49 protein-coding genes are annotated in these 44,071 nt (G+C 60.8%); 35 read left to right on the top strand and 14 right to left on the bottom strand.

All coding sequences use genetic code 11. The features are described 5' to 3' along the window. A partial coding sequence (locus AC27VU_RS25955; RefSeq protein ID WP_488725207.1) for a hypothetical protein occupies nucleotides 1-227 on the top strand: 227 nt, incomplete at its 5' end. Here the strand turns inward: AC27VU_RS25955 and AC27VU_RS25950 are convergent. Both AC27VU_RS25950 and AC27VU_RS25945 read right to left on the bottom strand, forming a co-directional pair. After that, entirely contained in the window at nucleotides 205-1,425 is a 1,221-nt protein-coding gene (locus AC27VU_RS25950) for a CaiB/BaiF CoA transferase family protein (protein WP_003220421.1), read from the bottom strand. The genes AC27VU_RS25955 and AC27VU_RS25950 overlap by 23 nt on opposite strands. A 13-nt stretch (nucleotides 1,426-1,438) precedes the next feature. Continuing rightward, nucleotides 1,439-2,620, bottom strand: coding sequence for an acyl-CoA dehydrogenase (locus tag AC27VU_RS25945; RefSeq protein ID WP_488725206.1), 1,182 nt, complete (start codon nucleotides 2,618-2,620; stop codon nucleotides 1,439-1,441). A 157-nt stretch (nucleotides 2,621-2,777) separates the two neighbouring features. Here AC27VU_RS25945 and AC27VU_RS25940 point away from each other — a divergent pair, with 157 nt between their 5' ends. The 11 genes from AC27VU_RS25940 to AC27VU_RS25890 all read left to right on the top strand — a co-directional run bounded on the left by AC27VU_RS25940 (nucleotide 2,778) and on the right by AC27VU_RS25890 (nucleotide 12,900). Beyond that, entirely contained in the window at nucleotides 2,778-3,677 is a 900-nt protein-coding gene (locus tag AC27VU_RS25940) for a LysR family transcriptional regulator (RefSeq protein WP_488725205.1), read from the top strand. A gap of 434 nt (nucleotides 3,678-4,111) precedes the next feature. Next, nucleotides 4,112-5,233, top strand: a complete 1,122-nt coding sequence (locus tag AC27VU_RS25935; protein WP_488725204.1) for a Re/Si-specific NAD(P)(+) transhydrogenase subunit alpha — start codon at nucleotides 4,112-4,114, stop codon at nucleotides 5,231-5,233. Between the two features lie 15 nt (nucleotides 5,234-5,248). Next, entirely contained in the window at nucleotides 5,249-5,569 is a 321-nt protein-coding gene (locus tag AC27VU_RS25930) for an NAD(P) transhydrogenase subunit alpha part 2 (RefSeq protein WP_003220416.1), read from the top strand. Continuing rightward, entirely contained in the window at nucleotides 5,569-7,002 is a 1,434-nt protein-coding gene (locus tag AC27VU_RS25925) for an NAD(P)(+) transhydrogenase (Re/Si-specific) subunit beta (protein WP_007962843.1), read from the top strand. The genes AC27VU_RS25930 and AC27VU_RS25925 overlap by 1 nt, the downstream gene beginning before the upstream one ends. 214 nt (nucleotides 7,003-7,216) lie before the next feature. Then, nucleotides 7,217-8,710, top strand: coding sequence for a succinyl-CoA:acetate CoA-transferase ScpC (scpC, locus tag AC27VU_RS25920; RefSeq protein ID WP_003220411.1), 1,494 nt, complete (start codon nucleotides 7,217-7,219; stop codon nucleotides 8,708-8,710). Nucleotides 8,711-9,031: 321 nt separating this feature from the next. Next, entirely contained in the window at nucleotides 9,032-9,247 is a 216-nt protein-coding gene (locus tag AC27VU_RS25915; RefSeq protein WP_003220409.1) for a DUF1127 domain-containing protein, read from the top strand. 255 nt (nucleotides 9,248-9,502) lie between these two features. Continuing rightward, complete coding sequence (locus tag AC27VU_RS25910) at nucleotides 9,503-9,712, top strand: DUF1127 domain-containing protein (RefSeq protein ID WP_103483936.1); 210 nt, start codon at nucleotides 9,503-9,505, stop codon at nucleotides 9,710-9,712. 134 nt (nucleotides 9,713-9,846) lie between these two features. After that, the gene (locus AC27VU_RS25905) at nucleotides 9,847-10,164 is read left to right on the top strand and encodes a DUF2388 domain-containing protein (RefSeq protein ID WP_003220405.1); all 318 of its coding nucleotides are present in this window, start codon (nucleotides 9,847-9,849) and stop codon (nucleotides 10,162-10,164) included. Between the two features lie 108 nt (nucleotides 10,165-10,272). Next, nucleotides 10,273-10,578 (top strand): DUF2388 domain-containing protein, encoded by a 306-nt coding sequence (locus tag AC27VU_RS25900; RefSeq protein ID WP_003220403.1) that lies wholly within the window; start codon nucleotides 10,273-10,275, stop codon nucleotides 10,576-10,578. 43 nt (nucleotides 10,579-10,621) lie between these two features. Continuing rightward, nucleotides 10,622-10,942, top strand: coding sequence for a DUF2388 domain-containing protein (locus AC27VU_RS25895; RefSeq protein ID WP_003220401.1), 321 nt, complete (start codon nucleotides 10,622-10,624; stop codon nucleotides 10,940-10,942). Beyond that, nucleotides 10,939-12,900 carry a DUF7844 domain-containing protein gene (locus AC27VU_RS25890; RefSeq protein ID WP_488725203.1) on the top strand — a complete coding sequence of 654 codons (1,962 nt, stop codon included), beginning with the start codon at nucleotides 10,939-10,941 and terminating at the stop codon, nucleotides 12,898-12,900. Before AC27VU_RS25895 ends, AC27VU_RS25890 begins: the two co-directional genes overlap by 4 nt. Nucleotides 12,901-12,946: 46 nt before the next feature. On the opposite strand, the gene AC27VU_RS25885 is transcribed toward AC27VU_RS25890, so the two are convergent. The 3 genes from AC27VU_RS25885 to trpB form a co-directional block, all read right to left on the bottom strand. Then, a complete protein-coding gene (locus AC27VU_RS25885) occupies nucleotides 12,947-13,387 on the bottom strand; it encodes an anti-virulence regulator CigR family protein (RefSeq protein ID WP_003220396.1) in 441 nt (146 codons plus the stop codon). 121 nt (nucleotides 13,388-13,508) lie between these two features. After that, nucleotides 13,509-14,321: a tryptophan synthase subunit alpha gene (trpA, locus tag AC27VU_RS25880; protein ID WP_338800467.1), complete on the bottom strand. Its 813-nt coding sequence runs from the start codon at nucleotides 14,319-14,321 to the stop codon at nucleotides 13,509-13,511. Next, nucleotides 14,321-15,553: a tryptophan synthase subunit beta gene (gene trpB / locus AC27VU_RS25875; protein ID WP_103483941.1), complete on the bottom strand. Its 1,233-nt coding sequence runs from the start codon at nucleotides 15,551-15,553 to the stop codon at nucleotides 14,321-14,323. Before trpB ends, trpA begins: the two co-directional genes overlap by 1 nt. A 114-nt stretch (nucleotides 15,554-15,667) precedes the next feature. On the opposite strand from trpB, the gene AC27VU_RS25870 reads away from it, so the two are divergent. Next, nucleotides 15,668-16,585, top strand: a complete 918-nt coding sequence (locus AC27VU_RS25870) for a LysR family transcriptional regulator (protein ID WP_488725202.1) — start codon at nucleotides 15,668-15,670, stop codon at nucleotides 16,583-16,585. On the opposite strand, the gene AC27VU_RS25865 is transcribed toward AC27VU_RS25870, so the two are convergent. Continuing rightward, a complete protein-coding gene (locus AC27VU_RS25865) occupies nucleotides 16,558-16,884 on the bottom strand; it encodes an ElaB/YgaM/YqjD family protein (RefSeq protein ID WP_003220391.1) in 327 nt (108 codons plus the stop codon). The two genes, AC27VU_RS25870 and AC27VU_RS25865, sit on opposite strands and share 28 nt — an antisense overlap. Before the next feature lie 157 nt (nucleotides 16,885-17,041). On the opposite strand from AC27VU_RS25865, the gene AC27VU_RS25860 reads away from it, so the two are divergent. Further along, on the top strand, nucleotides 17,042-17,257 hold the full coding sequence (locus tag AC27VU_RS25860; RefSeq protein WP_003220389.1) for a dodecin: 216 nt from the start codon (nucleotides 17,042-17,044) through the stop codon (nucleotides 17,255-17,257). 124 nt (nucleotides 17,258-17,381) lie between these two features. Further along, a complete protein-coding gene (locus tag AC27VU_RS25855; protein ID WP_003220387.1) occupies nucleotides 17,382-17,612 on the top strand; it encodes a DUF1161 domain-containing protein in 231 nt (76 codons plus the stop codon). A 171-nt stretch (nucleotides 17,613-17,783) separates the two neighbouring features. Here the strand turns inward: AC27VU_RS25855 and AC27VU_RS25850 are convergent, their stop codons facing one another. Then, nucleotides 17,784-18,785, bottom strand: a complete 1,002-nt coding sequence (locus AC27VU_RS25850) for an LLM class flavin-dependent oxidoreductase (RefSeq protein WP_103483943.1) — start codon at nucleotides 18,783-18,785, stop codon at nucleotides 17,784-17,786. 240 nt (nucleotides 18,786-19,025) lie between these two features. On the opposite strand from AC27VU_RS25850, the gene AC27VU_RS25845 reads away from it, so the two are divergent. Together AC27VU_RS25845 and AC27VU_RS25840 are read left to right on the top strand one after the other, a co-directional pair. Beyond that, nucleotides 19,026-19,457, top strand: coding sequence for an OsmC family protein (locus AC27VU_RS25845; RefSeq protein WP_007962818.1), 432 nt, complete (start codon nucleotides 19,026-19,028; stop codon nucleotides 19,455-19,457). Nucleotides 19,458-19,670: 213 nt separating this feature from the next. Then, a complete protein-coding gene (locus AC27VU_RS25840) occupies nucleotides 19,671-19,910 on the top strand; it encodes a DUF1161 domain-containing protein (protein WP_103483944.1) in 240 nt (79 codons plus the stop codon). Nucleotides 19,911-19,916: 6 nt separating this feature from the next. Here the strand turns inward: AC27VU_RS25840 and AC27VU_RS25835 are convergent, their stop codons facing one another. Further along, a complete protein-coding gene (locus tag AC27VU_RS25835) occupies nucleotides 19,917-20,336 on the bottom strand; it encodes a PA0061/PA0062 family lipoprotein (RefSeq protein WP_488725201.1) in 420 nt (139 codons plus the stop codon). A gap of 40 nt (nucleotides 20,337-20,376) precedes the next feature. Continuing rightward, nucleotides 20,377-20,799 (bottom strand): PA0061/PA0062 family lipoprotein, encoded by a 423-nt coding sequence (locus tag AC27VU_RS25830; RefSeq protein ID WP_473018534.1) that lies wholly within the window; start codon nucleotides 20,797-20,799, stop codon nucleotides 20,377-20,379. Between the two features lie 58 nt (nucleotides 20,800-20,857). On the opposite strand from AC27VU_RS25830, the gene AC27VU_RS25825 reads away from it, so the two are divergent. Beyond that, nucleotides 20,858-21,934, top strand: coding sequence for an aminopeptidase (locus AC27VU_RS25825; RefSeq protein WP_488725200.1), 1,077 nt, complete (start codon nucleotides 20,858-20,860; stop codon nucleotides 21,932-21,934). 100 nt (nucleotides 21,935-22,034) lie between these two features. Here the strand turns inward: AC27VU_RS25825 and AC27VU_RS25820 are convergent, their stop codons facing one another. Both AC27VU_RS25820 and AC27VU_RS25815 read right to left on the bottom strand, forming a co-directional pair. Beyond that, nucleotides 22,035-22,685: an HAD family hydrolase gene (locus AC27VU_RS25820; protein WP_226500679.1), complete on the bottom strand. Its 651-nt coding sequence runs from the start codon at nucleotides 22,683-22,685 to the stop codon at nucleotides 22,035-22,037. Between the two features lie 28 nt (nucleotides 22,686-22,713). Then, nucleotides 22,714-23,259 carry a gamma carbonic anhydrase family protein gene (locus AC27VU_RS25815; RefSeq protein ID WP_003220373.1) on the bottom strand — a complete coding sequence of 182 codons (546 nt, stop codon included), beginning with the start codon at nucleotides 23,257-23,259 and terminating at the stop codon, nucleotides 22,714-22,716. A gap of 62 nt (nucleotides 23,260-23,321) precedes the next feature. Here AC27VU_RS25815 and prlC point away from each other — a divergent pair, with 62 nt between their 5' ends. Further along, nucleotides 23,322-25,400, top strand: coding sequence for an oligopeptidase A (gene prlC / locus AC27VU_RS25810; protein ID WP_488725199.1), 2,079 nt, complete (start codon nucleotides 23,322-23,324; stop codon nucleotides 25,398-25,400). Further along, entirely contained in the window at nucleotides 25,397-25,681 is a 285-nt protein-coding gene (locus AC27VU_RS25805; RefSeq protein WP_003220371.1) for a YheV family putative zinc ribbon protein, read from the top strand. The genes prlC and AC27VU_RS25805 overlap by 4 nt, the downstream gene beginning before the upstream one ends. A 45-nt stretch (nucleotides 25,682-25,726) precedes the next feature. Here AC27VU_RS25805 and AC27VU_RS25800 read toward each other — a convergent pair whose 3' ends face one another. Continuing rightward, on the bottom strand, nucleotides 25,727-26,371 hold the full coding sequence (locus AC27VU_RS25800; RefSeq protein ID WP_045122239.1) for a dual specificity protein phosphatase family protein: 645 nt from the start codon (nucleotides 26,369-26,371) through the stop codon (nucleotides 25,727-25,729). Between the two features lie 307 nt (nucleotides 26,372-26,678). Between AC27VU_RS25800 and AC27VU_RS25795 the strand changes: the two genes are divergently transcribed. The 6 genes from AC27VU_RS25795 (at nucleotide 26,679) to AC27VU_RS25770 (ending at nucleotide 34,249) form a co-directional block, all read left to right on the top strand. Continuing rightward, a complete protein-coding gene (locus AC27VU_RS25795; protein ID WP_103519929.1) occupies nucleotides 26,679-27,425 on the top strand; it encodes a gluconate 2-dehydrogenase subunit 3 family protein in 747 nt (248 codons plus the stop codon). Nucleotides 27,426-27,427: 2 nt separating this feature from the next. Continuing rightward, the gene (locus AC27VU_RS25790) at nucleotides 27,428-29,212 is read left to right on the top strand and encodes a GMC family oxidoreductase (protein WP_103483950.1); all 1,785 of its coding nucleotides are present in this window, start codon (nucleotides 27,428-27,430) and stop codon (nucleotides 29,210-29,212) included. Nucleotides 29,213-29,224: 12 nt separating this feature from the next. After that, complete coding sequence (locus tag AC27VU_RS25785) at nucleotides 29,225-30,529, top strand: c-type cytochrome (protein ID WP_488725198.1); 1,305 nt, start codon at nucleotides 29,225-29,227, stop codon at nucleotides 30,527-30,529. A 74-nt stretch (nucleotides 30,530-30,603) separates the two neighbouring features. Then, on the top strand, nucleotides 30,604-31,662 hold the full coding sequence (locus tag AC27VU_RS25780) for a PA0069 family radical SAM protein (protein WP_226500683.1): 1,059 nt from the start codon (nucleotides 30,604-30,606) through the stop codon (nucleotides 31,660-31,662). Between the two features lie 238 nt (nucleotides 31,663-31,900). Further along, entirely contained in the window at nucleotides 31,901-32,632 is a 732-nt protein-coding gene (locus AC27VU_RS25775; protein WP_103519934.1) for a carbonic anhydrase, read from the top strand. A gap of 90 nt (nucleotides 32,633-32,722) precedes the next feature. Then, nucleotides 32,723-34,249, top strand: a complete 1,527-nt coding sequence (locus tag AC27VU_RS25770) for a SulP family inorganic anion transporter (RefSeq protein WP_003220357.1) — start codon at nucleotides 32,723-32,725, stop codon at nucleotides 34,247-34,249. 138 nt (nucleotides 34,250-34,387) lie between these two features. Here the strand turns inward: AC27VU_RS25770 and AC27VU_RS25765 are convergent, their stop codons facing one another. Further along, the gene (locus AC27VU_RS25765) at nucleotides 34,388-35,020 is read right to left on the bottom strand and encodes a hypothetical protein (RefSeq protein ID WP_262143509.1); all 633 of its coding nucleotides are present in this window, start codon (nucleotides 35,018-35,020) and stop codon (nucleotides 34,388-34,390) included. A 369-nt stretch (nucleotides 35,021-35,389) separates the two neighbouring features. On the opposite strand from AC27VU_RS25765, the gene coxB reads away from it, so the two are divergent. The 4 genes from coxB to AC27VU_RS25745 all read left to right on the top strand — a co-directional run bounded on the left by coxB (nucleotide 35,390) and on the right by AC27VU_RS25745 (nucleotide 39,780). Further along, complete coding sequence (gene coxB, locus AC27VU_RS25760) at nucleotides 35,390-36,517, top strand: cytochrome c oxidase subunit II (RefSeq protein WP_488725197.1); 1,128 nt, start codon at nucleotides 35,390-35,392, stop codon at nucleotides 36,515-36,517. Nucleotides 36,518-36,599: 82 nt separating this feature from the next. Next, nucleotides 36,600-38,186 carry a cytochrome c oxidase subunit I gene (gene ctaD, locus AC27VU_RS25755; protein ID WP_488725196.1) on the top strand — a complete coding sequence of 529 codons (1,587 nt, stop codon included), beginning with the start codon at nucleotides 36,600-36,602 and terminating at the stop codon, nucleotides 38,184-38,186. Between the two features lie 129 nt (nucleotides 38,187-38,315). Then, nucleotides 38,316-38,867 carry a cytochrome c oxidase assembly protein gene (locus AC27VU_RS25750; RefSeq protein WP_003220348.1) on the top strand — a complete coding sequence of 184 codons (552 nt, stop codon included), beginning with the start codon at nucleotides 38,316-38,318 and terminating at the stop codon, nucleotides 38,865-38,867. Between the two features lie 25 nt (nucleotides 38,868-38,892). Beyond that, nucleotides 38,893-39,780 (top strand): cytochrome c oxidase subunit 3, encoded by an 888-nt coding sequence (locus tag AC27VU_RS25745; RefSeq protein ID WP_103483956.1) that lies wholly within the window; start codon nucleotides 38,893-38,895, stop codon nucleotides 39,778-39,780. Nucleotides 39,781-39,787: 7 nt separating this feature from the next. Here AC27VU_RS25745 and AC27VU_RS25740 read toward each other — a convergent pair whose 3' ends face one another. Next, on the bottom strand, nucleotides 39,788-39,991 hold the full coding sequence (locus tag AC27VU_RS25740; RefSeq protein ID WP_003220344.1) for a twin transmembrane helix small protein: 204 nt from the start codon (nucleotides 39,989-39,991) through the stop codon (nucleotides 39,788-39,790). A gap of 70 nt (nucleotides 39,992-40,061) precedes the next feature. Here AC27VU_RS25740 and AC27VU_RS25735 point away from each other — a divergent pair, with 70 nt between their 5' ends. From AC27VU_RS25735 to AC27VU_RS25715, 5 genes are read left to right on the top strand one after another with little or no spacing between them, the layout of a single operon-like run. Continuing rightward, entirely contained in the window at nucleotides 40,062-40,802 is a 741-nt protein-coding gene (locus AC27VU_RS25735; protein ID WP_488725195.1) for an SURF1 family protein, read from the top strand. Beyond that, nucleotides 40,768-41,361 carry a hypothetical protein gene (locus AC27VU_RS25730; RefSeq protein WP_103484038.1) on the top strand — a complete coding sequence of 198 codons (594 nt, stop codon included), beginning with the start codon at nucleotides 40,768-40,770 and terminating at the stop codon, nucleotides 41,359-41,361. The genes AC27VU_RS25735 and AC27VU_RS25730 overlap by 35 nt, the downstream gene beginning before the upstream one ends. A 10-nt stretch (nucleotides 41,362-41,371) precedes the next feature. Next, complete coding sequence (locus AC27VU_RS25725) at nucleotides 41,372-42,451, top strand: COX15/CtaA family protein (protein WP_488725194.1); 1,080 nt, start codon at nucleotides 41,372-41,374, stop codon at nucleotides 42,449-42,451. Continuing rightward, a complete protein-coding gene (gene cyoE, locus AC27VU_RS25720) occupies nucleotides 42,439-43,338 on the top strand; it encodes a heme o synthase (protein WP_488725193.1) in 900 nt (299 codons plus the stop codon). The genes AC27VU_RS25725 and cyoE overlap by 13 nt, the downstream gene beginning before the upstream one ends. Then, complete coding sequence (locus AC27VU_RS25715) at nucleotides 43,335-43,970, top strand: SCO family protein (RefSeq protein WP_226500689.1); 636 nt, start codon at nucleotides 43,335-43,337, stop codon at nucleotides 43,968-43,970. Before cyoE ends, AC27VU_RS25715 begins: the two co-directional genes overlap by 4 nt. Nucleotides 43,971-44,071: the final 101 nt, after the last annotated feature.

The following is a 44,071-nucleotide window of genomic DNA, read 5'->3' as shown; positions in this document are numbered from 1 at the left end:
ACTGTCGAAAACTTCGTAACTCATTGAATCTCAAGGAGTTTTCCGTTTCGACTGCGCCGGAAGTGGGGCGAATTATAGACCTCCAGAATCTGCCGTCAACCGTTAATTTCAGTTTTCTTTCAACAACTTACGGATCGGTTAAAAAACATACAAACCCCTCTATATATAAGAAGGAAAACCACTCCTTCTATATAGAAGGAACGCTCAAAGCACTCCATCCGCCCTGAGCGCATCCACTGTACCTGCACCCAGACCCAGCACCCGCTGCAAAACCTCCAGCGTATGCTCGCCCAACAACGGAGGCGCGCGACGGTACTCGACAGGCGTCTGCGACAACCGGATCGGACTCGCCACCTGCGGAACCATCCCCGCCAGCGCATGCGGGAGTTCTATAGCCAGCCCACGCGCCTTCACCTGCGGATCCTCAAACACTTGGGACAGATCATTGATCGGACCACACGGCACACCCGCTTGCTCCAACTGAGCCACCCATTCGGCGGTGGTCTTGAACACCGTCGCCTGACGGATCAGCGGAATCAACACCGCACGGTTAGCCACCCGCAGCTTGTTAGTCGCGAATCGCGGATCGTCCGCCCACTGCGGCTGGCCCGCCACCTCGGCAAACTTGCGGAACTGGCCGTCATTGCCAACGGTAAGAATGAAATCACCGTCGGCCGTCGGGAAGTCCTGATAAGGCACGATGTTCGGGTGTGCATTACCCAGACGTTTTGGCGCATTGCCGGTAGTCAGGTAGTTCATTGCCTGGTTCGCCAGGCATGCGACCTGTACATCCAGCAAAGCCATATCGATGTGTTGCCCGCCACCGTCGTGATCACGATGCGCCAGCGCCGCCAGTATCGCCACGGTCGAATACAGCCCCGTAAGAATGTCCGTCAGCGCCACTCCCACCTTCACCGGCCCGGCGCCTTCATCACCTTCAGGGCGACCGGTCAGGCTCATCAGCCCGCCCAGCCCCTGAATCATGAAGTCATAACCCGCACGCTTGGCATACGGCCCGGTTTGACCGAAGCCAGTGATCGAGCAATAGATCAGATCCGGATTGATCGCCTTCAGCGACTCATAGTCCAGCCCATAGGCAGCCAGCCCACCGACCTTGAAGTTCTCGATCAGAATGTCCGACTTCGCCGCCAGCTCCCGTACCAGGTTCTGCCCTTCAGGCCGAGTGAAGTCGATTGTCACCGATTGCTTGTTGCGGTTGGCCGACAGGTAATAGGCAGCCTCGCTGGTGTTCTCCCCATAAGCGTCTTTAAGGAAGGGCGGCCCCCAGGCACGCGTGTCATCGCCATTGCCCGGGCGCTCGACCTTGATTACCTCGGCGCCAAGGTCGGCGAGAATCTGCCCGGCCCACGGCCCGGCCAGCACACGCGATAAATCCAGTACCCGCAGATGCGACAGCGCGCCCATGGTCGCTCTCCTGTTAATAGAACGCCTGCAGACCGGTTTGCGCGCGACCGAGGATCAGCGCGTGAACGTCGTGGGTACCCTCATAGGTATTCACCACTTCCAGGTTGACCAGGTGACGGGCCACGCCGAACTCATCGGAGATGCCGTTGCCGCCCAACATGTCACGGGCCATGCGGGCGATATCCAGCGACTTGCCACAGGAGTTGCGCTTCATGATCGAGGTGATCTCGACCGCTGCGGTTCCTTCGTCCTTCATGCGCCCCAGACGCAGACAGCCTTGCAGGGCCAGAGTGATCTCGGTCTGCATATCGGCCAGCTTCTTCTGGATCAGTTGAGTGGCAGCCAGTGGACGCCCGAACTGCTGACGATCGAGGGTGTATTGGCGAGCGGTGTGCCAGCAGAACTCGGCAGCGCCCAAGGCACCCCAGGAAATACCATAGCGTGCGGAATTGAGGCAGGTGAACGGGCCTTTCAGACCGCGCACGTCCGGGAAGATGTTCTCTTCCGGCACAAATACGTTGTCCATGACGATTTCGCCGGTGATCGATGCGCGCAGACCGACCTTGCCGTGAATCGCCGGAGCGCTCAGGCCCTTCCAGCCTTTCTCCAGTACGAAGCCACGGATGTCGCCGGCATCGTCCTTGGCCCAGACCACGAACACATCGGCGATCGGGCTGTTGGTGATCCACATCTTGGCGCCGGTCAGGCTGTAGCCGCCGTCGACCTTGCGCGCACGGGTGATCATCGCGCCCGGGTCGGAACCGTGGTTTGGCTCAGTCAGACCGAAGCAGCCGATCCATTCGCCAGACGCCAGTTTCGGCAGGTATTTCTGTTTCTGTGCTTCTGTACCGAATTCGTTGATCGGCACCATCACCAGCGAGGACTGCACACTCATCATCGAACGGTAGCCGGAGTCGACGCGCTCTACTTCACGGGCGATCAGACCGTAGCTGACGTAGTTCAAGCCGCTACCACCGTACTGCTCAGGAATGGTCGCCCCCAACAGGCCGACTTCGCCCATTTCGCGGAAGATTGCCGGGTCGGTTTTCTCATGGCGGAAAGCTTCTAACACGCGGGGCGCCAGGCTTTGCTGAGCGAATTGGGCGGCGCTATCGCGGATCATGCGCTCCTCTTCGGTGAGCTGTTGATCCAGCAGCAGGGGATCGATCCAGTTGAAGCTAGCTTTACCGCCCATGAGTGCGTCCTCGCAAATCGGTGAATTAACGTGGCATTGATCCTAGGCCCGGTTCGCCAGCGCGGCAAACGAGGATTTCGCATCCTGTTGTGCTAATTTCTCACTCCGAAACGTCGCTGAATGCCTTTTATGCGGCGCATTAGTGAGGTTGCAGTACATGCGCAGGAAGATTCCCAGTACCACGGCCCTGATCAGTTTCGAAGCCGCCGCCCGGCACGAGAGCTTTACCAAGGCTGCCGAAGAACTTTCACTCACCCAGGGCGCCATTTGCCGACAGATCGCCAGCCTTGAGGAGTTCCTCAGTGTGGAACTGTTCCGACGCTCGCGACGCGGAGTGAAGCTGACGGAAGCAGGCCTTTCCTACAGTCGTCGGGTGGCCACGCAACTCGACGCCGTCGAGCGCGACACGCTTTCGGTGATGGGCCAGCAGGGCACAAATGTGATCGAACTGGCGGTGGTGCCCACCTTCGGCACGCAATGGCTGCTGCCACGGCTGAAGGACTTCCAGCTCAAACACCCGGAAGTAACGGTCAACCTGACCAACCGCACCCGCCCGTTCCTGTTTGCCGACACTGATTTCGATGCGGCGATCTATTTTGGCGACGCCGATTGGCCGGGTACCGAATCCCACAGGCTGATGGGCGAAAATCCGATGCCGGTGTGCAGCCCCGCTCTCCTCGGCAGCAAGAAACATCTGACACCCAACGAGATTGCCGAGCTGCCTCTGTTGCAGCAAACCACCCGTCCCTACGCCTGGCGGCAGTGGTTCAACTCCCTGAACCTGAACATCCCACGCGACATGACAGGCCCGCGCTACGAGCTATTCTCCATGCTGGCCCAAGCGGCCATGCACGACATGGGCATCGCGCTGATTCCACCGTTCCTGATTCAGCGCGAACTGGCCGAGAAACGCTTGGTGATCGCCAACCCGAGTGCGCTCTCCAGCATCAAGGCGTATTACCTGATGATTCCGGAGCGAAAGGTCGAATCGGCATCACTCAAGGCTTTTCGCGATTGGCTGGTCAACCAGGCAAACAGCTACAACCTAGAAGGATAAGGCCTTACAGCGATTACTAACCCGGTAGTCAGGAAAATCAAAGCCCTACAGATATAAGTATTTGTCGCAAAATCGCAGACTGTGTCCGAAAGTCGTACAGACGTCCCACAAGCGCCTGCGGACGTGGCTTTGAGCCTCTATTCACGACTCATTACGGCCTATTCACGCCGCCGATGAGAAATTTTTTCAAATTCAGCCAGAATCCTTACAAGGCACGGCCTGCAAGGGATTCAGCTGGCCATCTGCGACATTCGGTCACGGGATGACTTGTAGTTAATTTTCCGTCACCCGTCATAATCCCTTGAAGGGCATAAAGTTCGCCTGCAAAATGCCGCGCCCCGCCCTGATTTGGCGGGATCGTGCTGATCGGCCGCCCCAGTCGCACCATCCGCAGTGCCTGGGTTTACTCAATAAGATCACGCAGGAGATTTGACGTGCACATTGGTGTTCCTCTCGAAACCCAGACCGGTGAAACACGGGTTGCTGCAACCCCGGAAACCATTAAAAAGCTGATCAGCCAAGGTCATAAGGTCACTGTGCAAACCGGCGCCGGCGTCAAAGCCAGCGTTGTCGACAGTGCCTATGAAGCGGCGGGCGCAACCATTGGCAGTGCCAACGATGCGTTCGCTGCCGAGCTGATTCTCAAAGTGGTCGCCCCCAGCGACACCGAACTGGCGCTGATCAAGCGCGGCACGGTGCTGGTGGGCATGCTCAACCCCTTCAATAACGACACCATCGCCAAAATGGCCGAGTGCGGGATTACTGCGTTCGCCCTGGAGGCGGCGCCGCGTACCTCTCGGGCGCAGAGTCTCGATGTGTTGTCGTCGCAGGCGAACATTGCCGGCTACAAGGCTGTGTTGCTGGCCGCGCACTACTATCCGCGCTTCATGCCGATGCTGATGACCGCTGCGGGCACCGTGAAAGCGGCGCGCGTGCTGATTCTCGGCGCGGGCGTGGCCGGGTTGCAGGCGATTGCCACGGCGAAACGTCTGGGTGCGGTGATCGAAGCGTCTGACGTGCGTCCGGCAGTGAAGGAACAGATCGAATCCCTCGGTGCGAAGTTCGTCGATGTGCCTTACGAGACTGACGAAGAACGTGAATGCGCGGTCGGTGTCGGCGGTTACGCCCGCCCGATGCCGGCGAGCTGGATGCAACGTCAGGCCCAGGCTGTGCACGAACGCGCCAAGCAGGCCGACATCGTCATCACCACCGCACTGATCCCGGGCCGCAAGGCACCCGTATTGCTGAGCGCGGAAACCGTGGCGCAGATGAAGCCAGGCTCGGTGGTCATCGACCTCGCAGCAGCTCAGGGCGGCAACTGCCCGCTGACCGTGGCTGATCAGGTCGTGGTGGAGAACGGCGTGACCATCGTCGGCCCGACCAACCTGGCGGGTGAAGTCGCTGCAGACGCCTCGGCGCTGTACGCACGCAATCTGCTGGACTTCCTCAAGCTGGTGTTCACCAAAGAAGGCCAGTTCGACGTCAACCTCGAAGACGACATCGTCGCCGCGTGCCTGATGTGCCGCGACGGCCAAGTCATCCGCAAAAACGCCTAAGCAGGGATTCAGACGATGGAAGAGCTTATCTCCCCCGGTATCTACAACCTGATCATCTTCGTGCTGGCGATTTATGTCGGTTACCACGTGGTCTGGAACGTTACACCTGCGCTGCACACGCCGCTGATGGCAGTGACCAACGCCATTTCGGCGATCGTGATCGTCGGCGCCATGCTGGCCGCCGCGCTCACCGTCACGCCGCTGGGCAAGACCATGGGCACCCTCGCCGTAGCGCTGGCTGCGGTCAATGTGTTCGGTGGCTTCCTGGTCACCCGCCGCATGCTTGAGATGTTCAAGAAGAAAGCCCCGAAAGCAAAAGAAGAGGCGCCGAAGTAATGAGCATGAATCTCGTCACGACGCTCTACCTGATCGCGTCGATCTGTTTCATCCAGGCCCTCAAAGGCCTGTCGCACCCGACCACCTCGCGGCGCGGCAATCTGTTTGGCATGCTCGGCATGGCCCTGGCCATCCTCACCACCATCGGCCTCATCTATAAGCTCGGTGCTGAACTGGCGACTGCCGGCATCGGTTACGTGATCGTCGGCCTGCTGATCGGCGGCACTGCCGGTTCGATCATGGCCAAGCGCGTTGAAATGACCAAGATGCCGGAACTGGTCGCGTTCATGCACAGCATGATTGGTCTGGCGGCGGTGTTCATCGCCATTGCCGCCGTTGTCGAGCCGCAATCGCTGGGCATCGTCAAGCAACTGGGCGACTCGATTCCGGCGGGCAACCGCCTGGAGCTGTTCCTCGGCGCGGCGATTGGTGCAATCACCTTCTCCGGTTCGGTGATCGCTTTCGGCAAGCTCTCGGGCAAGTACAAGTTCCGCCTGTTCCAAGGTGCGCCGGTACAGTTTGCCGGTCAGCACAAGCTGAACGCGGTACTCGGTCTGGCGACACTGGTGCTCGGCGTGACCTTCATGCTCACCGGCAACCTCGCAGCGTTCGCGCTGATGCTGGCCCTGGCGTTCGTGATGGGCGTGCTGATCATCATCCCGATCGGCGGCGCCGACATGCCGGTGGTGGTGTCGATGCTCAACAGCTATTCGGGCTGGGCGGCAGCGGGCATTGGCTTCTCGCTGAACAACTCGATGCTGATCATTGCCGGTTCGCTGGTGGGTTCGAGCGGCGCGATCCTCTCGTACATCATGTGCAAGGCGATGAACCGTTCTTTCTTTAATGTACTGCTCGGCGGTTTCGGCAACACGGCTGACGCTGGCCCGGCCGGTGCGAAAGAAGCCCGTCCGGTGAAGTCCGGTTCGGCCGACGACGCAACGTTCCTGCTGACCAACGCCGACACCGTGATCATCGTCCCGGGTTACGGCCTGGCGGTGGCCCGCGCGCAGCATGCCTTGAAAGAGCTGACCGAGAAGCTGACCCATCGCGGCGTGACCGTGAAGTATGCAATCCACCCGGTGGCCGGCCGTATGCCGGGGCACATGAACGTCCTGCTCGCCGAGGCCGAAGTGCCTTACGATCAGGTGTTCGAGATGGAAGACATCAACTCCGAGTTCGGCCAGGCCGACGTGGTGCTGGTGCTCGGTGCCAACGACGTGGTCAACCCGGCTGCCAAGAACGATCCGAAATCGCCGATTGCCGGCATGCCGATTCTCGAAGCGTTCAAGGCCAAGACCATCATCGTCAACAAGCGCTCGATGGCCAGCGGCTATGCCGGTCTGGACAACGAACTGTTCTACCTGGACAAGACCATGATGGTCTTCGGCGACGCGAAGAAAGTCATCGAAGACATGGTCAAAGCGGTCGAGTAATCCTCCGTGGCGGCACCCAACGCCCCGACTTGTCGGGGCGTTTTTGTTTGCGCAAAACGTCGGACAATTTGCCACGTTGTTGCAGATCCAGTAACGGTGTTTTACTTGAAACCCGCTAAATAGACGCCTCGTTTGCGACCTTGGTAGCGGGACAGGCGCCCGCGAAATTCACTAGACTGCGCATCCTGCTACTCGCTTCCCGAGAAAATAATCCATGTACCGTGACCGTATTCGCCTGCCTTCGTTGTTGGATAAAGTGATGAGCGCCGCCGACGCCGCCGCGCTGATTGAAGACGGCATGACCGTCGGCATGAGCGGCTTCACCCGCGCTGGCGAAGCCAAAGCCGTCCCTCACGCACTGGCCGAGCGAGCCAAGGTCACGCCGCTGAAGATCAGCCTGATGACCGGCGCCAGCCTGGGCAACGACCTCGACAAGCAACTGACCGAGGCTGGCGTACTGTCGCGCCGCATGCCGTTCCAGGTCGACAGTACCTTGCGCAAGGCGATCAACGCCGGTGAAGTGATGTTCATCGACCAGCACCTGTCGGAAACCGTCGAGCAACTGCGCAACCAGCAATTGAAGCTGCCGGACATCGCGGTGATCGAAGCCGTGGCCATCACCGAGCAAGGCCACATCGTGCCGACCACCTCGGTGGGCAACTCGGCGAGCTTCGCGATTTTCGCCAAGCAGGTGATTGTCGAGATCAACCTGGCGCACAACGCCAACCTCGAAGGCCTGCATGACATCTATATCCCCACCTATCGCCCGACGCGCACGCCGATTCCGCTGGTGAAAGTCGACGATCGCATCGGCAGCACCGCGATCCCGATCCCGCCGGAGAAAATTGTCGCCATCGTCATCACCCAACAGGCGGACTCGCCGTCCACGGTGTCGACACCGGATGTCGACACCAACGCCATCGCCGAGCACCTGATCACCTTCTTCAAGCAGGAAGTCGACGCCGGGCGCATGACCAACAAGCTCGGCCCGTTGCAGGCCGGGATCGGCAACATCGCCAACGCGGTGATGTGCGGCCTGATCGACTCGCCGTTCGAAGACCTGACCATGTACTCCGAAGTGCTGCAGGACTCGACCTTCGACCTGATCGACGCCGGCAAGCTAAGCTTTGCGTCGGGCAGCTCGATCACATTGTCGGAGCGGCGCAACAGCGACGTGTTCGGCAACCTGGAGAAGTACAAGGACAAACTGGTGCTGCGTCCGCAGGAGATCTCCAACCACCCGGAAGTGGTGCGCCGCCTGGGTATCATCGGCATCAACACCGCGCTGGAGTTCGACATCTACGGCAACGTCAACTCCACCCACGTCTGCGGCACGCGGATGATGAACGGTATCGGCGGTTCGGGGGACTTTGCGCGCAACGCGCACCTGGCGGTGTTCGTGACCAAATCGATCGCCAAGGGCGGCGCGATTTCCAGCGTGGTGCCGATGGTCAGCCACGTTGACCACACGGAGCATGACGTCGACATTCTGGTGACCGAAGTCGGTCTGGCTGACCTGCGCGGCCTGGCCCCACGCGAACGCGCCCGAGTGATCATCGACAACTGTGTGCACCCGGACTATCGCCAGGCGCTGAACGACTACTTCACTGCAGCGTGCGCCATCGGTGGCCACACCCCGCACATTCTGCGTGACGCCTTGAGCTGGCACATAAACCTGGAAGAAACCGGGCACATGCTGGCGGTGTAATTCATACAGTCAAATCCGCCGATGCAAACACAGTTTGTTTCGGCGGTTTTTTCATCAGCCTCTTCTGGAAAAAACTGTACTACTGTACCGGTGTTTTCCTACAGCTTTTTCCTACCAACTCCCCCGAATCGAGCAAAAATGCACCAGTTAAGTGCAGACAGGTACAGTTTGCTCAATTTTGACCCGTACACCCCCTATAAACAGTTAACTGGTCACTCACAATACAGTTGAACTGTATCTAGAGAGACTAGGCAAACGAGAGGATCATGGGCACCAGTCAAACCACTACCTGATCCCGCCACAAGCGGAAGGATGTCAACCATGGAACGTACACTCAGTTCCGAACTGTTCTTCGAAGACAAAGCTGCAAAAACCCAGGCTTCCCTGCCTCTGCGCGTTATCGCCAACCTGATGTTGTGGCAGCGCCGCATCTCCAGCCGCCACCAACTGGCTCGTCTGGATTCGCGTCTGCTGGCTGACGCCGGTATCAGCGAAGCACAACGCTACGAAGAGCTGAGCAAGCCGTTCTGGCGCTAAGTAGCGTCGCTGGCTCTGGTCGTTAGACCCACCGCCAGCAACCCGAATCGAACAAACAAGACCCGTCGCGGGAAACCGCGACGGGTCTTGTCGTTTCAGGGTTCGAAAACGCCCGTACAGCTTGGTTTTGGAAGTACAAGTACAGTTTCTAGCAATCAATATCTGAACCAGTACAATTTTCCATTGGTGTATCTGCCGACCAAACTGCATCGGGCGCAGCATGTCCTTAACCCATCTCGGCTTAAGGGAAACGCCATGAAAGACTTACAGGATGTTTCGGAAATTTCGGCTCAACCTCTCATTCACTCACACCCGCTGCGGCGCCTTTTTCGAAGCCTGTGGCAAGGGCTGGAGCGCGCCAGGACGCGGCGCTTGCTGGCTCAACTGGATAACCGCGATCTGGCGGATCTGGGCTTAAGCCACGCCGATCGACTGAATGAACTGGAGAAACCCTTCTGGCGCTAGCATTTTGCCCACTGTGCGAACCCGGCGCGCAGGCCTAATATCGCCGCCAGAACGTGGCGAATCTTCTGTAACCCGCGTCTGACTCATCAGACACAAGCCACCTCTCTATACGGTTTACTTTCAGGAGATCCACCATGTCCCGTCTTCGCCTGCTCAGCGCTGCCGCCTTGCTGGCCGTGGCTGCCAATGCCAGCGCATCCAGCTTCATCGTGACCACCGACGCAGTGGTTGGCGCATTGAAGTCCTCTTCCGACGCCACCTCCGATGCCACCTCGTCCCTGCGCGACAACAAGGTTGTAATCGCCGCTCGGGACGACGCTGCCAGCTTCGTCGCCAGCGAAGGCCAGATCCGCGGCGTGAAATTGGAAAGCGCTCTGGACCTTATTCGCCACCAGGCACCGCAATTGAACGCGACTGACGCTCAACTGGCGCAAGCCATCCTGGCGATCTGATCCTGCATTGCTTGAAGGGACACGCAAGACGTGTCCCGATGTTTCGCCGCTGGCTCTGGCCCGGGCGTTTGCGCTAGCCTTGGGGCTCGTTAACAGCTATCGAGCCCCATGCGTTTACTCAAACTGCTTTTCCCTTCTGTCCTGATCAGCGCCTGCTGGGCGACGTCGGTCGATGCCTTTGATGTCTCCACGCAAAACACCGTGGTCAGCCTTTGGGCGACCGGCATGGTGTCTTCCGCACCGTTCGACCGTAAACTGATCATCGCTGCTCACGATGATGCGGCTGCGTTTGTTGCCAGTGACGGTGAATTGCGAGGCGCGCAGCTCGAATCCGCACTGCATTACCTACGCAAGAGCCGACCAAAACTTCATGCTGGCGACCTTGAACTGGCGCAGGCAATTCTCGTCCAATAGCTATCCTGATCCCTCGTTAACATTGCCCCTCCGGAGTCGTTCCATGCGTAGCCCGCTGATTGCTGCCGCCCTTGGCCTGTTGTTGTTGGCCGATGTGGCCCAGGCGCACACCCTGGTAGCCACCAGTAACATCATCGTTCGCGCCTCCCAGCGCACCGTTGATTTCACCTCAGACACCACCACCTCGATTCGCGACTCGAAAATCATCCGTGAAGCCCACGACGATGCCGCCAGCTTCGTCGCCAGCAATGGCGACATTCGTGGCGCCAACCTCGAAGCGGCCTTCAATACCTTGCGCAGCCGCGTGCCGGAAGCCCGCGACGCTAGCGACCAGGTATTGGCCGAAGCCATTCTCGCCCTGTGAAGTCACTCAGCGCCTGGCTGCTGGCCAGCGCGTTGTTGCTCTTGGGCAACAGCGCCCACGCCAGCCTGCAATTGCGGCTCAAGACCGACGGCCTGAGCCCTGCCGAACAACAGGCCAGCCAGGCGCTGCTCGATGAAGCGATGCAGAAATTGCCGCCGCGCTTCATCGAGCAACTGGACCGGCGCATCGATGTCGGCTGGACCGACGAAATGCCCGACAACGCCTATGGCGAAGCGGCGCTGGTCTCCGAACTCGATCTGAACCGCAAACTGCTCGCCGGCCTCACCGACGGTAGCGCGGCCAAAAAGAAAACCAACCGCCCCCACGGCACCGTGCGCCAGGAACTGCTGGCAACCGTGCTGCACGAACTCACCCACATTTATGACCGCGCCCGCCTGTGGCCCGCCGCCGAACGCACGCTGATCCAGCGCTGCACTCGGCGCAGCAACAGCGCGGGCCTGATCGGCATTCCCGATGAATGCCGCGGCCAGAACGGTCGCCGCTTCACCCTCAGCGATGACCCACGCCTGCTCGACCTCGCCGGCTGGCAGCAATACGTCGGGCGCCGTGGCGAGCGCGAACAGCACAACCGGCAGATCGCCCGCAGCCCGGACCTTTACGAGATCTCCAGCCCCAAGGAGTTCGTCGCGGTCAACATGGAGTATTTCCTCCTCGACCCGAGCTACGCCTGTCGGCGTCCGGCGCTCTATCGCTACTACCAGGAACGCTTTGGCTGGACCCCGCCCGCCAAGGACACCTGCAGCAAGACCTTTGCGTTTCTCAACGCCGGTAACGACTTTGCCAAACAGCCGCTGGGCCAGGTCGATCCGGAACGGGTTTACGCCGTCGACTACCTGCTGGCGGAGGCCAACCAGAACTGGGTCAGCCGCTGGGGCCACAGCATGTTGCGCCTGGTGATCTGTGCACCCGGCCGACCACGGGGTCCGGATTGCCGGCTCGATCTGGATCAACATCTGGTGCTGTCCTACCGCGCTTTCGTCGGTGATGTGCAGCTGTCGAGCTGGGACGGACTGGTCGGCAAGTACCCATCACGGCTGTTCGTACTGCCACTGGCGCAAGTGATCGACGAGTACACCAAGACCGAAATGCGCAGCCTCGCTTCGGTGCCGCTGAACCTGTCGCGTACCGAGATTGAAGAGGTGGTCGAACACGCCGCCGAGATGCATTGGAGCTACGACGGCAACTACTTCTTCCTGTCCAACAACTGCGCCGTGGAAAGCCTGAAACTGCTGCGCAGCGGCAGCAACAACAAGCAACTCGTCGGTCTGGACAGCATCATGCCCAACGGTTTGCTCGAAGTGCTCAAAGGCCGTGGCCTGGCCGACACCAGCGTGCTGGACGATCCGAAAGAGGCCTTGCGGCTGGGCTACCGATTCGACTCGTTCCGTGATCGCTATCAGGCGATGTTCGATGTGTTGAAGAAGCAGTTACCGATCAAACAGACCAGTGTCGAAGAGTGGCTCTCACTTTCCGCCGAAGAACGCCGTCAGTGGTTCGAGCGTGCAGACCTGCGCACCAGTGCCGCGTTGTTGCTGCTGGAACAGGCGAGCTACCGTCGCCAGTTATTGCTGGCCCAGGATGAGGTCAAGCAGCGCTACCTTGGCGCTCGGGAGCTGGAAAACGGTGGCATGGACAAAGCCAACGCGACCCTGCAGGAGATTCTTGCCAACAGCGGCTTCCTCAGCCGTCCGGCGGAGTTGCTCGACTCCCATGGCTACGGCTTGCCGCAGCCAAGCGAATTCGGTCGTCTGGAAGCTGAAAGCAGCCAGCGCCAGAAACAACTGCTGGCGCTGAGCGGCGACCTGGACAAAGAAGTACGAGCACTGCTGGAGCCCAAGCGCGCTGCGGAAATTGCGGCTTGCGAGGCCAACGTGAAGCAGGTTGGCGAGCATTTGCGCAAATTGCACAAGGCATCCGGCGGACTTGAGCTGCCCTGAAAAAAAATCGCAGCCGTAGGGCTGCGATCTTTTTAGGGTCTGTCGATCAGTTCAAAACACCGTCCAGAATTTCGTAGACGATCCCGGTACCTACCGCAATCAGCACAATGTCACCGCCGGCGCGGCGCCACTCATAACCCGGATACACCGGCAGACGGCTCAGCGCCCGCCCGTCCAGCCGCTCGCCGTAGTAACCGTGCGGCAACGGCCGGCCACGCTCCAGACGAATGCCCGGCGGTGGCGGTGCACCGCGCACGAAGTAGCCGTGGTTGTCGCGAATGGTCTGGCGCACTGGACCAAAATCGCGCGGCGGACCGCCACGGTGGTCGTTTTGCGGGCCACGGTGATCGTCACCGTGGTTCTCGTAATGGCCCGGTTGCGGGCCGCCGTGGTCATGATCATCGCGTGGATCGGCGCTGGCCAGCAGCGGGGTCGCGCTGATCATCAGCACACCCAGTCCGGCAATCAGACGTTTCGGCATTTTCATCGGGTCTTTCCTCACTGCACCAACAGCAAAAAGGGATTCAGAACGTGGTTCTGAATCCCTCGGTCTTGCTCATTAGGTTGCGCAGCGAGACGCTAATTCCTCTGTATCAGGAACTTTACTTTCAGCTGACGCGGGCCTGACGCACGCCTTCGGACAGCGCCTTGCACAGACCCAGCACACCATCGACTGCCTGGGCCGGCGTGGTCGCATTGGCGATATGATCGATCAGTGCCGAACCCACCACCACACCGTCGGCCAAACGAGCGATGGACGCCGCCTGCTCCGGAGTCCGGATACCGAAACCGATGCTGATCGGCAGGTCAGTGTGTCGACGCAGACGAGTCACCGCTTCCTCGACGTGTTCCAGGGTTGCCGCACCGGCACCGGTCACACCGGCCACCGACACGTAGTAAACAAACCCGGAACTGCCGTTGAGCACCTTCGGCAGACGCGCATCGTCGGTGGTCGGGGTGGTCAGGCGGATGAAGTCCAGGCCCGCAGCCTGCGCCGGATCGCACAGTTCATTGTTGTGCTCCGGCGGCATGTCGACCACGATCAGACCGTCGACGCCCGCTTCCTTGGCGTCAGCGATGAAACGTTCAACGCCATACATGTGGATCGGGTTGAAGTAGCCCATCAGCACCAGCGGCGTGTCGCTGTTGCCTTCGCGAAACTCGCGAACCATTTGCAGGGTTTTCGCCAGATTCTGCTTGGCGCCCAATGCACGGATGTTCGCCAGTTGAATCGCCGGGCCGTCGGCCATCGGGTCAGTGAACGGCATGCCCAGCTCGATCACGTCGGCGCCAGCGCCCGGCAAACCTTTGAGGATCGCCAGCGAGGTGTCGTAGTCCGGATCACCGGCGGTGACGAAGGTCACCAGCGCGGCGCGATTCTGTTCTTTGAGATCGGCAAAACGGGTTTGCAGGCGGCTCATCAGTGTTTCTCCTGCTTCGACTGTTCCATGTGATGCATGACGGTCTGCATGTCTTTGTCGCCACGGCCGGACAGGTTGACCACCATCAAGTGATCCTTCGGCAGTTTTGGCGCGCGTTTGAATACTTCAGCCAACGCGTGCGCGCTTTCCAGCGCCGGGATGATGCCTTCGAGGCGGCAGCACTGGTGGAACGCGGCGAGGGCTTCGTCGTCGGTCACCGAGGTGTACTGGACGCGGCCGATATCATGCAACCAGGCGTGCTCGGGGCCGATGCCCGGGTAGTCGAGGCCGGCGGAAATCGAGTGGGCGTCGATGATCTGGCCATCGTCGTCTTGCAGCAGGAACGTGCGGTTGCCGTGCAGCACACCCGGTACGCCGCCGTTGAGGCTGGCCGCGTGCTTGCCGGTTTCGATGCCGTAACCGGCCGCTTCGACGCCGATGATTTCGACGCTCTGGTCGTCAAGGAACGGGTGGAACAGGCCCATGGCGTTGGAACCGCCGCCGATGCACGCCACCAGGCTGTCCGGCAGACGACCTTCCTGAGCTTGCAGCTGCTCGCGGGTTTCCTTGCCGATCACCGCCTGGAAGTCGCGCACCATGGCTGGATACGGGTGCGGGCCGGCCACGGTGCCAATCAGGTAGAAGGTGCTGTCGACGTTGGTCACCCAGTCACGCAGCGCTTCGTTCATCGCGTCTTTCAGGGTGCCGGTGCCGGCCACTACCGGGATCACTTCGGCGCCCAGCAGCTTCATGCGGAACACGTTGGCCTGCTGACGCTCGATGTCAGTGGTGCCCATGTAGATCACGCAGTCCAGACCGAAACGCGCGGCCACAGTGGCCGTCGCCACGCCGTGCATGCCAGCGCCGGTCTCGGCGATGATGCGTTTCTTGCCCATGCGCCGCGCCAGCAGGATCTGGCCAATGCAGTTGTTGATCTTGTGCGCGCCGGTGTGGTTCAGCTCTTCGCGCTTGAGGTAGATCTTCGCGCCGCCGCAGAACTCGGTCAGACGCTCGGCGAAGTACAGCGGGCTCGGACGTCCGACGTAGTCACGCTGGAAATAGGCCAGTTCTTCTTTGAACGCCGGATCTTCCTTGGCCGTTTCGTATTCACGGGCCAGATCGAGGATCAACGGCATCAGGGTTTCCGCCACGTAGCGGCCGCCGAACGCGCCAAACAGGCCGTTATCGTCCGGGCCGCTACGCAGGTTGGAGGTGTTCGAAGTCTGGGTCATGATGTGCTCCAGGTGAATTCGGGTGAGAAGACAATGGCGTCCACTCTACCCCTGACCTTCCAGGCTGAAAACCGATAAGATCGCCGCAACCTGTCAGGAAAACTCACAGATACCATGAGCCACGACCTTCCCCCGCTGAACGCCTTGCGCGCGTTCGAAGCCACCGCCCGACTGAACAGCGTCAGTCAGGCGGCCGAACAGCTGCACGTCACCCACGGCGCGGTTAGCCGTCAGCTCAAGGTGCTCGAAGAGCATCTGGGCGTGAGCCTGTTCGTCAAGGATGGTCGCGGCTTGAAACTCACAGATGCCGGAGTGCGTCTGCGGGACGCCAGCGGTGAGGCCTTTGATCGCTTGCGCAGCGTCTGCGCCGAGCTGACGCAGAGCACCGCTGATGCGCCGTTCGTACTCGGCTGCTCCGGCAGTCTGTTGGCGCGCTGGTTTATTCCACGCCTGGGACGACTCAACGCGGACTTGCCGGACTTGCGTCTGCATCTGTCGGCCGGTGAAGGCGATCTCGACCCGCGGCGCCCCGGACTCGATGCCTTGCTGCTGTTCGCCGAGCCGCCATGGCCGGCCGACATGCAGGTGTACGAGTTGGCGGCGGAACGCATCGGGCCGGTGATGAGCCCGTTGTTCAGCGGTTATCAGCGCCTGCAAACCGCGCCGGCATCAGCCTTGCTCAGCGAACCGCTGCTGCACACCACATCGCGCCCGCAAGCCTGGCCGAGCTGGGCACAGCAAAATCACCTCAACGCCAAGGCGTTGAAGTTAGGGCAAGGTTTTGAGCATTTGTATTATCTGCTGGAGGCCGCAGTGGCCGGACTCGGCGTGGCAATCGCGCCAGAGCCGCTGGTGGCTGAGGACTTGAAGGCCGGTCGCCTGGTTGCGCCGTGGGGCTTTTGCGAAACCCCGGCGCAACTGGCGTTGTGGCTACCCAAGCGCGCCGCAGACGGACGCGCCCGGCAACTGGCGCAGTGGCTCAAGAATGAGCTGCGCCAGTCGGATCACTCGCCGCGCTTGAACAGCAAGTAAGCGGCCAGCAGACCGATTGCACCGACTGCCACACCGGCGGTGGTCCAAGGATGTTCCTGAGCGTAATCGCGGGTGGCGATGCCGGTCTCGCGGGTTTTCACTTTTACTTCTTCGTAAGCATCGCTGAGCAGGCTGCGCGAATGTTTCAGCGCGCTTTCAGCGTTGCTCTTGAGCGCCTTGAGGGTCTTGCGCGACTCGTCCGAAGCGTCGTCTTTCAGGCTTTCCAACGATTTGAGCAGACTCTCGATCTCGGCTTCCATGCTTTGCAACGAGGCTTTACGTAAAGAGGTGTTGGCCATGGTGGCTCTCCTGCATTGGTGATGAGTGGCGTGTGTTGTTTGGGACTTCAGCGGTTTGAGAAAGTGCAGAAAATCTGAACTTCACTTGCATCGAGCCGCCGAAATCATCAGTGCAGATTCACTGCTAGTCTCAAATCCACACATCCAGGAGATCGCCATGAGTGACCATCACACGTACAAGAAAGTCGAGCTGGTCGGCTCGTCCACCAGCAGCATCGAAGACGCCATCAACAACGCGCTGGCCGAAGCCAACAAGAGCATCAAGCATCTGGAATGGTTTGAAGTGGTCGATACCCGTGGCCACATCAAGGACGGCAAGGCTGCGCATTTCCAGGTAACACTCAAAGTCGGCTTCCGCATTGCCAGCAGCTGAGTTTGGGCTACGCTTCTGAACTTGCGCGCTGGCCGAGTGCCATAGGAATGGCAAAGCGCTACAAGGTGAGCGCATCGGCACCGCCGGTGCCCGCCTCTTTTAATCCGACCAGGGAGTGCGACCGATGAAGAAGTTCATATTGGCAGTAGGTTTGTTGAGCCTTGCGGGTGGCGCGTTTGCTGCTGGCAAGTCGTGTGATCAGTTGGAGAAGGAAATCAAGGACAAGCTGGAAGCCAAAGGCGTACATGGTTACGCGCTGCAGATTGTCGACAAGGGAAGTAATAAGGGCGCTGACGGCAAAACCGTAGGAAGCTGCGACGGTGGCAAAAAAGAAATCGTCTACAAACGCCATTGATCTCACTGAAAATGCAAAAGCCGACGCAAATGCGTCGGCTTTTTTGTGTACAACACATTCCCAATGTGGGAGCGGGCTTGCTCGCGAGAGCGTTATGTCAGCCGACATCCAAGGTGTCTGACACTCCGTCTTCGCGAGCAAGCCCGCTCCCACAAGGGCGGTATTCCAGAGTCAACCCTTCATGACTTGAGCCAGCAGTTCGTAGGAATGGAGGCGATCGGCATGCTCATACAGATCGCAGGTGAAAATCAGCTCATCAGCCTGCGTCTGCTCGACCAGCACCTCCAGCTTCGCGCGGATTTTCTGCGGGCTGCCGACCATCGCCAGACCAAGGAAATCGCCCACCGCTTCACGCTCATGGGGCAGCCACAGGCCATCCATGCTCTTCACCGGCGGGCGCTGCACCAGACTTTGCCCGCGCATCAACGCGAGAATGCGCTGGTACACCGAGGTCGCCAGGTAGTCGGCCTGCTCATCGGTATCGGCCGCCACCAGCGGCACACCGAGCATCACATAAGGCTTGTCGAGTACCGCCGACGGCTTGAAGTGGTTGCGATAGACGCGAATCGCCTCGTGCATGAAACGCGGGGCGAAGTGCGAGGCGAAGGCGTAGGGCAAACCGCGCTCACCGGCCAGTTGCGCGCTGAACAGGCTGGAACCGAGCAACCAGATCGGCACGTTGGTGCCGGTGCCGGGCATGGCGATCACCCGTTGATCCGGAGTGCGCGGGCCGAGGAAGCGCGCCAGTTCGGCGACGTCTTCCGGGAAATCATCGGCACTGCCGGAGCGTTCGCGGCGCAGGGCGCGGGCAGTCATCTGGTCGGAGCCCGGCGCGCGGCCCAGACCCAGATCGATGCGTCCCGGATACAGGCTTTCGAGGGTGCCGAACTGCTCGGCGATCACCAGCGGCGCGTGGTTGGGCAGCATCACCCCGCCGGAGCCGACACGAATAGTCGAGGTGCCGCCGGCCAGATAACCCAGCAGCACCGAGGTGGCGGAGCTGGCGATGCCGTCCATGTTGTGGTGTTCGGCGACCCAGAAGCGCGTATAGCCGAATTTCTCGACATGCTGCGCCAGATCCAGCGAATTGCGCAGCGATTGCGCCGGGCTGCCGTTCTCGCGCACGGGCACCAGATCGAGGGTGGAAAACTTTACATCGGACAGTTGCTTCATAAACCTGCGTCTCCGAGTGGTCTGCAGGTTTTTTCTTGCGAACGAAAACCTGCCGAATTCATAAGCGTGTTCTGTGCAATGAGGGCATATACCCGAGTTTCAATAGCTGAGGGAAAAATCCTACTAAAAAAGTCAACGATTCACTCGGGCTGAACTTTGTCCCGGCGTCTATCCTCAGAAGCCTTGCAAGCAAAAACCACGACGGCGCGGCGTTCCGCGCCAGATCTTGAGGAGGCAGACATGGCTATCGTGAAGAAAGCATCCGCGCATTGGGCAGGCGATCTGAAAACCGGCATCGGCTCGATCTCTACCGAGACTGGCGTGCTCAGAGAAGCGCCGTACGGCTTCAAGGCCCGCTTCGAAGGCGGCAAGGGCACCAACCCGGAAGAACTGATCGGCGCGGCGCATGCCGGCTGTTTTTCCATGGCGTTCTCGATGATTCTCGGTGATGCGGGCCTGAAGGCCGAGAGCATCGACACCCAGGCTGAAGTCACCTTGGATCAGGTCGAAGGTGGCTTTGCCATCACCGCGATCAAGTTGATCCTCAAGGCGAAAATCCCGGGCGCTACTCAGGCGCAGTTTGAAGAGCTGAGCAACAAGGCCAAGGAAGGGTGCCCGGTGTCCAAGGTGTTGAATGCGAAGATTACCCTTGAGGCATCGCTGGTCAGCTGAGTCAGCGCTGACTGACCTATTCGCGAGCAAGCCCGCTCCCACCTTTGAAATGCATTCCAATGTGGGAGAGGGCTCGCTCGCGAAGGCGATCGGAATAGCAACACAGTCTCTGAAGATGTGAGCGAAGTCAGAACCCGCGCTGCAAAAATATGGTCGAATAAGTGACAGCAGGTTCAGCGCACGCCCGTGCGCGCTGCCCCAGGGAGCTTCAAAATGAAACGTATTGGCTTGGCGATCCTCTGCAGTGCACTGGCCACCTCGGTTCTCGCCGCACCCAAAGACTGCGAAGAACTCAAGAAAGAAATCGAAATCAAGATCCAGGCGAATGCCGTGCCCTCCTACACACTGGAAATCGTCAGCAAGGAAGAGGCCGACAAACACGACGCGGCGATGGTCGTTGGCAAATGCGATTACGGCAGAAAAGCAGTCATCTATCAGAAAAACAGCAACTGACTCATCTCAGCTGAGGCAGTCCATGTCGTGATCCTCGGCAACGATCTCACGCTTGGCGTTGTACAACCGTGCGCTTGGTGTGAAGCCGAGTGAACGGCCCTCCAGCATGTAACGCTGCCCGGCCTCGAAATGGTCGTAGCGGATGTACAGATAGCACAGTCGCTCGACAGGACCGGTCATCAGACTGCCGCCGCCACCAAACACTTCGAAGTCGTAACGCACCCGCAGCTCATGGCTGCCGGGGGTGACCTGGAAGAAACGCCCGTCGCTCAGGCGTTGATTGTCCAGGCGCTCGGCCATGAGCAATTTGCCGCCCGGGGACGGCGTCGAGAAATCGACCCAGGCCATTTGTGGGTCGACCGGTGGCAATGGGGTCTGGCAGCCGGCGATGACGCCAAACCCGAGCAACAGCATCAACTTGCGCATGATGGATGTCTCAGGATTCAGACCTTAAGCATAGCTCCGATCAAGTGCGCTGACAGCCTGCCGGTGTGCCCTGGCCGACCACATTGTGTTGCTCGTCATAGAGCCTGGCCCATGGCCGGAAACCGATGCTGCCAGCTTGCAGCTGATAACGCTGACCAGCGTTGAAGTCCTTGAATTTCACATTCAACTGGCAGTCGCGCCACAGCGGTTCGGCATCGGGACCGATGTTGGTGGCTTCGACCGGGAATTGATAGCGCACCTGCAATTGGTGGCTGCCGGGCTCAACCTCAAAATAACGTTTGTCGACGGTCACCTTGTCATCGACTTTCAGCGCTTGCAGCGCGGTGTCCTGTTGCCGGGCATCGAGATCGATCCAGGCTTGCGAGGGGTCAGGATCGGGCATTCCGAATCCGGCACAACCGGCCAGCGTCAGCAGGCCTCCTGTCAGCATCAACATGCGCATAGCGAAGCTCCAAATGGCGGGATAGTCTTGCGGGCAGACTTTCCAAAGGATTTTTATTTTGAGCAGGCCGCTTCCAAGCCATGGGTTACTTGATCGCGTTTTTCGGATTTTGTTTCCGGGTGTGATGCTTTTGTTGCTCAACGGTTGTTCCAGCGTCAGCTATTACAGCCAGTTGGCTGGCGGCCAGTTGCAGTTGCTGCGGGCGCGTGAGCCGGTGGCGAAGGTGATTGCCGACCCGAGCCGCGACGCAACATTGCGCGCGCACCTGATCCAGTCGCAAAAGGCCCGAGTCTTCGCCAGTGAGCACTTGCACCTGCCGGACAACCAGAGCTATCGGCTGTACGCCGACATCGGCCGGCCCTATGTGGTGTGGAACGTGTTCGCCACTCCGGAGTTTTCCCTGACGCCCCAGAGCCATTGCTTCCCGATTGCCGGGTGCGTGGCCTACCGCGGCTATTACAGTCAGAGCGCGGCCCGTGGCGAGGCGGCGATCCAGCGCCTGCAGGGCATGGACGTGTCGATTGGCGGCGTCGAGGCCTACTCGACGCTCGGCTGGTTCAATGACCCGATTCTCAATTCGATGATGGGCTGGGGCGACGAACGCGTGGCCACGCTGATCTTTCACGAACTGGCGCATCAGCGCTTCTACGTGAAAGACGACACCGAGTTCAACGAGTCTTACGCCACCTTCGTCGAACAGGAAGGCACCCGCCAGTGGCGCGCGTTTCGCGGCTTGCCGCCGGAGAACAGCTCGTTGATCACCCAGCGCGACCAGTTCACCGTACTGGTGCTCGAGACCCGTTCACGTCTGGAGAAGCTCTATACGCAGCCGCTGCCAGCCGAACAGATGCGCGCGCGCAAAGCGGCGGAGTTCGAGCGGTTTCGCCAGAATTACCGGGTGATGCGCGACAGCCAGTGGGGCGGCGACAAGCGTTATGACACTTGGGTCAATGCGCCGTTGAATAATGCGCGGTTGTTGCCGTTCGGGCTGTATGACCAGTGGGTGCCGGCGTTTGCGGCGTTGTTCAGGCAGGTCGGGGGGGATTGGCTGCGGTTTTATGCTGAGGTCGAGAGGCTGGGTGAGCTGCCGGTGGCTGAGCGTAAGGCGGCACTTAGAGCGCTGGCCGAATCCTGATTGCGCATTGGCTGAACCGGCCCCTTCGCGAGCAAGCCCGCTCCCACAGTTGAAATGCATTCACTCTGTGGGAGCGGGCTTGCTCGCGAAGACTGACTGATCAGCGCCGCAAAAACGCCTGGTGCAACTCCGCCAGTGTTTCAAAGTGATAAGCCGGTGCCTCGGCACTCAACTCTTCAAAACTGCCAAACCCATACCCCACCGCCGCCGCATCCACGCCGTTGCTGCGCGCACCGATCAGGTCATGCTTGCGGTCACCGATCATCAGCGTATTGGCCGGATCCAGCCCTTCTTCGGCGATCAGGTGCGCAATCAGCTCGACCTTGTTGGTTCGCGTGCCATCCAGCTCACTGCCGTAGATCACCTTGAAGTGTTTAGCGAAGTCGAAGTGCCGGGCGATTTCCCGGGCGAACTCCCAAGGTTTGGAGGTCGCGATATACAGCTGTCGCCCTTGCCCGCTCAGGGTTTCCAGCAGCGGCGTGACACCCTCGAACACACGGTTTTCATACAGGCCGGTGACCTTGAAGCGCTCGCGGTAAAAATTCACCGCTTGCCAGGCCTTGGCCTCGTCGAAGCCATAGAACTGCATGAACGCCTGCAACAGCGGCGGGCCGATGAAGTGTTCGAGCCTGGTCAGGTCCGGCTCGTCAATGCCGAGTTTGCTTAAGGCAAACTGGATGGAACGGGTGATGCCTTCACGCGGGTCGGTCAGGGTGCCATCGAGGTCGAACAGTACGGTCTGGTAATGCATGAGAAATCCTGAGCAGGTGTAAGTCGTTTCAGAGCTGGTCGTAGCCTTCGGCCAGATGCAGGTCCTTGAGCTTCACGTAGTTCGCCGCGCTGTAGGTGAAGAAGGCTTGCTCCTTGTCGGTCAGCGGGCGGATCTGCTTCACCGGGCTGCCCACGTAGAGGAAGCCACTTTCCAAGCGCTTGCCCGGCGGCACCAGGCTGCCGGCGCCGATGATCACGTCATCTTCGACCACCGCGCCATCCATGACGATGCTGCCCATGCCAATCAACACGCGACTGCCGACGCTGCAGCCATGCAGCATGACCTTGTGGGCGATGGTCACGTCATCGCCGATCAGCAGCGGGAAACCATCCGGGTTGAACGGGCCGGCGTGGGTGATGTGCAGCACGCAACCGTCCTGCACACTGGTGCGCGCACCGATGCGGATGCGGTGCATGTCGCCACGGATCACGGTCAGCGGCCACACGGAGCTGTCTTCGCCGATTTCGACGTCGCCGATCACCACCGCCGAGGCGTCGACAAACGCGCCTTTGCCGAGTTGCGGGGTGTGATTCTGGTACTTGCGAACGGGCACGATAAGTTCTCTCTCTGTCGCCGATAGCTGCGGTGAGTGTCGATTGTAATTAAGATGGGCGCATGTTTCTTCCAGCCAAGGTGCCAACCGTGAGCGTGAACAACCCTCTTCTGCAGTCCTACGACCTGCCGCCGTTCTCCACGATCCGTGCCGAACACGTGCTGCCAGCCATCGAAACGATCCTGGCCGACAACCGCGCCGCCATCGCCGAAATTCTCAAGACCCAAGGCCAGAACCCGACGTGGGCCGGTCTGGTATTGGCGATGGACGAACTCAACGATCGCCTCGGTGCTGCATGGAGCCCAGTCAGCCACCTCAACGCCGTGTGCAACAGCGCTGAACTGCGCGAAGCCTACGAGTCGTGCCTGCCGGCCCTGAGCGCCTACTCCACCGAGATGGGCCAGAACCGCGAACTGTTCCAGGCTTATGAAGCGTTGGCCAACAGCCCGGAAGCCGCCGGTTTCGATGTGGCGCAAAAAACCATTCTGGAACACGCCCTGCGCGATTTCCGTCTGTCGGGTATCGACCTGCCGGAAGCCGAACAGAAGCGTTACGCCGAAGTGCAAAGCAAACTGTCCGAGCTGGGCAGCCGCTTCTCCAACCAGTTGCTCGACGCCACGCAAGCCTGGACCAAGCACGTCACCGACGAAGCCGCCCTCGCCGGCCTGACCGATTCGGCCAAGGCGCAAATGGCCGCCGCCGCACAGGCCAAAGGCCTCGACGGCTGGCTGATCACCCTGGAATTCCCGAGCTACTACGCGGTGATGACCTACGCCCAGGACCGCGCGCTGCGTGAAGAAGTCTACGCCGCCTACTGCACCCGTGCGTCGGATCAAGGCCCGAACGCCGGTCAGAACGACAACGGCCCGGTGATGGAAGAGATCCTCGACCTGCGTCAGGAGCTGGCCAAGCTGCTGGGCTTCGCCAGTTTCGCCGAGCTGAGCCTGGCGACCAAAATGGCCGAGTCCAGCGATCAGGTGTTGAGCTTCCTGCGCGACCTGGCCAAGCGCAGCAAGCCGTTCGCCGCGCAGGATCTGCAGCAGCTGCGCGCCTACGCCGCCGAACAGGGCTGCGCTGATCTGCAAAGCTGGGACAGCGGTTTCTACGGGGAAAAACTCCGCGAGCAACGCTACAGCGTCGCTCAGGAAACCCTACGCGCCTACTTCCCGATCGATAAAGTCCTCGGTGGTCTGTTCGCCATCGTCCAGCGCCTGTACGGCATCGAGATCGCCGAGCTGAAAGGCTTCGACACCTGGCACCCGGATGTACGCCTGTTCGAAATCAAGGAAAACGGCCAGCACGTCGGCCGCTTCTTTTTCGATCTGTATGCCCGCGCCAACAAGCGCGGCGGTGCGTGGATGGACGGCGCCCGCGACCGTCGCCGCACCGTCGACGGCGTGCTGCAAAGCCCGGTGGCCAACCTGGTGTGCAACTTCACCCCGGCCGACAGCGGCAAGCCTGCACTGCTGACCCATGATGAAGTGACCACCCTGTTCCATGAATTCGGCCATGGCCTGCATCACCTGCTGACCCGCGTTGATCACGCCGGTGTTTCCGGGATCAACGGCGTGGCGTGGGATGCGGTCGAGCTGCCAAGCCAGTTCATGGAAAACTGGTGCTGGGAGCCGGAAGGCCTGGCGCTGATCTCCGGTCACTACGAAACCGGCGAACCACTGCCGCAGGACCTGCTGCAGAAAATGCTCGCAGCGAAGAACTTCCAGTCCGGGCTGATGATGGTGCGTCAGCTGGAATTCTCGCTGTTCGACTTCGAACTGCACGCCACCCACGGTGACGGTCGCAGCGTGGCCCAGGTGCTGGAGGGCGTGCGCGATGAGGTGTCGGTGATGCGTCCACCGGCGTACAACCGCTTCCCCAACAGCTTCGCGCACATCTTCGCCGGCGGTTACGCGGCGGGTTACTACAGCTACAAGTGGGCGGAAGTGCTGTCAGCCGATGCCTTCTCCAAGTTCGAAGAAGACGGCGTGCTCAACGCCGAGACCGGGCGCGCCTTCCGCGAAGCGATTCTGGCGCGCGGCGGTTCGCAGGCACCGATGGTACTGTTCGTCGACTTCCGTGGCCGTGAGCCATCGATTGACGCACTCTTGCGCCATAGCGGCCTGAGTGAGGACGCAGCAGCATGAGTGAGGCACCTGTGATTACCAAGAAGCGCTTTATCGCCGGGGCTGTCTGCCCGGCGTGCAGCGAGCCGGACAAACTGATGATGTGGAACGAAGACAGCGTGCCGCACCGCGAGTGCGTGGCCTGCGGTTACTCGGATACGCTGAACGAGCAAGGGTTGTCGGTTCCCAAGGAGTTGGGCACGCGGGTCAATACCAGCGCGCTCAAGCCGGCGGCGGACAAGACCGTCCAGGCCGTGCAGTTTTTCCCGAATCCGAAACTGAAGAAAAAGTCCGAAGACTGAGCCGGCGATTGACCCTCCACGGTGCAATGCCGTGGAGGGTGCGGCTTACTTGAGGTTGACCGACTGAAACCAGCTCTTCATCGAGCAGGTGGCAAAGGCACTGGTGCTGCAATCGCCGTTGGCCAGCGCGGTGCGCAGTTTGTCTACATCAGCCTGCATCACGTAGCGCACGCTATCTTTGAAGTGACCGCTTTCGCCAAAACCACCTTCGGTCATTTCGCGCAACGCGTCTTCCTTGCTCCAGCCCTGCACTACAATCCGGTACATCGCCGCCATCAGGCCGGTGCGATCGGAGCCATGCTTGCAATGCATCAGCACCGGGCCGTTGGTTTCGGCAGCCTGAATCGCGCGCAGGGTCTTGAGCACATCGCTGTCATCAACGTGGTTGGTGCGATACGGCAACTGCACCTGATTGATACCCGGCTCGGACAACCAATTGCTGTCAGCTTCCGGCAGGAAATTGATCACCGTCACCACTTTCAGATTTTTCAACAACGGCACCACGCCGCCATCCGGCAAGGCACTGCGGTAGAGCGTGGGCGACATCTGGAACAGGTTGTATTGCACTTCCACCGGCTGCGCCCACTCCGGCGGGCGCGACGGCGCAGAGGCGTCAGCCTGGGCCGGCATCAAATGCAGCAGGGCAACAAGCGACAAACACAAAGCAGGAAAAAGGCGCACTCGAGACATGCTGGGCTGACCGTATCGGGATTCATCAATGAAAGGTCCCGTAGTTTCCAGGGATGAGGGTCAAAGCCCTGTGAGGCACTTGTCAAAGAATCGTGAATCCGCACGATTTCATTGAGCACTTCAGTAAAAAACTGTGGGTTTTTCCGCTGAATCGGTTCATCCCGATGTGTAGCCTGCTACCATTTGTCACACGATGTTGCAGGCGTCCCCCTTTTCCCGGTCAACCACCGGGCCACGCCGCGACGAAAAAATGCTCAAGCCGTTCGCAGAAACGGACAACCATCAATGCCTGATGAGGTGCACCCCCATGTCTGATGCAGATCGAGACAACCCCCGGCGTGAGTTCCTGCGCAAATCCCTGACCCTGATTCCCGTGGTCACCCTCGCCGGTACCGGTCTGGGCAGCAGCGTGTTGCAAGCTGCGCCTGAGGCTACCCCGGCGGCGCCAGCAGCCACACCGGCCAAGGCGGACGCCAGTGCTTATCAGCCGAGCTATTTCACCGCCGAGGAATGGGCCTTCATCAACGCCGCCGTGGCGCAATTGATCCCCAACGACGAGCAAGGCCCGGGCGCCCTGGAAGCCGGCGTGCCGGAATACATCGACCGCCAGATGAACACCCCTTACGCCGCCGGTGCCCTGTGGTACATGCAAGGCCCGTTCAACGCCGACGCCGCGCCGGAGATGGGCTGGCAGAGCAAACTGGTGCCAAAAGAGATCTATCGCCTGGGCATCGCCGCGACGGATCAGTGGGCAAAATCGCTCAACGGTAAAACATTTGCCGAGCAAGACAGCGCTACCCGAGACGATCTGCTCAAGCAACTTGAAGCCGGAAAACCGCAGTTCGATGCGGTTCCCGCGAAGATTTTCTTCAGCCTGCTGCTGCAAAACACCAAGGAAGGGTTCTTCTGCGACCCGATCCACGGTGGCAATAAAGGCATGGTCGGCTGGACCATGATCGGCTTCCCCGGCGCCCGCGCCGATTTCATGGATTGGGTGGAACGCAACGAGCAATACCCCTTCCCGGCAGTTTCGATTCGCGGCGAGAGGGCTTGAGCATGGCAACGGTAATGAAGAAGGTCGACGCAGTGATCGTCGGTTTCGGCTGGACTGGCGCGATCATGGCCAAGGAGCTGACCGAAGCCGGGCTCAACGTGCTGGCGCTGGAGCGCGGGCCAATGCAGGACACCTATCCCGACGGCAACTATCCGCAGGTGATCGACGAACTCACCTACAGCGTGCGCAAAAAACTCTTTCAGGACATCTCGAAAGAAACCGTCACCATCCGCCACAGCGTCAACGACATTGCCCTGCCGAACCGCCAGTTGGGTGCGTTCCTGCCGGGCAATGGTGTCGGCGGCGCCGGTCTGCACTGGTCGGGCGTGCACTTTCGCGTCGATCCAATCGAACTGCGCATGCGCAGCCATTACGAAGAACGCTACGGCAAGAGTTTCATCCCCAAGGACATGACCATCCAGGACTTCGGCGTCAGCTATGAAGAGCTGGAGCCGTTCTTCGATTTCGCCGAAAAAGTCTTCGGCACCTCCGGCCAGGCCTGGACCGTAAAAGGCCAACTGGTCGGTCAGGGCAAGGGCGGTAACCCGTACGCACCGGATCGCTCCAATCCGTTCCCGCTGGAAGCGCAGAAGAACACCGTTTCCGCACAACTGTTCGGCAAAGCGGCGACAGAAGTCGGTTACAAACCCTACAACCTGCCTTCGGCGAATACTTCAGGCCCTTACACCAATCCCTACGGCGCGCAGATGGGCCCGTGCAACTTCTGCGGATTCTGCAGCGGTTACGTTTGCTACATGTATTCCAAGGCTTCGCCGAACGTGAACATTCTGCCGGCGCTGCGTCCGCTGCCGAATTTCGAACTGCGGCCCAACGCCCATGTGCTGCGGGTCAATCTCGACAGCACCAAGTCCAAAGCCACCGGCGTGACTTACATCGACGGCCAGGGCCGCGAGATCGAGCAACCGGCGGATCTGGTGATCCTCGGCGCTTTCCAGCTGCACAACGTGCGCCTGATGCTGCTCTCGGGCATTGGCAAACCGTACGACCCGATCAGCGGCGAAGGCGTGGTCGGGCGTAACTTCGCCTACCAGAACATGGCGACCATCAAGGCGTTCTTCGACAAGGACACCCATACCAACAACTTTATCGGTGCCGGCGGCAACGGCGTGGCGCTGGACGATTTCAACGCCGACAACTTCGACCACGGCCCGCATGGCTTCGTCGGTGGCTCGCCAATGTGGGTCAACCAGGCGGGCAGCCGCCCGATTGCCGGCACCTCGAACCCGCCCGGCACTCCGGCCTGGGGCAGCCAGTGGAAACGCGCGACCGCCGATTACTACACCCACCAGGTGTCGATGGACGCCCACGGCGCGCATCAGTCTTACCGTGGCAACTACCTCGATCTGGATCCGGTGTACCGCGATGCCTACGGCTTGCCGCTGCTGCGCATGACCTTCGACTGGCAGGAAAACGACATCAAGATGAACCGCTTCATGGTCGAGAAAATGGGCAAGGTCGCCCAAGCCATGGGCCCGAAAGCCATTGCGGTGATCGGCAAGCAGGTCGGTGATCACTTCAACACCGCGGCCTACCAGACCACCCACCTCAACGGTGGCGCGATCATGGGCACCGATCCGAAGAAGAGTGCTCTGAACCGTTACTTGCAGAGCTGGGACGTGCACAACGTGTTCGTGCCGGGAGCTTCGGCATTCCCGCAGGGCCTGGGTTACAACCCGACCGGGCTGGTGGCGGCGTTGACCTACTGGTCGGCCAAGGCGATTCGCGAGCAATACCTGAAAAACCCCGGCCCGCTGGTTCAGGCTTAAGGAGCGATGACCATGAAAAATCTCGTTATTGCTACCCTGGCCCTGCTCGGCAGTGCTGCCGTGCACGCCGCCGACGTCGATCAAGCGTTGATCAAACAAGGCGAATACCTCGCCCGCGCGGGTGACTGCGTGGCCTGCCACACCGCCAAGGGCGGCAAACCGTTCGCCGGCGGCCTGCCGATGGAAACGCCGATCGGCACGATCTATTCGACCAACATCACCCCGGACAAAACCGGTGTCGGTGATTACAGCTTCGAGGACTTCGACAAAGCGGTGCGCCACGGCGTCGCCAAAAACGGCAGCACGTTGTACCCGGCAATGCCGTATCCGTCCTACGCCCGGGTCAGCGAGGGCGATATGAAAGCGCTGTACGCTTACTTCATGCACGGCGTCGAACCGGTGGCCCAAGAGAACAAGGCCAGCGACATTCCATGGCCGCTGAGCATGCGCTGGCCGCTGATGGGCTGGCGCTGGCTGTTCGCGCCGAAGGTCGAGGACTACAAGGCCACCTCGGATGATCCGGTGATCGACCGCGGCGCCTATCTGGTCGAAGGCCTCGGCCATTGCGGCGCCTGCCACACGCCACGGGCCCTGACCATGCAGGAAAAATCCCTGAGCGCCACCGACGGCAAGAACTTCCTCGCCGGCAGTGCGCCGCTGGAAGGCTGGATCGCCAAGAGTTTGCGCGGTGATCACAAGGATGGCCTGGGCAGCTGGAGCGAAGCGCAACTGGTGCAATTCCTCAAAACCGGGCGCAGCGACCGCAGTGCAGTGTTCGGCGGCATGAGCGATGTGGTCACCCACAGCATGCAGTACATGACCGATGCCGACCTGATCGCAATTGCTCGTTACCTCAAGTCGCTGCCGGCAGTTGATCCAAACGATCAGCCGCACCAGTACGACGAGAAAGCGGCCAAAGCCCTGTGGAACGGCGACGACAGCCAGCGCGGCGCGGCGGTGTACATCGACAACTGCGCGGCCTGCCACCGTACCGACGGCCATGGCTACACCCGAGTGTTCCCGGCGCTGGCGGGCAATCCGGTGCTGCAATCGGAAGACCCGACCTCACTGATCCACATCGTGCTCAAGGGCGGCACCCTGCCGGCCACACACACCGCGCCATCGACCTTCACCATGCCGGCGTACGCCTGGCGGTTGTCGGATCAGGAAGTGGCGGATGTGGTGAGTTTCATTCGTGGCAGCTGGGGCAACAAAGGGGCACCGGTCAAGGCCAGTGATGTGACCGCGCTGCGCAAGGATGATATGCAGACCACGTCCGGTGATGACCTCGGTCAGGTGACGCAACACAACAACTGAGCAATCGCCCGACGGCACTAGTCAGATGTGCTACGCCCCGATACTGTGTGCATATACAGTATCGGGGCGTTTTCATGTCTACTCCATTGCCACCTCGCGGTCGCGGCACCGCGACCAACCCGCACAACCGCTTTGCGCCGAATCGCTCGGTGGTCGAGGACGACGGCTGGTACCAGGAAGTGCCCGAGACGCAGAACACCGAGGTGATGATCGAGACCGCGAAAACCATCATCACCCGCAACACCTCGCCTGACCTGCCGTTCGACCGCTCGATCAATCCCTACCGCGGCTGCGAGCACGGTTGCATCTATTGCTATGCGCGACCGAGCCACGCCTATTGGGACATGTCGCCGGGGCTGGATTTCGAAACTCGGCTGATCGCCAAGACCAACGCCGCCCAGGTGCTGGAGGAGCAGCTTGGGAAAAAAGGCTATCAATGCGCGCCGATCAATCTGGGTTCCAACACCGATCCGTATCAGCCCATCGAACGCGAGCACAAGATCACCCGGCAGACCCTCGAAGTGCTGCTGCGCTACCGGCATCCGGTGACCATTGTCACCAAGGGTTCGCTGATCCTGCGCGACCTCGACCTGCTCACCGAACTGGCGCAGCAACGACTGGTGGCGGTGATGATCAGCCTGACCACGCTGGACGACGAACTCAAACGCATCCTCGAACCCCGTGCCGCCGCGCCCAAAGCCCGGTTACGAGCGATCCGGGTGATGCGCGAAGCAGGCATTCCCGTGGGGGTGCTGTGTTCGCCAATGATTCCGATGATCAACGACAGCGAAATCGAAAGCCTGCTGGCCGAAGCCCACGCCGCTGGCGCGCAAAGCGCCGCCTACATGATGTTGCGCCTGCCGCTGGAGGTGGCGCCGTTGTTCGAGGAATGGCTGCAGGCGCACTATCCGCAGCGCGCGGCCCATGTGCTGAGCCTGATCCGCCAGAGCCGTGGCGGCGAGCTCTACGACAGCCGTTTCGGCGCGAGGATGCGCGGCGAGGGGCCGTTTGCCGACCTGCTTGCGCAGCGTTTTGCCAAAGCCATTAAACGTCTCGGTTTGAACCACCGTGAAGGCTACAACCTCGATTGCACTGCCTTCTGTCCGCCGGGTCGCCAGATGTCATTGATTTAGTGACAATTAGCCTACGGTTGATGGGTTGGAATCCTTCCGTCGAAACACGCCAGTCACGTTTTTTGTGATCTGGAACACACGTTCTAGAGCGCTTGATTCAGTTTGAGTTAAGTTTCGGCGGCTACCTTGTTCATCGAGTGACTGACGGGTCGGGATGGCCCGGATGTTTTAAACAGCCACTGGCTTCATACCGGAATACACGGGAACGACTCCCCGAATCCGCCAAAGAGGATGAATCATGAGTGACAAGGATAAACAGCCGTTGGCTGCGTCGGCGCAAGCCGTCCCTGGGGCGGCATCCGCCGATGCAGCGCTGCGAACGATCGTTGACGGCTTTTTGCATTTTCATCATGAGGTCTTCCCGCAGCAGGAAGAACTCTTCAAGAAACTCGCCACGGCGCAATCGCCACGGGCAATGTTCATCACCTGTGCCGACTCGCGCATCGTGCCCGAGCTGATCACCCAGAGCTCCCCCGGGGATCTGTTCGTGACCCGTAACGTCGGCAACGTCGTGCCGCCTTACGGCCAGATGAACGGCGGCGTTTCCACCGCCATCGAATACGCGGTGCTGGCACTGGGCGTGCAGCACATCATCATCTGCGGCCATTCCGATTGCGGCGCCATGCGTGCGGTACTCAACCCGGACAGCCTGGAAAAAATGCCGACGGTCAAAGCCTGGTTGCGCCACGCCGAAGTGGCAAAAACCATGGTGCACGAAAACTGTAATTGCGCCGACGAAAAAGAAAGCATGCCGATCCTCACCGAGGAGAACGTCATCGCCCAACTGCAGCACTTGCGTACCCATCCTTCGGTAGCCTCACGCATGGCGAACGGTCAACTGTTCATCCATGGCTGGGTCTACAACATCGAAACCAGCGAAATCAAAGCTTACGACGCGGATCAGGGACGCTTCCTGCCGCTCGACGGCAGCCATCCGATTCCGGTGGCGACGCCCAAAGCGCGCTTCTAAATCTTCCTAAAAATCTGTGTGGTTTGACGCCGGCCGCTGTTTCAGCGGCCCGGCCTCGCCATGCCTGAAGAAAACTTCGGGAGAGTCACCATGCGTGCTGCTCAATTGAAAGCGGTTCTGCCACGGGAGCTGCTGGCTTCGGTGGTGGTGTTTCTGGTCGCGCTGCCGCTGTGCATGGGCATTGCGATTGCGTCAGGGTTGCCGCCAGCCAAAGGCCTGATCACCGGGATCATCGGTGGCCTGGTGGTCGGTTGGCTGGCGGGTTCGCCGTTGCAGGTCAGCGGGCCGGCAGCGGGTCTGGCAGTGCTGGTATTCGAGCTGGTGCGCCAGCACGGCATCGAGATGCTCGGGCCGATTCTGTTGCTCGCCGGGTTCCTGCAACTGGTGGCCGGGCGCCTGAAGCTCGGTTGCTGGTTTCGGGTCACGGCACCAGCGGTGGTCTACGGCATGCTCGCGGGGATCGGCGTGTTGATCGTGCTCTCACAAGTGCACGTGATGCTCGATGCCAAGCCACAACCCTCCGGCCTGGATAACCTCACGGCCTTCCCCGGCGCGGTGGCGCAGGCCTTGCCGTCGTTCGGCTGGCAGGCCGGGTTGCTCGGGCTGGCGACCATTGCGGTGATGTGGCTGTGGGAGAAGTTTCGCCCGCATTCGCTGCGCTTCATTCCCGGCGCGCTGCTCGGTGTCGGTCTGGCCACGGGTGCCAGCCTGCTGCTGGCGCTGCAGGTCAAACGCGTCGAGGTGCCGGAGAATCTGGCCGAAGCCATCGACTGGCTGAAACCGGCGGACCTGCTCAGCCTTGCCGACCCGACGCTGCTAATCGCTGCGTTTGCCGTGGCGTTTATCGCCAGCGCCGAAACGCTGTTGTCCGCCGCCGCGGTGGATCGCATGCACAACGGCGTGCGCTCGGATTTCGACCGTGAACTGTCAGCGCAAGGTGTCGGCAACATGCTCTGCGGTCTGGTCGGTGCGCTGCCGATGACCGGGGTGATCGTGCGCAGTTCGGCCAACGTGCAGGCCGGCGCGACCACCCGTTACTCGACGATCTTCCATGGTCTGTGGCTGCTGGCGTTCGTGCTGTTGTTGTCGAGCGTGCTGCAGAGCATTCCGGTGGCGAGTCTGGCGGGGGTGCTGGTGTACACCGGTTTCAAACTGGTGGACTTGAAAGCGTTTCGCGGCCTGGGCCGTTACGGGCGGATGCCGATGTTCACCTACGCCGCCACGGCGCTGGCGATCATCTTCACCGACCTGCTGACCGGTGTGTTGATCGGTTTCGGTTTGACCATGTTGAAACTGGCCTTCAAGGCTTCACGCCTGAAAATCAGCCTGATCGACCTGCCGCAGGACGGCGAGATGGAGTTGCGTCTGGTGGGCGCAGCGACATTCCTCAAGGTGCCGGCACTGACCCAAGTGCTGGGCAGCATTCCAGCGGGCACAACGGTGCATGTGCCGCTCAATAACCTGAGCTACATCGACCATTCGTGTCTGGAGTTACTGGAAGAGTGGGGCCGGGCGAATGCGGCGAAGGGGTCGAAGCTGTTGATCGAGTCGCGCGGGTTGAAGCGACGGCTTGAAGGTAGGGTTCGGACTAATACCGGGATCGGTGCGGCTGGTTAAATCCCCCGCTTGCAAAGAACCCCTGTGGGAGGGGGCTTGCTCCCGAAGGCGATGGATCAGTCGATATTGATATTGACTGACCCACCGCCTTCGGGAGCAAGCCCCCTCCCACAATTGGGATTTGTACCGGGCTTTGAATCAGGCAGCTGGCTGATCCAGCTCCAGGCCCACACCCAGGCGACGGCCCATGCACGGCCAGCGCTTCCACGCGGCACCGGTATCCGGGCTGATCAGTTTGTCGCGGTAGGCATCTACCGATTCCAGCGCAAAACTATCGTCGTCGAGCATCTTGTCGATGGCGTGATGCACCACTTCGTCCAGTTGATTGGCAAATTCCTCACCGAGCAATTGGTGAGCAATCAGATTGGCGACCGTCATGTCCAAGGGGATCAGTGGCTGGCCGAGGTGCTTGATGTACAGGTCGTTGACCTCTTCGACAAAGCGGTGCGCCAGATAGGCTTCGTCCAACAGGCTGTCCAGGCCGACCGGCGGCTGAAGGAAGTACTGCTCGGCGATTTTCAGCACCGGTTTGATCTGCGACTCGATTCCCGCTTCCCTGGCAACTTCATTGGCTGCGTCCAGCATGTCTGGTACTTCGTCGATATAGGCGGTGACAAAGCTCGTCAACGCTTCTTCGCGGTTAGCGTCCGGCAACTGGATGGCCGAATGCAGATGAGGCAACTTGGCTTCCAGCTGACGCTTGAGGCGTCCGGTTTCATTTTCGGTTTGTCGGGCTTTTTGGATCTGCTCGCGCAATGCGGCGGTGTTCATGAAAACTCCAGGAAACAAGGCAATGAAATAGGGAAGACATAACTTAGCTGGCTTACGAAAAATGCTAAGACGCATTTGTCATAATTATTTCATCCTTGATACACCTGCGTTATATCGGTTTGCCACCACTCGTCTGCATCCTTCTCCATTCGTGCCCTTGAGCGCAAGTCCCGGCTGTTTCAGATCATTTACGCGATCGCGTTGCAATTCTCCGCCGCTGTCTATACTCGCCATTGAATGGAGTTAGCTGATGACGCCCGACTGCACCCGCAGCAAGGCCCGGCGATTCAAGTTCGTAGTCTGATGCAGCCGCTCCCTTGCCGCGGGCCGAAGCCGGCGGGATAACAAGAACGATAAGGGGAACCCGCAATGATGCGACATCCACACGTCTGGATGGGCCTCCTGTTGTGGTCGATTTTCAGCCCGGCTCAAGCGGCCTGGACTGTGAATATGGCGCCTGGAGCGACTGAAATCAGTCACGCAGTATTCGACCTGCACATGACCATTTTCTGGATCTGTGTGGTGATCGGGATCATCGTCTTCGGCGCCATGTTCTGGTCGATGATCGTGCATCGCCGCTCTACCGGGCAGGTCGCCGCAAAATTCCACGAAAGTACCACCGTCGAGATTCTCTGGACCGTCGTGCCGTTCCTGATCCTGGTGGCGATGGCCGTGCCGGCGACCGCCACCCTGATCCGCATGTACGACACCAGTGAACCGGATATCGATATCCAGATCACCGGTTACCAGTGGAAGTGGCACTACAAATACCTCGGTCAGGATGTCGAGTTCTTCAGCAACCTGGCCACCCCCGCCGAACAGATCCACAACAAGGAAGCCAAGGGCGAGCACTACCTGCTCGAAGTCGACAAGCCGCTGGTGCTGCCGGTCGGCGCCAAGGTGCGCTTCCTCGTGACTTCCGCCGACGTCATCCACTCGTGGTGGGTGCCGGCCTTCGCGGTCAAGCGCGATGCGATCCCCGGGTTCGTCAATGAAGCCTGGACCCGCATCGACAAGCCCGGCATCTACCGCGGGCAGTGCGCCGAATTGTGCGGCAAGGATCACGGCTTCATGCCGATCGTGGTCGACGTCAAAGAGAAGCCCGATTACGACAAATGGCTGGCCGACCGCAAAGCCGAAGCCGCGCAGCTCAAAGAACTGACCAGCAAGGAATGGACCCTCGACGAACTCAAAGAGCGCGGCGACAAGATCTATCACACCACCTGCGTAGCCTGTCACCAGGCCGAGGGCCAGGGTCTGCCGCCGATGTTCCCGGCGCTCAAGGGCTCGCCGATTGCCACCGGGCCGAAAGCCGACCACCTGCACCGCGTGTACTTTGGCAAGCCCGGCACCGCCATGGCGGCGTTCGGCAAGCAGTTGTCGGAAGTCGATATCGCAGCGGTCGTGACCTACGAACGTAACGCCTGGGGCAACAACAAGGGCGACATGGTCACGCCAAAAGAAGTGCTGGAGCTCAAACAGGCGGAAAGCAAATGAGCCGGTCTATCGCGTACTTCGTGAACCGGCCGGGGCAACGCGCCCTGGCCAGCCCCGTCCACTCACGTAAAGGAGACCGGCCATGAGCGCTGTAATCGATGACCACGGTCATGCCGACCACGCCCACGGCCCCGCCAAAGGCCTGATGCGCTGGGTGCTGACCACCAACCACAAGGACATCGGCACGCTGTACCTGTGGTTTGCGTTCTGCATGTTCCTGCTCGGCGGCTCGTTCGCCATGGTGATCCGCGCCGAGCTGTTCCAGCCCGGGCTGCAGATCGTCGAGCCGGCATTCTTCAATCAGATGACCACCATGCACGGCCTGGTGATGGTGTTCGGGGCGGTGATGCCGGCGTTCGTCGGCCTCGCCAACTGGATGATTCCGTTGATGATCGGCGCGCCGGACATGGCCCTGCCACGGATGAACAACTTCAGCTTCTGGCTGCTGCCGGCGGCGTTCCTGCTGCTGGTCTCGACCCTGTTCACCGCCGGTGGCGGGCCGAACTTCGGCTGGACGTTCTACGCCCCGCTGTCCACCACCTACGCGCCGGAAAGCGTCACCTACTTCATCTTCGCCATCCACTTGATGGGGATCAGTTCGATCATGGGCGCGATCAACGTGATCGCCACCATCCTCAACCTGCGCGCCCCCGGCATGACCCTGATGAAAATGCCGCTGTTCGTCTGGACCTGGCTGATCACCGCGTTCCTGCTGATCGCGGTGATGCCGGTGCTGGCCGGTTGCGTGACGATGATGCTGATGGACATCCACTTCGGCACCAGTTTCTTCAGTGCCGCCGGTGGCGGTGACCCGGTGCTGTTCCAGCACGTGTTCTGGTTCTTCGGCCATCCCGAGGTGTACATCATGATCCTGCCGGCCTTCGGCGCCGTCAGCCAGATCATCCCGACCTTTTCGCGCAAGCCGCTGTTCGGCTACACCTCGATGGTCTACGCCACGGCGAGCATCGCGTTCCTGTCGTTCATCGTCTGGGCGCACCACATGTTCGTGGTCGGCATCCCGCTGGTGGGCGAGTTGTTCTTCATGTACGCGACCATGCTCATCGCCGTGCCGACCGGGGTGAAAGTGTTCAACTGGGCCAGCACCATGTGGCAAGGCTCGCTGACCTTCGAAACGCCGATGCTGTTCGCCGTGGCGTTCGTGATCCTGTTCTCGATCGGCGGTTTCTCCGGGCTGATGCTGGCCATTGCTCCGGCGGACTTCCAGTACCAGGACACCTACTTCGTGGTCGCGCACTTCCACTACGTGCTGGTGCCGGGTGCGATCTTCGGGATCTTTGCCTCAGCCTATTACTGGCTGCCGAAGTGGACCGGGCACATGTACGACGAAACCCTCGGCAAGCTGCACTTCTGGCTGTCGTTCGTCGGCATGAACCTGACTTTCTTCCCGATGCACTTCGTCGGGCTGGCGGGGATGCCGCGACGGATTCCGGACTACAACCTGCAGTTCGCCGACTTCAACATGGTCTCGTCGATCGGCGCATTCATGTTCGGAACCACGCAGATCTTCTTCCTGTTCATCGTGATCAAGACCATCCGTGGCGGCGAACCGGCACCGGCCAAACCGTGGGATGGCGCCGAAGGCCTGGAGTGGAGCGTGCCGTCACCGGCGCCGTATCACACCTTTACTACGCCGCCGGAAGTGAAATGAAACGCCTTGCCTTTGTGGGAGGGGGCTTGCTCCCGAATGCGTCAGATCATTCCACTCATGTGTTGAATGATGAACTGCATTCGCGAGCAAGCCCGCTCCCACAGGGGATCTCGGCTGAGGCTGAAAATCATGGCTGACTCGATCTCGCTGAAAAAACTGGTCACCCGCCTGCTCGGCGTGGTGGTGGCAATGTTTGTCTTCGGTTTTGCCCTGGTACCGATCTACGACGTGATGTGCAAGGCCTTCGGCATCAACGGCAAGACCGCCGGGCAGTACGAGGGTGAGCAGGTGGTGGATAACTCGCGGCAGGTGCGCGTGCAGTTTCTGTCGATGAACAACGCCGACATGCCGTGGGAGTTCTACCCCAAGGGTGAGGAACTGGTGACCCATCCCGGCGGCGTAAACGAGATGATCTTCGTCGCCCGCAACCCCACCGACAAACCGATGAGCGCCCAGGCCGTGCCGAGTATCGCACCCAGCGAAGCGGCGGCGTATTTCCACAAGACCGAATGCTTTTGCTTTACCCAGCAGGTGCTGCAGCCCGGTCAGCAGATCGAGATGCCGATGCGTTTCATCATTGACCGCGACATGCCCAAGGACGTGAAGCACCTGACGCTGTCCTACACGCTGTTCGATATCACCGCCCGTCATCCACCGGTGGCTGCAAACACTGGCGGTTAAGCGTGCCCGATAAGGAGAACAATAAATGGCAACTCATGAGCACTATTACGTTCCGGCACAGAGCAAATGGCCGATCGTCGCCACCATCGGCATGGTTACCACCGTGTACGGCCTGGCGACCTGGTTCAACGATCTGAAGGCAGCGCGCCCGGAATCCCACGGCCCATACATCTTTTTCGTCGGCGGGCTGCTGCTGGCGTACATGCTGTTCGGCTGGTTCGGGGCGGTGATCAAGGAAAGTCGCGCCGGGCTGTACAGCCCGCAGCTCGACCGCTCGTTCCGCTGGGGCATGAGTTGGTTCATCTTCTCCGAGGTGATGTTCTTCGTCGCCTTCTTCGGCGCACTGTTCTATGTGCGGCACATTTCCGGCCCGGCGCTGGGTGGCGAAGGCCCGAAAGGCATCGCGCACATGCTCTGGCCGAACTTCCAGTTCACCTGGCCGCTGCTGCACACCCCGGACCCGAAACTGTTCCCGCCGCCCAAGGAAGTCATCAGCCCGTGGGGCCTGCCGCTGATCAACACGATTCTGCTGGTCAGCTCCAGCGTGACCATCACCATTGCCCACCACGCCTTGAAAAAAGGCCATCGCGGTGCGCTGAAAATCTGGCTGGCGATCACCGTGCTGCTGGGCTGCGGCTTCCTCGCATTGCAGGCCGAGGAGTACATGCACGCCTATCACGAACTGGGTTTGACGCTGGGTTCGGGCATTTACGGCGCGACGTTCTTCATGCTCACCGGTTTCCACGGCGCCCACGTGACCATTGGCACGATCATTCTGTTCGTGATGCTGATGCGCATCATGAAGGGCCATTTCGATGCCGAGCATCAGTTCGGCTTCGAGGCGGCGAGCTGGTACTGGCACTTCGTCGATGTGGTGTGGATCGGCTTGTTCGTCTTCGTTTACGTACTCTGAGCGCTGCTCACCAAGGCGCGTGCGACACCAGTTGGCCGCTGTAGAAGCCCCAGGCGATCAGGCCGACGGTGGCCGCGGCCAATGCCACCCGAACACTCAAGGCGATCACCAGGCGATTGGAACTGCTGTCGTCCTTGACCAGGAAAAACAGGCCGCTGAACAGGCTGATCACCGTGGCAATCAGCAGCAGGACGATGGCTGCTTTGAGCATGGGAAGACTCCGGGGGACAGGCGATGCAGTTGAGTATAGCGATCGCGACGACTGACTTTGTGGCGCGGCCATGAAGCGCTTCCGGCCGGGCGTGATACCGACCGTGGTGGTGGCGTTGCTGTTGCCGCTGCTGGTGTCGCTGGGTTTCTGGCAACTGGGCCGGGGGGCGGAGAAAACCGCCCTGCTCGCCACTTACGCCGAGCGCCGCGCGGCTGATCCGATGGCCAGCAGCGAATTGCTGCACAGCGCCGACCCGGCCTTTCGCCGCGTGCATCTGTACGGCCAGTTCGATGGCGCCCACAGCCTGCTGCTCGACAACCGCCAGCGCAACGGCAAGGTCGGTATCGAGCTGCTGCAACCGTTTCAGGATCGGGCCACCGGCCAGTGGCTGCTGGTCAATCGCGGCTGGCTGCCATGGCCGGATCGCCGGGTGACGCCGCAATTCGCTACCCCCACCGACGCGGTCAACCTGGATGCCTGGGTCTACGTCGCCCCCGGCGCGACCTTCCAGTTGCACGCCGACCCGGTCAGCAGCAACTGGCCGCAAACGATCACCGCCGTCGAGCCGGCCAAGCTGTGGAAAACCCTCGAACGCGACGGCTTCGCCTACGAACTTCGTGCCGAACCCGGCCCCGCCAGCTATGAGGCCGACTGGCCGGTCGTCGCCATGGGCCCGGAAAAACACCTTGGATACGCCGTGCAGTGGTTCGCCATGGCCACCGCTCTGCTCGGCCTCTACCTCTACCTTGGATTGCACAACGCAAAGGAGAAACACCATGGGAACGGCCATGAATCCACCCAGCATGTCTGAGGCGAAAACCCCGGCCACCCGCCGCCGCGGGCGGATTCAGCTGCTGCTGATTCTGCTCGGCGTGGTCGGCCCGATGGTGCTGGCGACCGGCATGTACAAACTGCAGTTCTGGGTACCGGAAGGTCGCAGCTACCACGGCGAACTGATCGGCAACGGCCAGACCCGCGCCGACCTCGGCGTACAAGCCGATGAACAGCGCTGGCAGATGCTGGTGACCGCGCCGAAGGATTGCGCGGTGGACTGCCAGCAACTGGTGTACCTCGCCCGGCAGATCCAGATCGGCCTCGGTCGCGACGCCGGTCGCGCCAGCCACGCCCTCGCCGCCGCGCAACCGTTGAGCGCCGACTACGAGGCCAAGCTGACCCGCGAATATCCGCAGCTGCAACGCTATCCACTGGATAGCGCTGCGTTCAGCAAGGCCACCGGCGACAAGGCCACGCCGCAACTGTGGATCATCGACCCCCACGGCAACCTGGTGCTGCGCTACGACCCGAGCGTGAAGGGCAAGGATCTGCTCAACGACCTGCGCCACCTGCTGAAACTGTCGAACATCGGATAAGGGCATCGTCATGGCCAAACCTGGATTTCGCCTCGCGTTGTTTGCCACCCTGCTGGCACTGATCGTCGTGCTGCTCGGCGCCTACACCCGCCTGACCCACGCAGGCTTGGGCTGTCCGGACTGGCCGGGCTGTTACGGTTTTATCAGCGTGCCGAAAAGCGAAGCCCAACTGGCCCATGCCGAACTGCATTACCCCGACTCGCCGGTGGTGGCGCACAAGGGCTGGAACGAGATGATCCACCGCTACTTCGCCGGCACTCTCGGCCTGCTGATTGCGATTCTGGCCGGGCGCGCCTGGGTCAATCGTCGGCATCCGGGGCAGCCGCTGAAGCTGCCACTGTTTCTGCTGGCCGTGGTGTTCGCCCAAGCGGCGTTCGGCATGTGGACGGTGACGCTCAAGCTCTGGCCGCAAGTGGTCACCGGGCATCTGCTCGGCGGTTTTGCGACATTGAGTCTGCTGTTCCTGCTGACCTTGCGCCTGTCCGGCGTGCTGCCGGCGCTTACCGTGCCCAAACGCTTGCAGTGCTGGGCGACGGCGGGGCTGCTGCTGGTGATCGGCCAGATTGCCCTCGGCGGCTGGGTCAGCTCCAACTACGCGGCGGTGGCCTGCATCGACTTCCCGACCTGCCACGGTCAATGGCTGCCACCGGCGGACTTTGCCAACGGCTTTCACCTGACCCAACACATCGGCCCCAATTATCTCGGCGGCCAACTCGACAGCGATGCGCGTACGGCGATTCACCTGACCCACCGCATCGGCGCCCTGCTGGTGACGCTGGTGCTGCTGGGGCTGGCCTGGCAACTCAGGGCCGTCGGCATGACCCGACTCGCCGGGCTGGTGCTGGTCGCCCTCGGCGCACAGATCACCCTCGGTATCAGCAACGTATTGTTCCATCTGCCGCTGCCGGTGGCCGTGGCCCACAACGCCGGTGGCACAGCGCTGCTGCTGACCATGGTGCTGGTGAATTATCACGCGCGCACCAGTCTGGTTCGGGTCAAACAGCCGGTGCTCGCCCGCTGGCGCCTCAGCCCGCGTAAACACGTGGCGGCGCCCATCACCATTAAAGGAGAAACGCCATGGCGCTTCTGATCAGCGCACGTCCCGCCCAGGCGCTGTGGCGTGACTATCTGGAGCTGACCAAGCCGAAAGTGGTGGTGCTGATGCTGATCACCTCGCTGGTCGGCATGTTCCTCGCGACCCGCGCCGGGGTGCCGTGGACGGTGCTGGTGTTCGGCAATCTGGGGATTGCGTTGTGTGCTGGCGGGGCGGCGGCGGTCAACCATGTGGTGGACCGGCGCATCGATGCAGTGATGGCGCGCACGCACAAACGGCCATTGGCCGAGGGCCGGGTTTCACCCGGAGCGGCGCTGACCTTTGCGCTGGTGCTGGCGCTGCTCGGGCAGGCGATGCTGCTGACGTTCACCAATGCGCTGACCGCGTGGCTGACCCTCGCTTCGTTACTCGGCTACGCGGTGATCTATACCGGCTTCCTCAAACGTGCGACGCCACAGAACATCGTCATCGGCGGTCTTGCCGGCGCCGCTCCTCCGCTGCTCGGCTGGACCGCCGCCACCGGCCATGTCAGCGCCGAACCGTTGCTGCTGGTGCTGATCATCTTCGCCTGGACCCCGCCGCACTTCTGGGCGCTGGCGATTCATCGTAAAGAGGAATACGCCAAGGCCGACATCCCGATGCTGCCGGTGACCCACGGCGAGCACTACACCAAGGTGCATATTCTGCTGTACACCTTCGCGCTGCTCGCGGTGAGCCTGCTGCCGTACGTGATCCACATGAGCGGCGTGCTCTACCTGATCTGCGCCCTCGCGCTGGGCGCAAGGTTTCTGCAATGGGCCGTGGTGCTGTACCGTGGCACTCGGCCGCACGCGGCGATCAACACCTTCAAGTACTCTATTTATTACTTGTTCCTGTTGTTCATCGCCCTGCTCGTAGACCACTACTTACTGTTGAACCTATGACTCGAACCCAGAAAACCGTCTTCATCCTCGTCGCCGTGATCGCGCTGATCCTGGGACTTACCGTCAACAAAGTGCTGAGTGGCAAGGGCCAGGGCGACCCCACCGCGCTGATCGACGCCGGCATCATCCTGCTACCGCAGAGCCGCACCCTGCCGGGCGTGACCATGACCAATCAGGACGGTCAGCCGGTCGCCATCGACGAGTTGAAAGGCAAGTGGAGCCTGCTGTTTTTCGGCTACACCTTTTGCCCGGACATCTGCCCGACCACCCTCGCCCAACTGCGCCAGATCAAGAGCGAGTTGCCCAAGGATGCTGTGGATAAACTGCAGATCGTGCTGGTCAGCGTCGACCCGAACCGCGACACCCCGCAGCAGTTGAAGCAGTACCTGGGTTACTTCGATCCACAGTTCGTGGGCCTGACGCCGAAGTCGATCGAAGAACTGCAGAAAGTCGCGAATGCGGTGAGTATTCCGTTCATTCCGGCGGACACCAGCAAGCCGAATTACACCGTCGATCACAGCGGCAACCTGGCGGTGATCGGCCCGGACGGCACGCAGCGCGGCTTTATTCGGGCGCCGCTGAACAACGCCAAACTGGTGGCGCAACTGCCGGTGATGCTCAACCGCAAGTAAGACCAACAGAGATCCCCTGTGGGAGCGGGGGGGGGGGGGGGGGGGGGGGGGGGGGGGGAGGGGGGGGGGGGGGGGGGGGGGGGGGGGGGGGGGGGAGGAGG

This window comes from Pseudomonas sp. 14P5.3.2, assembly GCF_057799175.1.
This window is presented reverse-complemented; position numbering and strand designations above follow the sequence as displayed.

Bases quoted from the DNA above. Each gene is read 5' to 3' on its own strand.
- AC27VU_RS25950 (WP_003220421.1), bottom strand. From the start codon at position 1,425: ATGGGCGCGCTGTCGCATCTGCGGGTACTGGATTTATCGCGTGTGCTG.
- AC27VU_RS25945 (WP_488725206.1), bottom strand. From the start codon at position 2,620: ATGGGCGGTAAAGCTAGCTTCAACTGGATCGATCCCCTGCTGCTGGAT.
- AC27VU_RS25940 (WP_488725205.1), top strand. From the start codon at position 2,778: ATGCGCAGGAAGATTCCCAGTACCACGGCCCTGATCAGTTTCGAAGCC.
- AC27VU_RS25930 (WP_003220416.1), top strand. From the start codon at position 5,249: ATGGAAGAGCTTATCTCCCCCGGTATCTACAACCTGATCATCTTCGTG.
- AC27VU_RS25925 (WP_007962843.1), top strand. From the start codon at position 5,569: ATGAGCATGAATCTCGTCACGACGCTCTACCTGATCGCGTCGATCTGT.
- scpC (WP_003220411.1), top strand. From the start codon at position 7,217: ATGTACCGTGACCGTATTCGCCTGCCTTCGTTGTTGGATAAAGTGATG.
- AC27VU_RS25915 (WP_003220409.1), top strand. From the start codon at position 9,032: ATGGAACGTACACTCAGTTCCGAACTGTTCTTCGAAGACAAAGCTGCA.
- AC27VU_RS25910 (WP_103483936.1), top strand. From the start codon at position 9,503: ATGAAAGACTTACAGGATGTTTCGGAAATTTCGGCTCAACCTCTCATT.
- AC27VU_RS25905 (WP_003220405.1), top strand. From the start codon at position 9,847: ATGTCCCGTCTTCGCCTGCTCAGCGCTGCCGCCTTGCTGGCCGTGGCT.
- AC27VU_RS25900 (WP_003220403.1), top strand. From the start codon at position 10,273: ATGCGTTTACTCAAACTGCTTTTCCCTTCTGTCCTGATCAGCGCCTGC.
- AC27VU_RS25895 (WP_003220401.1), top strand. From the start codon at position 10,622: ATGCGTAGCCCGCTGATTGCTGCCGCCCTTGGCCTGTTGTTGTTGGCC.
- AC27VU_RS25885 (WP_003220396.1), bottom strand. From the start codon at position 13,387: ATGAAAATGCCGAAACGTCTGATTGCCGGACTGGGTGTGCTGATGATC.
- trpA (WP_338800467.1), bottom strand. From the start codon at position 14,321: ATGAGCCGCCTGCAAACCCGTTTTGCCGATCTCAAAGAACAGAATCGC.
- trpB (WP_103483941.1), bottom strand. From the start codon at position 15,553: ATGACCCAGACTTCGAACACCTCCAACCTGCGTAGCGGCCCGGACGAT.
- AC27VU_RS25870 (WP_488725202.1), top strand. From the start codon at position 15,668: ATGAGCCACGACCTTCCCCCGCTGAACGCCTTGCGCGCGTTCGAAGCC.
- AC27VU_RS25865 (WP_003220391.1), bottom strand. From the start codon at position 16,884: ATGGCCAACACCTCTTTACGTAAAGCCTCGTTGCAAAGCATGGAAGCC.
- AC27VU_RS25860 (WP_003220389.1), top strand. From the start codon at position 17,042: ATGAGTGACCATCACACGTACAAGAAAGTCGAGCTGGTCGGCTCGTCC.
- AC27VU_RS25855 (WP_003220387.1), top strand. From the start codon at position 17,382: ATGAAGAAGTTCATATTGGCAGTAGGTTTGTTGAGCCTTGCGGGTGGC.
- AC27VU_RS25850 (WP_103483943.1), bottom strand. From the start codon at position 18,785: ATGAAGCAACTGTCCGATGTAAAGTTTTCCACCCTCGATCTGGTGCCC.
- AC27VU_RS25845 (WP_007962818.1), top strand. From the start codon at position 19,026: ATGGCTATCGTGAAGAAAGCATCCGCGCATTGGGCAGGCGATCTGAAA.
- AC27VU_RS25840 (WP_103483944.1), top strand. From the start codon at position 19,671: ATGAAACGTATTGGCTTGGCGATCCTCTGCAGTGCACTGGCCACCTCG.
- AC27VU_RS25835 (WP_488725201.1), bottom strand. From the start codon at position 20,336: ATGCGCAAGTTGATGCTGTTGCTCGGGTTTGGCGTCATCGCCGGCTGC.
- AC27VU_RS25830 (WP_473018534.1), bottom strand. From the start codon at position 20,799: ATGCGCATGTTGATGCTGACAGGAGGCCTGCTGACGCTGGCCGGTTGT.
- AC27VU_RS25820 (WP_226500679.1), bottom strand. From the start codon at position 22,685: ATGCATTACCAGACCGTACTGTTCGACCTCGATGGCACCCTGACCGAC.
- prlC (WP_488725199.1), top strand. From the start codon at position 23,322: ATGTTTCTTCCAGCCAAGGTGCCAACCGTGAGCGTGAACAACCCTCTT.
- AC27VU_RS25805 (WP_003220371.1), top strand. From the start codon at position 25,397: ATGAGTGAGGCACCTGTGATTACCAAGAAGCGCTTTATCGCCGGGGCT.
- AC27VU_RS25800 (WP_045122239.1), bottom strand. From the start codon at position 26,371: ATGTCTCGAGTGCGCCTTTTTCCTGCTTTGTGTTTGTCGCTTGTTGCC.
- AC27VU_RS25795 (WP_103519929.1), top strand. From the start codon at position 26,679: ATGTCTGATGCAGATCGAGACAACCCCCGGCGTGAGTTCCTGCGCAAA.
- AC27VU_RS25790 (WP_103483950.1), top strand. From the start codon at position 27,428: ATGGCAACGGTAATGAAGAAGGTCGACGCAGTGATCGTCGGTTTCGGC.
- AC27VU_RS25785 (WP_488725198.1), top strand. From the start codon at position 29,225: ATGAAAAATCTCGTTATTGCTACCCTGGCCCTGCTCGGCAGTGCTGCC.
- AC27VU_RS25780 (WP_226500683.1), top strand. From the start codon at position 30,604: ATGTCTACTCCATTGCCACCTCGCGGTCGCGGCACCGCGACCAACCCG.
- AC27VU_RS25775 (WP_103519934.1), top strand. From the start codon at position 31,901: ATGAGTGACAAGGATAAACAGCCGTTGGCTGCGTCGGCGCAAGCCGTC.
- AC27VU_RS25770 (WP_003220357.1), top strand. From the start codon at position 32,723: ATGCGTGCTGCTCAATTGAAAGCGGTTCTGCCACGGGAGCTGCTGGCT.
- AC27VU_RS25765 (WP_262143509.1), bottom strand. From the start codon at position 35,020: ATGAACACCGCCGCATTGCGCGAGCAGATCCAAAAAGCCCGACAAACC.
- coxB (WP_488725197.1), top strand. From the start codon at position 35,390: ATGATGCGACATCCACACGTCTGGATGGGCCTCCTGTTGTGGTCGATT.
- ctaD (WP_488725196.1), top strand. From the start codon at position 36,600: ATGAGCGCTGTAATCGATGACCACGGTCATGCCGACCACGCCCACGGC.
- AC27VU_RS25750 (WP_003220348.1), top strand. From the start codon at position 38,316: ATGGCTGACTCGATCTCGCTGAAAAAACTGGTCACCCGCCTGCTCGGC.
- AC27VU_RS25745 (WP_103483956.1), top strand. From the start codon at position 38,893: ATGGCAACTCATGAGCACTATTACGTTCCGGCACAGAGCAAATGGCCG.
- AC27VU_RS25740 (WP_003220344.1), bottom strand. From the start codon at position 39,991: ATGCTCAAAGCAGCCATCGTCCTGCTGCTGATTGCCACGGTGATCAGC.
- AC27VU_RS25735 (WP_488725195.1), top strand. From the start codon at position 40,062: ATGAAGCGCTTCCGGCCGGGCGTGATACCGACCGTGGTGGTGGCGTTG.
- AC27VU_RS25730 (WP_103484038.1), top strand. From the start codon at position 40,768: ATGGGAACGGCCATGAATCCACCCAGCATGTCTGAGGCGAAAACCCCG.
- AC27VU_RS25725 (WP_488725194.1), top strand. From the start codon at position 41,372: ATGGCCAAACCTGGATTTCGCCTCGCGTTGTTTGCCACCCTGCTGGCA.
- cyoE (WP_488725193.1), top strand. From the start codon at position 42,439: ATGGCGCTTCTGATCAGCGCACGTCCCGCCCAGGCGCTGTGGCGTGAC.
- AC27VU_RS25715 (WP_226500689.1), top strand. From the start codon at position 43,335: ATGACTCGAACCCAGAAAACCGTCTTCATCCTCGTCGCCGTGATCGCG.